General features: G+C 57.7%; 51 protein-coding genes, 2 tRNA genes and 3 other RNA genes (2 of these 56 only partly in view). 34 read left to right on the top strand and 22 right to left on the bottom strand.

Annotated elements, in window-relative coordinates:
* The 4 genes from dauA to lolB all read right to left on the bottom strand — a co-directional run.
* Window positions 1–930 carry the 5' portion of a C4-dicarboxylic acid transporter DauA gene (gene dauA / locus ACKLKD_RS02955; RefSeq protein WP_080896697.1) on the bottom strand. 750 nt of this gene lie to the left of the window's left edge, so 930 of the gene's 1,680 nt are visible here — the first part of the coding sequence; the start codon lies at window positions 928–930; its stop codon lies beyond the left edge, outside the window.
* 124 nt (window positions 931–1,054) lie between these two features.
* A complete protein-coding gene (prs, locus tag ACKLKD_RS02950; RefSeq protein WP_002910407.1) occupies window positions 1,055–2,002 on the bottom strand; it encodes a ribose-phosphate diphosphokinase in 948 nt (315 codons plus the stop codon).
* Window positions 2,003–2,185: 183 nt separating this feature from the next.
* A complete protein-coding gene (gene ispE / locus ACKLKD_RS02945) occupies window positions 2,186–3,034 on the bottom strand; it encodes a 4-(cytidine 5'-diphospho)-2-C-methyl-D-erythritol kinase (protein ID WP_165931862.1) in 849 nt (282 codons plus the stop codon).
* The gene (gene lolB / locus ACKLKD_RS02940; RefSeq protein ID WP_087805151.1) at window positions 3,034–3,645 is read right to left on the bottom strand and encodes a lipoprotein insertase outer membrane protein LolB; all 612 of its coding nucleotides are present in this window, start codon (window positions 3,643–3,645) and stop codon (window positions 3,034–3,036) included. The genes ispE and lolB overlap by 1 nt, the downstream gene beginning before the upstream one ends.
* 271 nt (window positions 3,646–3,916) lie before the next feature.
* On the opposite strand from lolB, the gene hemA reads away from it, so the two are divergent.
* Genes hemA through kdsA form a run of 6 tightly spaced genes read left to right on the top strand, consistent with a single transcriptional unit; the run spans window position 3,917 to window position 9,254 of the window.
* Window positions 3,917–5,173, top strand: coding sequence for a glutamyl-tRNA reductase (gene hemA / locus ACKLKD_RS02935; protein ID WP_012541339.1), 1,257 nt, complete (start codon window positions 3,917–3,919; stop codon window positions 5,171–5,173).
* 42 nt (window positions 5,174–5,215) lie between these two features.
* Entirely contained in the window at window positions 5,216–6,298 is a 1,083-nt protein-coding gene (prfA, locus tag ACKLKD_RS02930) for a peptide chain release factor 1 (RefSeq protein ID WP_008804387.1), read from the top strand.
* Window positions 6,298–7,155, top strand: coding sequence for a peptide chain release factor N(5)-glutamine methyltransferase (gene prmC, locus ACKLKD_RS02925; RefSeq protein ID WP_087805153.1), 858 nt, complete (start codon window positions 6,298–6,300; stop codon window positions 7,153–7,155). The genes prfA and prmC overlap by 1 nt, the downstream gene beginning before the upstream one ends.
* Window positions 7,152–7,544 (top strand): invasion regulator SirB2, encoded by a 393-nt coding sequence (gene sirB2, locus ACKLKD_RS02920; RefSeq protein WP_004203211.1) that lies wholly within the window; start codon window positions 7,152–7,154, stop codon window positions 7,542–7,544. The genes prmC and sirB2 overlap by 4 nt, the downstream gene beginning before the upstream one ends.
* A gap of 3 nt (window positions 7,545–7,547) precedes the next feature.
* On the top strand, window positions 7,548–8,360 hold the full coding sequence (sirB1, locus tag ACKLKD_RS02915) for an invasion regulator SirB1 (protein ID WP_087805155.1): 813 nt from the start codon (window positions 7,548–7,550) through the stop codon (window positions 8,358–8,360).
* Window positions 8,361–8,399: 39 nt separating this feature from the next.
* On the top strand, window positions 8,400–9,254 hold the full coding sequence (gene kdsA, locus ACKLKD_RS02910) for a 3-deoxy-8-phosphooctulonate synthase (RefSeq protein ID WP_002910393.1): 855 nt from the start codon (window positions 8,400–8,402) through the stop codon (window positions 9,252–9,254).
* An 87-nt stretch (window positions 9,255–9,341) separates the two neighbouring features.
* Here kdsA and chaA read toward each other — a convergent pair whose 3' ends face one another.
* Window positions 9,342–10,442 (bottom strand): sodium-potassium/proton antiporter ChaA, encoded by a 1,101-nt coding sequence (chaA, locus tag ACKLKD_RS02905; RefSeq protein WP_004203207.1) that lies wholly within the window; start codon window positions 10,440–10,442, stop codon window positions 9,342–9,344.
* A gap of 263 nt (window positions 10,443–10,705) precedes the next feature.
* Between chaA and chaB the strand changes: the two genes are divergently transcribed.
* Window positions 10,706–10,936, top strand: a complete 231-nt coding sequence (gene chaB, locus ACKLKD_RS02900; RefSeq protein ID WP_025712000.1) for a putative cation transport regulator ChaB — start codon at window positions 10,706–10,708, stop codon at window positions 10,934–10,936.
* Between the two features lie 136 nt (window positions 10,937–11,072).
* Entirely contained in the window at window positions 11,073–11,753 is a 681-nt protein-coding gene (locus ACKLKD_RS02895) for a gamma-glutamylcyclotransferase (RefSeq protein WP_004152258.1), read from the top strand.
* A 217-nt stretch (window positions 11,754–11,970) separates the two neighbouring features.
* Here the strand turns inward: ACKLKD_RS02895 and ACKLKD_RS02890 are convergent, their stop codons facing one another.
* Window positions 11,971–12,213, bottom strand: coding sequence for a DUF1883 domain-containing protein (locus ACKLKD_RS02890; protein ID WP_002910387.1), 243 nt, complete (start codon window positions 12,211–12,213; stop codon window positions 11,971–11,973).
* Between the two features lie 237 nt (window positions 12,214–12,450).
* Window positions 12,451–12,804 carry a DsrE/DsrF/TusD sulfur relay family protein gene (locus ACKLKD_RS02885; protein WP_002910380.1) on the bottom strand — a complete coding sequence of 118 codons (354 nt, stop codon included), beginning with the start codon at window positions 12,802–12,804 and terminating at the stop codon, window positions 12,451–12,453.
* A gap of 67 nt (window positions 12,805–12,871) precedes the next feature.
* Between ACKLKD_RS02885 and nasR the strand changes: the two genes are divergently transcribed.
* From nasR to ACKLKD_RS02850, 7 genes are all read left to right on the top strand, one after another.
* Complete coding sequence (nasR, locus tag ACKLKD_RS02880) at window positions 12,872–14,053, top strand: nitrate regulatory protein NasR (protein ID WP_004214922.1); 1,182 nt, start codon at window positions 12,872–12,874, stop codon at window positions 14,051–14,053.
* A 242-nt stretch (window positions 14,054–14,295) separates the two neighbouring features.
* Entirely contained in the window at window positions 14,296–15,552 is a 1,257-nt protein-coding gene (locus ACKLKD_RS02875; RefSeq protein WP_087805244.1) for a CmpA/NrtA family ABC transporter substrate-binding protein, read from the top strand.
* A gap of 1 nt (window position 15,553) precedes the next feature.
* On the top strand, window positions 15,554–16,438 hold the full coding sequence (ntrB, locus tag ACKLKD_RS02870) for a nitrate ABC transporter permease (RefSeq protein ID WP_008804396.1): 885 nt from the start codon (window positions 15,554–15,556) through the stop codon (window positions 16,436–16,438).
* Between the two features lie 9 nt (window positions 16,439–16,447).
* Window positions 16,448–17,236, top strand: coding sequence for an ABC transporter ATP-binding protein (locus ACKLKD_RS02865; protein ID WP_004145418.1), 789 nt, complete (start codon window positions 16,448–16,450; stop codon window positions 17,234–17,236).
* A 10-nt stretch (window positions 17,237–17,246) separates the two neighbouring features.
* Window positions 17,247–21,314 carry a nitrite reductase large subunit NirB gene (nirB, locus tag ACKLKD_RS02860; protein WP_077254009.1) on the top strand — a complete coding sequence of 1,356 codons (4,068 nt, stop codon included), beginning with the start codon at window positions 17,247–17,249 and terminating at the stop codon, window positions 21,312–21,314.
* Window positions 21,314–23,914 carry a nitrate reductase gene (locus ACKLKD_RS02855; protein WP_080896698.1) on the top strand — a complete coding sequence of 867 codons (2,601 nt, stop codon included), beginning with the start codon at window positions 21,314–21,316 and terminating at the stop codon, window positions 23,912–23,914. The genes nirB and ACKLKD_RS02855 overlap by 1 nt, the downstream gene beginning before the upstream one ends.
* Window positions 23,915–24,065: 151 nt before the next feature.
* On the top strand, window positions 24,066–25,448 hold the full coding sequence (locus ACKLKD_RS02850; RefSeq protein ID WP_080896699.1) for a YchO/YchP family invasin: 1,383 nt from the start codon (window positions 24,066–24,068) through the stop codon (window positions 25,446–25,448).
* Here the strand turns inward: ACKLKD_RS02850 and narL are convergent.
* Window positions 25,445–26,095, bottom strand: a complete 651-nt coding sequence (narL, locus tag ACKLKD_RS02845) for a two-component system response regulator NarL (RefSeq protein WP_002910198.1) — start codon at window positions 26,093–26,095, stop codon at window positions 25,445–25,447. The two genes, ACKLKD_RS02850 and narL, sit on opposite strands and share 4 nt — an antisense overlap.
* Window positions 26,096–26,105: 10 nt before the next feature.
* Complete coding sequence (gene narX, locus ACKLKD_RS02840) at window positions 26,106–27,884, bottom strand: nitrate/nitrite two-component system sensor histidine kinase NarX (protein WP_004175566.1); 1,779 nt, start codon at window positions 27,882–27,884, stop codon at window positions 26,106–26,108.
* Window positions 27,885–28,196: 312 nt separating this feature from the next.
* Between narX and ACKLKD_RS02835 the strand changes: the two genes are divergently transcribed.
* The 6 genes from ACKLKD_RS02835 to narI all read left to right on the top strand — a co-directional run bounded on the left by ACKLKD_RS02835 (window position 28,197) and on the right by narI (window position 36,650).
* A complete protein-coding gene (locus ACKLKD_RS02835; protein WP_025712008.1) occupies window positions 28,197–29,585 on the top strand; it encodes a NarK family nitrate/nitrite MFS transporter in 1,389 nt (462 codons plus the stop codon).
* Between the two features lie 125 nt (window positions 29,586–29,710).
* A complete protein-coding gene (locus tag ACKLKD_RS02830; protein ID WP_032409060.1) occupies window positions 29,711–29,812 on the top strand; it encodes a hypothetical protein in 102 nt (33 codons plus the stop codon).
* A gap of 178 nt (window positions 29,813–29,990) precedes the next feature.
* Window positions 29,991–33,734, top strand: coding sequence for a nitrate reductase subunit alpha (locus ACKLKD_RS02825; protein ID WP_025712009.1), 3,744 nt, complete (start codon window positions 29,991–29,993; stop codon window positions 33,732–33,734).
* Window positions 33,731–35,266, top strand: coding sequence for a nitrate reductase subunit beta (gene narH / locus ACKLKD_RS02820; protein WP_002910193.1), 1,536 nt, complete (start codon window positions 33,731–33,733; stop codon window positions 35,264–35,266). Before ACKLKD_RS02825 ends, narH begins: the two co-directional genes overlap by 4 nt.
* A complete protein-coding gene (narJ, locus tag ACKLKD_RS02815) occupies window positions 35,263–35,973 on the top strand; it encodes a nitrate reductase molybdenum cofactor assembly chaperone (RefSeq protein WP_012541353.1) in 711 nt (236 codons plus the stop codon). Before narH ends, narJ begins: the two co-directional genes overlap by 4 nt.
* On the top strand, window positions 35,973–36,650 hold the full coding sequence (narI, locus tag ACKLKD_RS02810) for a respiratory nitrate reductase subunit gamma (protein ID WP_002910189.1): 678 nt from the start codon (window positions 35,973–35,975) through the stop codon (window positions 36,648–36,650). The genes narJ and narI overlap by 1 nt, the downstream gene beginning before the upstream one ends.
* Here narI and ACKLKD_RS02805 read toward each other — a convergent pair.
* A complete protein-coding gene (locus ACKLKD_RS02805; RefSeq protein WP_080896701.1) occupies window positions 36,647–37,543 on the bottom strand; it encodes a DMT family transporter in 897 nt (298 codons plus the stop codon). The genes narI and ACKLKD_RS02805 overlap by 4 nt on opposite strands.
* A 107-nt stretch (window positions 37,544–37,650) precedes the next feature.
* On the opposite strand from ACKLKD_RS02805, the gene ACKLKD_RS02800 reads away from it, so the two are divergent.
* A complete protein-coding gene (locus ACKLKD_RS02800; RefSeq protein WP_025712011.1) occupies window positions 37,651–38,094 on the top strand; it encodes an Lrp/AsnC family transcriptional regulator in 444 nt (147 codons plus the stop codon).
* A 102-nt stretch (window positions 38,095–38,196) separates the two neighbouring features.
* Here the strand turns inward: ACKLKD_RS02800 and ACKLKD_RS02795 are convergent.
* From ACKLKD_RS02795 to ACKLKD_RS02765, 7 genes are all read right to left on the bottom strand, one after another.
* Window positions 38,197–38,329, bottom strand: a non-coding RNA gene (locus ACKLKD_RS02795) — RtT sRNA.
* 43 nt (window positions 38,330–38,372) lie between these two features.
* Window positions 38,373–38,504: non-coding RNA, RtT sRNA (locus tag ACKLKD_RS02790), on the bottom strand.
* Window positions 38,505–38,548: 44 nt separating this feature from the next.
* Window positions 38,549–38,633 (bottom strand) — tRNA-Tyr (locus tag ACKLKD_RS02785).
* 39 nt (window positions 38,634–38,672) lie between these two features.
* Window positions 38,673–38,757 (bottom strand) — tRNA-Tyr (locus ACKLKD_RS02780).
* Between the two features lie 28 nt (window positions 38,758–38,785).
* A non-coding RNA gene (locus tag ACKLKD_RS02775) (RtT sRNA) lies at window positions 38,786–38,926 on the bottom strand.
* Between the two features lie 170 nt (window positions 38,927–39,096).
* On the bottom strand, window positions 39,097–39,939 hold the full coding sequence (gene purU / locus ACKLKD_RS02770; RefSeq protein ID WP_025712013.1) for a formyltetrahydrofolate deformylase: 843 nt from the start codon (window positions 39,937–39,939) through the stop codon (window positions 39,097–39,099).
* Between the two features lie 42 nt (window positions 39,940–39,981).
* Window positions 39,982–40,440, bottom strand: a complete 459-nt coding sequence (locus ACKLKD_RS02765) for a YchJ family protein (RefSeq protein ID WP_042929233.1) — start codon at window positions 40,438–40,440, stop codon at window positions 39,982–39,984.
* Between the two features lie 112 nt (window positions 40,441–40,552).
* Here ACKLKD_RS02765 and rssA point away from each other — a divergent pair, with 112 nt between their 5' ends.
* The 3 genes from rssA (at window position 40,553) to galU (ending at window position 43,658) form a co-directional block, all read left to right on the top strand.
* Complete coding sequence (gene rssA / locus ACKLKD_RS02760; protein ID WP_025712015.1) at window positions 40,553–41,455, top strand: patatin-like phospholipase RssA; 903 nt, start codon at window positions 40,553–40,555, stop codon at window positions 41,453–41,455.
* A gap of 89 nt (window positions 41,456–41,544) precedes the next feature.
* Window positions 41,545–42,558 carry a two-component system response regulator RssB gene (rssB, locus tag ACKLKD_RS02755; RefSeq protein WP_025712016.1) on the top strand — a complete coding sequence of 338 codons (1,014 nt, stop codon included), beginning with the start codon at window positions 41,545–41,547 and terminating at the stop codon, window positions 42,556–42,558.
* Between the two features lie 197 nt (window positions 42,559–42,755).
* Window positions 42,756–43,658: a UTP--glucose-1-phosphate uridylyltransferase GalU gene (gene galU / locus ACKLKD_RS02750; protein ID WP_025712017.1), complete on the top strand. Its 903-nt coding sequence runs from the start codon at window positions 42,756–42,758 to the stop codon at window positions 43,656–43,658.
* 122 nt (window positions 43,659–43,780) lie between these two features.
* Here galU and hns read toward each other — a convergent pair whose 3' ends face one another.
* Together hns and ACKLKD_RS02740 are read right to left on the bottom strand one after the other, a co-directional pair.
* The gene (gene hns / locus ACKLKD_RS02745) at window positions 43,781–44,188 is read right to left on the bottom strand and encodes a histone-like nucleoid-structuring protein H-NS (protein ID WP_002910103.1); all 408 of its coding nucleotides are present in this window, start codon (window positions 44,186–44,188) and stop codon (window positions 43,781–43,783) included.
* A 421-nt stretch (window positions 44,189–44,609) separates the two neighbouring features.
* Window positions 44,610–44,741, bottom strand: coding sequence for a hypothetical protein (locus ACKLKD_RS02740; protein WP_042929236.1), 132 nt, complete (start codon window positions 44,739–44,741; stop codon window positions 44,610–44,612).
* 7 nt (window positions 44,742–44,748) lie between these two features.
* On the opposite strand from ACKLKD_RS02740, the gene tdk reads away from it, so the two are divergent.
* Window positions 44,749–45,366, top strand: a complete 618-nt coding sequence (tdk, locus tag ACKLKD_RS02735) for a thymidine kinase (RefSeq protein ID WP_025712018.1) — start codon at window positions 44,749–44,751, stop codon at window positions 45,364–45,366.
* 152 nt (window positions 45,367–45,518) lie between these two features.
* On the opposite strand, the gene adhE is transcribed toward tdk, so the two are convergent.
* Window positions 45,519–48,194, bottom strand: a complete 2,676-nt coding sequence (adhE, locus tag ACKLKD_RS02730) for a bifunctional acetaldehyde-CoA/alcohol dehydrogenase (protein WP_025712019.1) — start codon at window positions 48,192–48,194, stop codon at window positions 45,519–45,521.
* Window positions 48,195–48,271: 77 nt separating this feature from the next.
* On the opposite strand from adhE, the gene ACKLKD_RS02725 reads away from it, so the two are divergent.
* The 8 genes from ACKLKD_RS02725 (at window position 48,272) to ACKLKD_RS02690 (ending at window position 56,530) form a co-directional block, all read left to right on the top strand.
* Complete coding sequence (locus ACKLKD_RS02725) at window positions 48,272–48,439, top strand: hypothetical protein (protein ID WP_051459233.1); 168 nt, start codon at window positions 48,272–48,274, stop codon at window positions 48,437–48,439.
* A gap of 231 nt (window positions 48,440–48,670) precedes the next feature.
* Window positions 48,671–49,318, top strand: coding sequence for a YchE family NAAT transporter (locus ACKLKD_RS02720; protein WP_025712020.1), 648 nt, complete (start codon window positions 48,671–48,673; stop codon window positions 49,316–49,318).
* Between the two features lie 740 nt (window positions 49,319–50,058).
* Complete coding sequence (gene oppA / locus ACKLKD_RS02715) at window positions 50,059–51,693, top strand: oligopeptide ABC transporter substrate-binding protein OppA (protein ID WP_025712022.1); 1,635 nt, start codon at window positions 50,059–50,061, stop codon at window positions 51,691–51,693.
* An 85-nt stretch (window positions 51,694–51,778) separates the two neighbouring features.
* The gene (oppB, locus tag ACKLKD_RS02710; protein ID WP_025712023.1) at window positions 51,779–52,699 is read left to right on the top strand and encodes an oligopeptide ABC transporter permease OppB; all 921 of its coding nucleotides are present in this window, start codon (window positions 51,779–51,781) and stop codon (window positions 52,697–52,699) included.
* 14 nt (window positions 52,700–52,713) lie between these two features.
* Window positions 52,714–53,622, top strand: coding sequence for an oligopeptide ABC transporter permease OppC (gene oppC / locus ACKLKD_RS02705; protein WP_025712024.1), 909 nt, complete (start codon window positions 52,714–52,716; stop codon window positions 53,620–53,622).
* Between the two features lie 11 nt (window positions 53,623–53,633).
* Window positions 53,634–54,647 carry an ABC transporter ATP-binding protein gene (locus ACKLKD_RS02700; RefSeq protein ID WP_004151853.1) on the top strand — a complete coding sequence of 338 codons (1,014 nt, stop codon included), beginning with the start codon at window positions 53,634–53,636 and terminating at the stop codon, window positions 54,645–54,647.
* Window positions 54,644–55,648 carry a murein tripeptide/oligopeptide ABC transporter ATP-binding protein OppF gene (gene oppF / locus ACKLKD_RS02695; protein ID WP_025712025.1) on the top strand — a complete coding sequence of 335 codons (1,005 nt, stop codon included), beginning with the start codon at window positions 54,644–54,646 and terminating at the stop codon, window positions 55,646–55,648. The genes ACKLKD_RS02700 and oppF overlap by 4 nt, the downstream gene beginning before the upstream one ends.
* Window positions 55,649–55,702: 54 nt before the next feature.
* Window positions 55,703–56,530 (top strand): ion transporter, encoded by an 828-nt coding sequence (locus ACKLKD_RS02690; protein ID WP_025712026.1) that lies wholly within the window; start codon window positions 55,703–55,705, stop codon window positions 56,528–56,530.
* A gap of 71 nt (window positions 56,531–56,601) precedes the next feature.
* On the opposite strand, the gene ACKLKD_RS02685 is transcribed toward ACKLKD_RS02690, so the two are convergent.
* The gene (locus tag ACKLKD_RS02685) at window positions 56,602–56,931 is read right to left on the bottom strand and encodes an HI1450 family dsDNA-mimic protein (protein ID WP_087805159.1); all 330 of its coding nucleotides are present in this window, start codon (window positions 56,929–56,931) and stop codon (window positions 56,602–56,604) included.
* 34 nt (window positions 56,932–56,965) lie between these two features.
* On the bottom strand, window positions 56,966–57,184 hold the final stretch of the coding sequence (cls, locus tag ACKLKD_RS02680; protein ID WP_004203158.1) for a cardiolipin synthase. Its footprint extends 1,242 nt past the window's final position; only the last 219 of its 1,461 coding nucleotides appear in the window; its start codon lies beyond the right edge, outside the window — the gene reads right to left on this strand; it ends in the stop codon at window positions 56,966–56,968.

Raw genomic sequence — 57,184 nt, 5'->3', positions numbered from 1 at the left:
GGCTTTATGCTTGGTACCGGTCATGCCATCGAGCACCACCGCGCACAGCAGAGACTCAATGGCGCCGAGCATCGCCATGGAGAAGGCGGCAGGCAGCAGAGCCTGCAGCGAGGCCCAGCTCAGGGTAAAGTTTGAACCCGGCATATCCCAGGGCAGCACCAGCTGCGGCAAAAGTTGCGGAATACCGTTGCCCTGAGTGCCGTCCGCCAGCTGATAGTGGAACTGTGAGCCAATTGTGGCGACATCGCCACCGAGCAAATTGACGACCAGCATCACCGCACAACCGGCGAGTAATGCCGGAAGATGGCCCGGCAGGCGAATACCCAGCCGCGGCCAGAGGATCAGGGTGCCAAGAGTAACGATACCGATGGCAGCATCCCCGAGGTTAATGGTCGGCAGGGCCATCGCCAGCGCCGCCACTTTCTGCAGGTAATGCTCCGGCACATGGGGCATCTGCAGGCCGAGGAAGTCTTTAATCTGCATGGTACCAATGGTGATACCGATCCCGGAGGTGAAGCCGAGGGTAACCGACAGCGGGATATATTCGATCAGGCGGCCAAAGCGCGCCAGGCCGAAGAGAATCAAAAATATCCCCGACATCAGCGTCGCCACCAGCAGCCCCGCCAGGCCAAACTGTTGGGAAACCGGATAAAGGATCACCACAAAGGCGGCGGTTGGGCCGGAAACGCTAAAGCGCGACCCACCGGTTAAAGCGATCACAATCCCTGCCACCGCGGAGGTATAGAGGCCGTACTGCGGCGGCACACCGCTGCCAATCGCCAGTGCCATCGCCAGCGGAATCGCGATGATCCCGACGGTGATCCCGGCGATCAGGTCGCGGGTAAAGCGGGCGGTACTGTATTTTTCTTTCCAACAAGCGTCGATGAGGGCGCGGAAAGGCATCACATGTGAGGAAAATAATCTGTTCACAATAATGTTTCATCCATGAGCGCATCATCTGTCAACTAAATGGCAGGTGAAGGAGGCATTGATCATACAAATAAAGCGCGGAGACAAAAAAACCCGCCGCAGCGGGTTTTTGTGCTGGGCTCGATTAATGTTCGAACATAGCAGAGATAGATTCTTCATTGCTGATACGGCGAATAGCTTCAGCCAGCATACCGGAGAGCGTCAGAGTACGCACTTTATCCAGCGCTTTGATTTCTGGTGCCAGCGGAATGGTATCGCAGACGACAAATTCATCAATGACAGAGTTTTTGATGTTCTGGATAGCGTTGCCGGAGAAGATTGGGTGCGTCGCGTAAGCGAATACGCGTTTCGCGCCACGCTCTTTCAGCGCTTCTGCCGCTTTACACAGGGTGCCGCCGGTGTCGATCATATCGTCGACCATTACGCAGTCACGACCGGCAACGTCACCGATGATATGCATCACCTGGGAGACGTTGGCGCGCGGACGGCGTTTGTCGATGATAGCCATATCGGTATCGTTCAGCAGTTTAGCGATAGCGCGAGCACGAACGACGCCGCCGATGTCCGGAGAAACCACTATCGGGTTGTCCAGGTTCAGCTGCAGCATATCTTCCAGCAGGATTGGGCTGCCGAACACGTTATCGACTGGCACATCGAAGAAGCCCTGGATCTGTTCTGCGTGCAGGTCAACGGTCAGCACGCGGTCAACGCCGACGCTGGACAGGAAATCCGCCACCACTTTCGCGGTGATTGGCACACGAGCAGAACGAACACGACGGTCCTGGCGAGCATAACCGAAGTAAGGGATAACGGCGGTGATACGACCTGCCGAAGCACGACGCAGAGCATCAACCATAACAACCAGTTCCATCAGGTTGTCATTGGTGGGAGCACAAGTGGACTGGATGATGAAAATATCACCACCGCGTACGTTTTCATTGATTTGTACGCTGACTTCGCCGTCGCTAAAACGACCTACAGCGGCGTCGCCAAGAGAAGTGTACAGGCGGTTGGCAATACGTTGTGCTAGTTCCGGGGTGGCGTTACCAGCAAAAAGCTTCATATCAGGCACGAGAAGAACCTCAGGCATGCGTCCAGTGGTGGATGAGTGGGCCAATAATGTGCGGGCTGGCGCCATTCGATCCAGTCGGTGTATTTAAAGAGCACGATGCAACGTCTGGAACAGGGTGACGTTGTCACCGTAACTCAATTTCCCCGGTTGACTCGTTATCGTTGCGCCATCACGGCGCAGGATTCAGAGCAGGGCCTGCTTGAGCGGCGAGAGGTTAACTCCACGCGCTACAAAGCCATTTAGCCATGCCGGGGCAGTGTCCAGCACCTGACGGGCAGCGGATTCGGTGTTAAATTCAGCAAACACACAGGCCCCTGTGCCGGTCAGGCGTGACGGCGCATATTCTAACAGCCAGGAAAGCGCTGCATCAACCTCGCGAAAACGTTTTCTTGCGATAAGCTCGCAATCGTTGCTGAATTCACAATTTAATAACGTATTAATTGACCGGCGCGGGGTATTTCGTGGTAGCTCCGGATCGCGAAAAATGACTGGCGTCGGAATACTGACCCCCGGGTGCGCCACCAGGTACCATTTTTCCTCGGGCTCCACCGGCGTCAGAATTTCGCCGACTCCTTCGGCAAAGGCGGCATGACCGCGCACGAAGACCGGCACATCGGCCCCCAGCTGAAGGCCCAGGGTCGCCAGCTCCTCTTCCGAGAGACCGCAGCCCCAGAGATGGTTGAGCGCCACCAGCACGGTGGCGGCATTGGATGAGCCGCCGCCCAGGCCGCCGCCCATCGGCAGGCGCTTGTCGACACTGATATCGGCGCCGCTACCCGCCGGCAGGCGGTCGCTTTCGCTGGCGGCACGCATCAGCAGACGCGCAGCGCGAACGATCAGGTTCTCCTCGTCCGGCACGCCGGCCACCGGCGTCAGCAGGCGCAGTTGACCGTCAGTTCGCGGTTCGATGGTCAAGGTGTCGCCATAGTCGAGAAACTGAAACAGCGTCTGCAGGGTATGGTAGCCATCGGCCCGCTGGCCGGTGATATATAAAAACAGATTCAGTTTTGCAGGAGAGTGCCAGCGGCTCATCATTTCACGATCCAGTTATCCATCTTCAGCTTGATGCGCTGAGCGCCATTGTTCAGCTCGACATTAGACGGCAGGGCTGGCTGGGTATCGCTGGTGTAGCCGCCGTAGGTGACGTGCCAGGTTTTGCCATTTTGCGTGTAGTTAAGTTCACGCATACGGTACTGATCGTCCAGCGAATAGTCGGTGGCGTCGCCCGGCAGGCCGATGATCCACTGGCGCAGGCTGTTCAGCGGGATCGGCATCCCGGTCAGGCGGCCGATCATCTCTTCGGCATCGGTGGCGGTGTAGGTCTGGCCTTTGTTATCGATCAGCTGCACGCTGCCTGGCTGCGCGGTCAGCGACAGCTCGGTGCTGCCCAGCGGGTTGGTCAGCAGCAGGCGATAGCGGTCCTGGCCGGTCTGTTGCCAGAAGAAGCGAGCATAGACTTTTTGCTCATCGGAAAGATAGGCAAACGCCCCGCGAGTCTGGAACTGGTTGAGGCTGCGAACAGCCTGCTGGTGCTGACGCCACTGCGGCGAATCCGGGCTTTTGCCAGGCCCTTGCGGCGTATGAAGAGAACAGGCGGTGAGGACGAGGCTGGCCAGCGGCAGCAAGCGGAACAGTCGATTCATAATGATGACAAATCCTTGATGTCTACAGGGAAAAACGGCGGCAGGGGAACAGCGGGCCGATTTGTGTAGCAGGTTACATTTATAACCCTTAATGCTAGCGTCGCCGGGCGATAGCGTCTACGTTCAAGTTGTCTGAAATCAAAAAATTAACGTTAATGGCGGTCTTGCTTTGGCTATTACTCCAAAAGGGGAGCCTCTCTTTTATTGATTACGCGCATCCTGTATGATGCACTCAGACTAACCTTAGCAACGCTGGTACTACTCCCTCACAATGACCCTTTTAGCTCTTGGCATCAATCACAAAACAGCGCCGGTCGACCTGCGAGAACGTGTGACGTTTTCGCCGGAAACGCTCGATCAGGCGCTGGAGAGCTTGCTGGCTCAGCCGATGGTGCAGGGTGGGGTAGTGCTGTCGACCTGCAACCGCACGGAACTCTATCTCAGCGTCGAAGAGCAGGACAATCTGCAGGAAGCGCTGATCCGCTGGCTGTGCAACTATCACGGCCTCAACGAAGAAGACCTGCGTAAGAGCCTCTACTGGCACCAGGATAATGACGCCGTCAGCCATCTGATGCGCGTCGCCAGCGGCCTCGATTCGCTGGTGCTGGGCGAGCCGCAGATCCTCGGCCAGGTGAAAAAAGCGTTTGCTGATTCCAGCCGCGGTCATCTGAACGTCAGCGAACTGGAGCGGATGTTCCAGAAGTCGTTCTCGGTGGCAAAGCGTGTGCGTACCGAAACCGATATCGGCGCCAGCGCCGTTTCCGTCGCGTTCGCCGCCTGTACCCTGGCGCGGCAAATCTTTGAATCGCTCTCCAGCGTCACCGTGTTACTGGTCGGCGCCGGTGAAACCATCGAACTGGTGGCGCGCCATCTTCGCGAACATCACGTGCGCAAAATGGTGATTGCCAACCGCACCCGCGAACGCGCCCAGGCGCTGGCGGACGAAGTGGGCGCCGAGGTGATTGCCCTCAGTGATATCGACGAACGGCTGAAAGAGGCCGACATTATTATCAGCTCCACCGCCAGTCCGCTGCCGATTATCGGCAAAGGTATGGTGGAGCGCGCGCTTAAGGCGCGGCGTAACCAGCCGATGCTGCTGGTGGATATCGCCGTCCCGCGCGATGTCGAACCGGAGGTCGGCAAGCTGGCCAACGCCTACCTCTACAGCGTCGACGATCTGCAAAACATCATTCAGCATAACCTGGCGCAGCGTAAAGCCGCGGCGGTGCAGGCGGAATCGATCGTCGAGCAGGAGACCAGCGAATTTATGGCCTGGCTGCGCGCGCAGAGCGCCAGCGAGACGATTCGCGAATACCGTTCTCAGTCTGAGCAGGTCCGTGAGGAGCTGACCGCGAAGGCGCTGGCCGCGCTGGAGCAGGGCGGTGATGCCCAGGAAATTATGCAGGATCTGGCCCGCAAGCTGACCAACCGCCTGATCCACGCGCCAACCAAATCTCTTCAGCAGGCCGCCCGTGACGGGGACGACGAACGCCTGCATATTCTGCGCAACAGCCTCGGGCTGGAATAGCGCACCTTTCTCTTATTTTCAGGACAGGGTGAATTCACGCCTATGAAGTCTTCTATTGTTGCCAAACTGGAAGCGTTGTACGAGCGCCATGAAGAAGTGCAGGCGCTGCTCGGCGATGCCGCGACGATTGCCGATCAGGATAAATTCCGCGCGCTGTCGCGGGAATATGCTCAACTGAGCGATGTGGCGCGCTGCTATACCGACTGGCGTCAGGTGCAGGAGGATATCGAAACTGCGCAGATGATGCTCGACGATCCGGAGATGCGCGAAATGGCGCAGGAAGAGCTGCGTGACGCCAAAGAAAAAGGCGACCAGCTGGAGCAACAGCTGCAGGTACTGCTGCTGCCGAAAGATCCCGATGACGAGCGTAACGCTTTCGTGGAAGTGCGCGCCGGAACCGGCGGCGACGAAGCGGCGCTGTTTGCCGGCGATCTGTTCCGCATGTACAGCCGCTACGCCGAATCGCGCCGCTGGCAGGTGGAGATCCTCAGCGCCAACGAAGGTGAACACGGCGGATTCAAAGAGGTGATCGCCAAATTCAGCGGCGACGGCGTTTACGGTCGGCTGAAATTTGAATCCGGCGGCCATCGCGTGCAGCGTGTGCCGGCCACCGAATCGCAGGGGCGTATTCATACCTCCGCCTGCACCGTGGCGGTGATGCCGGAGCTGCCGGAAGCCGAAATGCCGGACATTAACCCGGCGGATCTGCGCATCGATACTTTCCGCTCCTCCGGCGCGGGCGGTCAGCACGTCAACACCACCGACTCAGCTATCCGTATTACTCACCTGCCGACCGGCATCGTGGTGGAGTGTCAGGACGAACGTTCCCAGCATAAAAACAAAGCCAAGGCGTTGTCAGTGCTGGGGGCGCGTATCCGCGCCGCCGAAGTGGCCAAGCGTCAGCAGGCGGAAGCCTCCACGCGCCGTAACCTGCTGGGCAGCGGCGATCGTAGCGACCGTAACCGCACTTACAATTTCCCACAGGGGCGCGTGACCGACCACCGCATCAACCTGACGCTTTATCGTCTGGATGAAACCATGGAAGGCAAACTCGATATGCTGATTGAGCCAATTGTTCAGGAATATCAGGCCGATCAGCTGGCGGCGCTGTCCGAGCAGGAATGATGACCTTTCAGGCCTGGCTGCAGCAGGCGATCGCCCGGCTGCGTGAAAGCGACAGCCCGCGACGCGATGCCGAGATCCTGCTGGGACATGTTACCGGCCGGGCGCGCACCTGGATTTTGGCCTTCGGCGAAACGACGCTGTCCGCTGACGAGGCGACGACGCTGGAGGCGCTCCTGCAGCGACGTCAGCGCGGAGAACCCATTGCCCACCTGGTTGGGCAGCGTGAGTTCTGGTCGCTGCCGCTGTTCGTCTCCCCGGCGACGCTGATCCCCCGACCGGATACCGAGTGTCTGGTGGAGCAGGCGCTGGCGCGACTGCCTGCCGTGCCGTGCCGTATTCTCGACCTCGGCACCGGGACCGGCGCCATTGCTCTGGCGCTGGCCAGCGAGCGTCCGGATTGCGAGGTCACCGCGGTGGATGTGATGCCGGACGCCGTGGCGCTGGCATTGCGCAATGCCGCTCATCTGGACATCGCTAACGTGACGATACGGCAAAGCGACTGGTTTAGCGCACTGCCCGGGCAGCGCTTCGCCATGATTGTCAGTAATCCGCCCTACATCGATGCCGCCGATCCGCATCTTGCCGAGGGCGATGTGCGCTTTGAGCCGCGGACGGCGCTGGTCGCCGCCGATCATGGGCTTGCCGATCTGGCGCAGATTATCCGCGAGGGGCGACAGTATCTGCTGCCCGGCGGCACTATGCTGCTGGAGCATGGCTGGACCCAGGGCGAAGCGGTGCGCACCCTGTTCCGCGAGGCGGGTTATCTTGATGTCGCGACCTGCCGCGACTATGGCGACAATGAACGTTTGACTCTTGGGCATTTACCGGACATGGGCATGGAGAAGATTGGCGGATGAACTTATTCACGGCTGTCCTCTACCTGCACATCGCCAGCGTGGCGGTGTCGGTAGGATTGTTCGTTTTACGTTACTGGTGGATGTATCACCAGAGCCCGCTGCTGAACCAGCGGTGGGTGCGAATTGCGCCGCACTGCAGCGATACGCTGCTGTTTCTCAGCGGTGCGGGTTTAATGGCGATAACGCACTACCTGCCGTTCACCGAAGACGGCGCATGGCTGACTGAAAAGCTGTTTGGCGTTATCATTTACATCGCATTAGGTTTTATCGCGCTGGGCCGCCGTCGTCCGCGCAGCCAGCAGAGCCGTTTTATCGCGTTCCTGCTGGCGCTGGTGGTGTTGTTTATTATCATTCAACTCGCCATCACAAGAATACCGATACTGGGGTAGGTCATGGGGTCATTAGCGGATTTCGAATTTAACAAAGCGCCATTATGTGATGGCATGGTCCTCATTTCTGTACAGGTCCGCGACGATTTTCCGACGCATTTTGTTGAGGAAGAGCTGCAGCGGCTGCTGCGCCTGGCGCAGGAGGAGATTGCGCCTTCGTGGGACCAGGAGCGCCAGATAGAACGCCTGCTGGAGTTGTTTTACGAGGAGTGGGGCTTTGGCGCCTCGCAGGGCGTGTATCGTCTTTCCGACGCATTGTGGCTGGATAAAGTGCTGGTCACCCGCCAGGGCAGTGCGGTGTCGTTAGGCGCGATCCTGCTGTGGATTGCCCAGCGTCTGGCGCTGCCGGTGGTGCCAGTGATCTTCCCGACCCAGATGCTGCTGCGCGCGGATCCGGAAACCAGCGAGGAGATGTGGCTGATTAATCCGTTCAACGGCGAGACCCTCGACGAGCATACCCTGGAGGTCTGGCTGAAAGGCAACATCGGCCCGGTGGCAGAACTGTTTAATGAAGACCTCGACGAAGCGGATAATGCCGAGGTGATCCGCAAACTACTGGATACCCTGAAGTCGGCGCTGATGGAAGAGCGACAGATGGAGCTGGCCCTGCGCGCCAGCGAGGCGCTGCTGCAGTTTAACCCGGAAGATCCGTACGAGATCCGCGACCGTGGGCTGATTTACGCCCAGCTGGATTGCGATCACGTTGCGCTGCTGGATCTGAGCTATTTCGTTGAGCAGTGCCCGGAGGATCCGATCAGTGAGATGATCCGCGCGCAGATCAACACGATTTCGCACAAACAAATTACATTGCATTAGTCTGGAACCATTCCGGTTACACCCTGATAAGGCGAACTTATGAAACAAAAAGTGGTTAGCATTGGTGATATCAACGTAGCAAACGACCTGCCGTTCGTGCTGTTCGGCGGGATGAATGTGCTGGAGTCACGCGATCTGGCGATGCGCATCTGCGAACATTACGTCACCGTTACGCAGAAGCTCGGCATCCCCTACGTCTTCAAAGCCTCCTTTGATAAAGCCAACCGTTCCTCCATCCACTCCTATCGTGGGCCGGGTCTGGAAGAAGGGATGAAGATTTTCCAGGAGCTGAAGCAGACCTTTGGCGTGAAAATCATCACCGACGTTCATGAAGCCAGCCAGGCGCAGCCGGTGGCTGACGTGGTGGACGTGATCCAGCTTCCGGCCTTCCTCGCGCGCCAGACTGACCTGGTGGAAGCGATGGCCAAAACCGGGGCGGTGATCAACGTCAAGAAGCCGCAGTTCGTCAGCCCGGGTCAGATGGGCAATATCGTCGATAAGTTTATCGAAGGGGGCAACGACAAAGTCATTCTGTGCGACCGCGGCGCTAACTTCGGTTACGACAATCTGGTCGTGGATATGCTTGGCTTCGGCGTGATGAAGAAAGCCTCCAACAACTCGCCGGTCATTTTCGACGTCACCCACGCGCTGCAGTGCCGCGATCCGTTTGGCGCGGCTTCTGGCGGTCGTCGTGCCCAGGTGAGCGAACTCGCTCGCGCCGGTATGGCGGTGGGTATCGCCGGTCTGTTTATCGAAGCGCATCCGGATCCGGACCACGCGAAATGCGACGGCCCGTCCGCGCTGCCGCTGGATAAACTGGAGCCGTTCCTCAAGCAGATGAAAGCGATTGACGATCTGGTGAAAAGCTTCGACGAGCTGGATACCAGCAAGTAAGCCTGACTGCATCAGTAAAAAAGCCTGCCGGCGTAAAAACCGGCAGGCTTTTTTTTCGCCCGGGTTCTGCCGGGCGGAGAAAGGTTATCAGGCGAAAATGGTCATCAGGTAGGCGGCGAACAGCGCCAGGTGGGCCGCGCCGTTCAGCACATTGGTGCGCCCGGTGGAAAAGGAGATATGGCAGAGCACCAGCGAGGCGACCATCACCACCATCTCCGGCGCGCCAAGGCCAAAGCGCAGCTCATTGCCGGTCAGGAAGGCGATGAGGGTGACCACCGGGACCGTCAGCGAGATGGTGGCCAGCACGGAGCCGAAGAACAGGTTCATCGCCCGCTGCACCTGATTATTGAGCACCGCTTTCAGGGCGCCAAGACCTTCCGGCGACAGGATCAGCAGAGCCACCAGGAAGCCGGTAAAGGCCACCGGGGCATTCATGCTGGTCAACAGCGTTTCCAGCGGGTTAGCGTTCATTTTGGTAACCGCGATCACCGCTACCAGGTGCACCAGCAGCCAGGCGGTATGCCACCCGCTGCTGTGGGCGGAGGGTTTACCGTGGTGCGGGTCGTCATCGTCGCCGTCGTCCTCATGCTCATAAACAAACAGACTCTGATGGGTTTTGGTCTGAATCAGCAGGAAAACGCCGTACATGGCCGCCGAGATCACCGCCACCAGCAGCGATTGCCCGGTGCTGAAGTTTGCGCCCGGCAGCGCCATCGGAAACACCAGCACGATAATTGCCAGCGGAAACAGGGCGATAAGATACTGCTTAATGCCGAACAGATTCATATATTGGGTGGCGAATTTACGCCCGCCCAGCAGCAGGGAGAAACCGACCAGACCGCCGGTGACGATCATTATGATGGAGTAGAGGGTATCACGCATCAGGGTCGGGGCGGCGTCGCCGGTGGCCATTAAGGCGGAGATCAGACTGACCTCAAGGATAACCACCGACAGGCTTAAAATCAGGGAGCCGTAGGGTTCGCCCAGGCGATGGGCGAGGACGTCGGCGTGGCGGACTACGCTGAAGGCGCTGCTTAAAATACCCACCAGCGCGAGGATATTAATCGCGATAACCACTGGCAGTGACTGGCTGCTTCCCCAGAAAAACAGCACCGCCAGCGCCAGCACCGGAAAGACGAGGGAGGACTCCTTATGGCGGGTTTTTACCGCCTCATGTGCATGGGTCATGAACCATCTCCATTTATGCAGGTGTTATAATTATAAAAACGTAGGGCGGTAAAGTAACAGATTTTGCTAAATTGACGCTGTATTTTTACTTAAGTTTACGGGTATCGAGAGATATCTTGATTAGTTTATTATAATTTGCGCTTAATTTTATTTAATACTTACTATTCAGATAATTACTAAAATCGTTTTATCACTTAGCATCGCCTTGATAGCCAGCCGTCCGCGTACCAAACTGAGATTTTATGCTCAAACAGGAGATCATTATGCCCTATCACAGTAAACGAGAGCTCCCCGACAGCGTTCAGCACGTTCTGCCTGCCCATGCGCAGGAAATTTACAAAGAAGCGTTTAACAGTGCCTGGGATCAATATAAAGATAAAGACGAGCGGCGCGATGACGCCAGCCGCGAAGAGACGGCGCACAAAGTCGCCTGGGCGGCGGTGAAGAACAGCTATGAGAAAGGCGATGATGATAAGTGGCATAAGAAAAAATAATCGCTGACGCCGCATTTTCGCTTGCCAGCGCCCCGCTGATTGCTTATTGAAAGATAAAGCTGGATAATATTTCAGCAATATTGACGGATGCATGAGACGAACGCAGGGAAGCGGGCAGTGGCGGAGGTAGTAAACAGTGTTAACTCGTGATTTCTTAATGAATGCGGATTGTAAGACAGCGTTTGGCGCTATTGAGGAATCGCTACTCTGGTCGGCAGAACAACGTGCAGCCTCGCTGGCGGCGACGCTGGCCTGCCGCCCGGATGATGGCTCAGTATGGATCTTTGGCTACGGTTCGCTTATCTGGAACCCGGCGCTCAATTATCGCGAGTCCTGCACCGGCACGCTGCCGGGCTGGCACCGCGCGTTTTGCCTGCGGTTGACCGCCGGGCGCGGTAGTGCCTGCCAGCCGGGACGCATGCTGGCTCTCAAAGAGGGCGGCCGAACCACCGGCGTCGCCTATCGTCTGCCTGACGACACGCTGGAGGAGGAGCTGACCCTGCTGTGGAAGCGGGAGATGATCACCGGCTGCTATCTGCCCACCTGGTGCAAGCTGGAGCTGGACGACGGACGGACGGTGAATGCCCTGGTGTTTATTATGGATCCGCGCCATCCACTGTTTGAACCGGATACCAGTGCCCAGGTTATCGCCCCGCTGATCGCCCGGGCCAGCGGGCCGCTCGGCACCAACGCCCAGTATCTGTTTTCGCTTGAGCAGGCGCTGCGCAAGCTGGGCATGCACGATGCCAGTCTCGATGACCTGGTGGCCAGCGTCCGTGCGCTGTTGGGCGAGAGTCCGACGCCGGGCCTGGCCTGAGCGCGCGCAAAAGAAAACGCCCGGCATGACCGGGCGTCCGATTGCTGACCAGTAAGGAAAAAGCGTGGTTTTTCCTTACTGGTGGTTATCAGCCGAAAATCAATAAATTGATTTTCCTTGTTATTTTTCTGGTGCAATCTGCAAGTACAATGATTGCATGAGGTTTGTCATGAATCTCACGCCCGGCATGACCGGGCGTGTGTTCTGGCAGTGACGGTCAGGCCGGCACGTAGCTGATGGAGTGCTCCAGCGACTGGCTGTGACTGTCGATAAGCACGTTCCAGGTGCCGCTGTAGGGCACCGTCAGATAGGCGCTGTCCCGATCCTGCACGCTCAGAATATCCGCATGACTGTCGCCCGGGACCTTCGCGCTCATCAGATGAATATGGCAGCGCTCTGAGCACCGCACCACCAGCGTGTCACCACCAAATAACGTCAAACTTGCTTTAACCATCGCCATTTTATACCCCGTTTCTGTCCCGCTACAGCATCCTGCCCACCCAGTCCTCGCGTGATATTGTTCACACTTTGCTCTGTGCATCACACCAAACGGCGCGGGTCGGGATGCTGATTTTGATCAAAAAAAGGGATAAAGATTAAACAAAAATGACGTTGTTCCTGAAAGCATTCAGCTAACGTTTTTTTTACCTCCGCAGGCGGCGAAACCTGATATTTCCTGCCGTTTGGCGCCCCAGATTCAGAAGGTCAGCACTTTATCTGCCGCCAGGGTCCACTGGGCCAGCTCAACGAGAGTGCCAACCTCCACGCCGTCAACCAGCGGCAGTGCGCTGACCCCGCGGCCGTCCGCGCAGGTTTTACATAGCTTCACGGGAACCTGCTGGGCGGTGAGGATCTCCAGCATCTGCTGCACATTATACCCTTCTGCCGGCTTCTGCCCCCGCAGCCCGGCGGTGACGGCGTCGGACATCAGAAACAGCTTGAGATCGAGGTCGGACTGCTGCTCGCGCAGGGCAATGGCCAGGCGCAGGCTGTTGAACAGGGATTCGCTGCCGTAGGCGGCGCCGTTGGCGATGATCACAATACGTTGCATACAAACTCCTTCTTAAAGGCACGGTTATTGCTTTAAGCAGTATAAAGCGTTAACGCGGAGGAGGGGTATGAATAATACGACTGGTCATGCGCACGATGCGACGGCCTGGCTGCAGCTGGCGCGTCGCCTGCAAAAACAACAGCTTCAGCAGCTTAGCCAACTGGGGGAACTGGCCAGCCAGCTCAGCGCGCTGGTGCATATGCTGCAGTGTGAGCGCGGGGCGTCGAATATCTATCTTTGCTCGGGCGGCTTGCTGTATACAGCGGAGTGTCGGGCGGGAGGGGCGCTGGTTGACGAGCGGCTAGCCCTGTTTTATGCCAGCCTCGAACGGGCGCGCGCGGTAGCCGGCAGCGCGCTGTGCTGGCGTATCGCCAGAGCGGTTGACGAGCTGGCGCAGCTCCCGGCGCTACGCGCGCAGATCGGCCGCCGGCAAATTGCCGCTGAAGCCGCGACGGAGCAGTTCAGCCGCGTCATCCGCCATCTGCTGAACATCGCCCCGCAGCTCAATGACAGCATTGACGATCCGCCGGTGGCTGGTCGGATGGTCGCCCTGTACAGCTTTATGCAGGGAAAAGAGCTGGTGGGCCAGGAGCGCGCGCTGGGAGCATTGGGCTTTACCCGCGGCGAGTTCAGCGACAGCCTGCGCCAGCAGCTGGTGGACCGTATTGACGGTCAGCAGCCCTGCTTCGACAGCTTTCAGGCGCTGGGCAGCCCGGCGACCGTCCAGTTGTTCAGAACCCAGTGCCACGCCGGTCTGGATATTGAACAGCTGCGGCGGATCGCCTGTACCCGCCAGCCGGCTGCCGACGGCGGGGAAACGGCGCTGCGCTGGTTTGGCCTGCAAACCCAACGGCTTGAGCAACTGCGCGAAGTGGAAGAGCAACTGATCGACGATCTGCTGGATGCCACCGACGCGCTGTTAGCAGACGACGCGCCTGGCTGGCAGGCCGGAGAGGAAGACGATAGCGTGACGCCACGGCTCGATAAACAGCTACTGCCGCTGGTGCGCCAGCAGGCCTATGAGCTGCAGCAGCTCTCCAGCCAGCTGGCCTCGCTGAAAGACGCGCTCGAAGAGCGCAAGCTGATCGAAAAAGCGAAAAGTCTGCTGATGACGCACCAGGGAATGCAGGAGGAGCAGGCCTGGCAGACGCTGCGCAAGATGGCCATGGACAAAAATCAGCGCATGGTTGAGATAGCCCGCGCGCTGCTGATGGTGAAGGCGATTTGGCCGCTAACACCAAAGGAGTAGATGCACAATCGATGGGCATTCTTTGCCTGCCGGCGGTGCACTTTTAGGTGAAAAACCGGCCAGCGTTGGGAAAAAGCCCGCCAGCGCGCTATTGCCAAAGCTGGCATCCCGTTTGCATTACTTATTAAGTGAATAAAAGTCCGGGCAACGAACCAATGGCGGTTCGGGTGTCCGTGGATAAAGGCGTCCTGCAGTGCGTATGCACTGTCGGGCGCTTTTTTTTTGCGCATGGTGGAGCGGATATGGGCGACAAATTTTCAATTTCCCGGCGGCGCTTGCTGCAGGCAGGGGCCGCGCTGGGCGGCGCGATGCTGCTGCCGGGCGTGATGCAGGCCGCCTGGGCCGGCGGCTCGGACAAACCGGAGCAAACCCGCGTGCGGGTCGGATTTATTCCGCTGACCGATTGCGCGCCGCTGGCCATCGCCGCGGCGAAGGGGTTTGACCAAAAATATGGCATCACCCTGGTGGCGAGTAAGGAAGCCAGCTGGGCGGCGGTGCGCGACAAGCTGGTGGCCGGCGAGCTCGACGCGGCGCATATTCTCTATGGCCTGCTGTACGGCCTCGAACTGGGGATCGCCAGCAAGCCGCAGGCGATGGCCAATTTGATGACCCTCAACCGCAATGGGCAGGCGATCACCCTCTCCAGCGAGCTGCAGGAGAAAGGGGTGACCGACCTCGGCGGGCTGAAGCGGCTGATCGACCGCAGCGCGCCGGGCAGTTACACCTTCGCCCATACCTTTCCTACCGGCACCCATGCCATGTGGCTTTACTACTGGCTGGCGAGCGCCGGCATCGATCCCTTCAACGATGTGCGCACCGTCGTGGTGCCGCCGCCGCAGATGGTGATGAACATGCGCATCGGCAATATGAGCGGCTTTTGTGTCGGCGAGCCGTGGAACGCGCGCGCCATTAACGACCGCATTGGCTTCACCGCGGCCACTTCCCAGGATATCTGGCCCGAGCATCCGGAAAAGGTGCTGGGCACCCGTCGCGACTGGGTGGAACGCAACCCGAACACCGCCCGCGCGCTGGTGGCGGCCCTGATGGAGGCGCAGCGCTGGATCGCCGCCTCGCCGGAGAATACTCAGGAGACGGCCCGCCTGCTCGCCAGACGTGGCTGGCTCAATACCAAGGAACAGTACCTCACCGGCCGGATGCTGGGGGAGTATGACAACGGCCTTGGCCGCCGCTGGCAGGATGCCCATCCGATGCGCTTCTGGGCCGGGGGCGAGGTGAGTTTCCCGTGGCTGTCGGACGGAATGTGGTTCCTCACCCAGTTCCGCCGCTGGGGACTGCTGAAGCAGGCTCCGGATTACCTCGCGGTGGCGTCGCGCATTAACCGCATCGACGTCTGGCAGGCTGCCGTCCAGGCGGTCGGCGGGATCAGCACCCCGGCAGCCACGATGCGCAGCAGCACACTGATGGACGGTACGGTCTGGAACGGGTCTGACCCGGAAGGCTACGCCCGCCATTTTGCCATTCAACGTAAGGGGGCATGAGATGAAGCAGGCACAACGTAAGCAACCGGTCGTCAGCGTGGAGAACGCGCCTGGCGAAGTGATTATCCTGCCGCCGGTGCAGGTCCGGCGCACCACGCCAACCGTCACGCGTTGGTTGCGTGAGCTCATTCAGCGCCTGCTACCCCCGCTGTTGGGGTTGGGGGTGCTGCTGCTGGCCTGGCAGCTGGCGGCGATGCACAGCAAAGGTTTTCCCACGCCGCTGAGCACGCTGGACTCGGCGCTGACGCTGTTTGCCGATCCGTTCTATCAGGACGGGCCCAATGACATGGGCATCGGCTGGAACGTGCTGGCCTCCCTGCAGCGCGTGGCGGTGGGCTTCGGCCTGGCGGCGCTGGCGGGCATTCCGCTGGGGTTTTTGATCGGCCGTTCGCTGTTCTTCGCCCGCATGTTTAATCCGCTGATTGCCCTGCTGCGCCCGGTCAGCCCGCTGGCCTGGCTGCCGATTGGCCTGCTGCTGTTCCAGAAGGCGGAGCCGGCCTCCAGCTGGACCATTTTTATCTGCTCCATCTGGCCGATGGTGATCAACACCGCGGAAGGCGTGCGGCGGATCCCGCAGGACTATCTCAACGTCGCCCGCGTCCTCCAGCTCTCGGAGTGGACGGTGATGCGCAAAATTCTCTTTCCGGCGGTGCTGCCGGCGGTGCTCACCGGCGTGCGTCTCTCCATCGGCATCGCCTGGCTGGTGATCGTGGCGGCGGAAATGCTCACCGGCGGGCTGGGGATCGGCTTCTGGATCTGGAACGAGTGGAACAACCTCAATGTGGAAAACATCATCATCGCCATCGTCATTATCGGCGTCGTCGGCCTGCTGCTGGAGCAGGGTCTGATGCTGCTCGCCCGCCGCTTTAGCTGGCAGGACAAATAAGGAGCCAACATGAAACCATTAATTCAGGTACAGGCCGTCAGCCAGCGCTTTAACACCGCCAGCGGCGAGTTCCTGGCGCTGCAGAATGTCTCCTTCGATATCGTCGAAGGGGAGACCATCAGTCTGATCGGCCACTCGGGCTGCGGAAAATCGACCCTGCTGAATCTGATCGCCGGGATCACGACGCCCACCGAGGGCGGACTGCTGTGTGATAACCGGGAAATCGCCGGGCCCGGGCCGGAGCGGGCGGTGGTTTTCCAGAACCACTCGCTGCTGCCGTGGCTGAGCTGTTTCGATAATGTGGCGCTGGCGGTGGATCAGGTGTTCCGTCGCACCATGAGCAAGAGTGAGCGCCGGGAGTGGATCGAACACAACCTGGCGCGCGTACAGATGGGTCATGCGCTGCACAAACGTCCCGGGGAGATCTCCGGCGGCATGAAGCAGCGGGTGGGTATCGCCCGGGCGCTGGCGATGAAGCCGAAAGTGTTGCTGCTTGATGAGCCCTTCGGCGCCCTGGACGCGCTGACCCGCGCCCACCTCCAGGACACGGTGATGCATATCCAGCAGGAGCTCAATACCACCATCGTCATGATCACCCACGACGTTGATGAAGCGGTGCTGCTCTCGGATCGGGTGCTGATGATGACCAACGGTCCGGCGGCGACGGTGGGCGAGATCCTCGCGGTCGATCTGCCGCGTCCGCGCCACCGCGTTCAGCTGGCGGACGACAGCCGGTATCACCATCTGCGCCAGCAGATCCTCCATTTCCTGTATGAAAAACAGCCGAAAGCGGCGTAAGGAGGCGGTCATGACGCGGCGACTGGTGGTGATCGGTAACGGCATGGCGGCCACCCGGCTGGTGCAGCGGCTGGTTGAGCGCGACCCCGCGCGGTTTGCCATTACCGTCGTCGGCGACGAGCCGCACCCGGCCTATAACCGCATTCAGCTCTCGCCGCTGCTGGCAGGTGAAAAAACGGCGGCGCAGATCCCGTTGCTGCCGGCGGAGTGGTACACCCGGCACGGGGTGTGCCTGCGGTCTGGCGAGGCGGTCGATGAAGTCGATATTCAGCAACGGCGGCTGCGCATCGCGGAAACCTGGCTGCCGTGGGATGAGCTGGTGTTCGCCACCGGTTCGCGGCCCTTTATCCCGCCGCTGCCGGGCATTGATCGTCCGCAGGTTATGCCCTTCCGCACCCTGGCGGACGTGGAACGTATTCTGGCGATACCCGGCCCGGCGGTGGTGATTGGCGGCGGAGTACTCGGTGTGGAAGCGGCGGCGGCGCTGCGTCGCCATGGCGGGGAGGTCACTCTTCTGCATCGCGGCAGCGGATTAATGGCGCCGCTGACCGACGCTTTTGCCGCCGATGAGCTCAGGCAGCAACTTGAAGCGCGCGGCATCCGCTGCGTGCTGGAATGCCGGATCGCCGCCATCGAAGAGGATGGCGTGCGGCTGGCGGACGGGCGCGCTTTCCGTGCCGCCAGAGTGGTGCTGGCCACCGGCGTGCAGCCTAACAGCCGTCTGGCGGCGCAGAGCGGCGTGCTGTGTCAGCGGGGGATCGTGGTTGACCGCCAGATGGCCGCCTCGCTGCCGGGGATCAGCGCCGTCGGGGAATGTTGCGAAATTGACGGCCAGACCTGGGGGCTGGTGGCTCCCTGCCTGCGCCAGGCCGAGGTGCTGGCGGATCGCCTGTGCGGCGCCCCCGGCGAGGGCTTTGTCTGGCAGGACGCCGGGACCCGCCTGAAGGTTACCGGCATTGAACTCTTTAGCGCTGGCGAGCAGCAGGCCGGCGAACAGGATGACATTTATACCAGCTGGGACCCCATCGACCGCCACTATCGCCGCCTGCTGCTGCGCGATGGCCGCCTGCGCGGCGTGCTGCTGATGGGCGACTGCACCGCCGCCGCCGCGCTCACCGCGCGCCTGGAAAGCGACGAGCCCGCCACCGCGGACTGGCTTTTTGACCCCTCTTCAACGCAGCCGCAGGCTGCAGGAATGATGACAATGACGAAACCTGTATTAGTGCTGGTGGGACATGGCATGGTCGGCCACCATTTTCTCGAACAATGCGTGAGCCGCAATCTGCATCAGCAATATCGAATCGTGGTGTTTGGCGAAGAGCGTTACCCCGCCTACGACCGGGTACATCTTTCCGAATATTTCGCCGGGCGCAGCGCTCAATCGCTGTCGCTGGTGGCCGATGATTTCTTTCACCAGCACGGCATCGAACTCCGCCTCGGCGAGGCGGTGGCGACGATCGACCGCGACGCGCGGCTGGTGCGAGATGCCGAGGGACATGAAACCCACTGGGATAAACTGGTGCTGGCGACCGGCTCCTATCCCTTTGTTCCGCCGATCCCTGGCAACGATCTCGACGGGTGCTTTGTCTACCGCACTCTTGACGATCTCGACCGTATCGCCGCCCATGCCGCCGCGGCGAAGACCGGAGTGGTTATCGGCGGCGGCCTGCTCGGGCTGGAGGCGGCTAACGCCCTGAAACAGCTGGGGCTGGACACGCACGTAGTGGAGTTTGCCCCGAACCTGATGGCCGTCCAGCTGGATAACGGCGGGGCGGCGATGCTGCGGGAGAAGATCGTCGCCCTCGGCGTGGGGGTGCATACCAGCAAAGCGACCACCGCCATCGTGCGCGAGGCCGACGGCCTGCGGCTGAACTTTGCCGACGGCGGCGCGCTGCGGACCGACATGGTGGTCTTCTCGGCGGGGATCCGTCCGCAGGACGCGCTGGCCCGCGGTTGCATGCTGCAGGTGGGCGAACGCGGGGGCATTCACATCGACGGCCAGTGCCGCACCTCTGACCCGGACGTGCTGGCGATAGGCGAATGCGCCCTGTGGGACAATAAAATTTACGGTCTGGTGGCGCCGGGCTATCAGATGGCGCGTATCGCCGCGGCCACCCTCGCGGGAGAAGACGCCTGCTTTAGCGGCGCCGACATGAGTACCAAACTGAAGCTGCTGGGGGTGGACGTCGCCTCATTTGGCGATGCGCAGGGGCGCACGCCGGGCTGCCAGAGCTATCAATGGACCGACGGTCCGCAGCAGGTGTACAAAAAAATCGTCGTCAGTCAGGACGGCAAAACCCTGCTTGGCGGCGTGCTGGTGGGGGAGGCCAGCGACTATGCCACGCTGCTGCAGATGATGCTGAACGGCATGGCGCTGCCGCCGCGTCCGGAGAGCCTGATCCTGCCCGCGCTGGAGGGCGCCGCGCCGAAGGCGCTCGGCGTCGCGGCGCTGCCGGACAGCGCGCCGATCTGCTCCTGCCATAACGTCAGCAAAGGCGATATCTGCCAGGCGGTGAACAATGGGGCGGGGGATATGTCGGCGATAAAAAGCTGCACCAGAGCGGCTACCGGCTGCGGCGGCTGCAGCGCGCTGGTGAAACAGGTGATGGAGTACCAGCTGGCGGAGCAGGGCGTCGAAGTGAAAAAAGACGTCTGCGAGCATTTCCCGTGGTCGCGCCAGGAGATCTACCACCTGGTACGGGTCAATCATATCCATACCTTCGAGCAATTGATTAGCCGCTACGGCCAGGGACACGGCTGTGATGTCTGCAAACCGCTGGTGGCCTCGGTGCTGGCCTCCTGCTGGAACGAGTACCTGCTGAAGCCGGCGCACCTGCCGCTGCAGGATACCAACGACCGCTATTTCGCCAATATCCAGAAGGACGGAACCTATTCGGTGGTGCCGCGGATGGCGGCAGGGGAAGTGACGCCGGACGGGCTGATCGCTATCGGGCAGATCGCCAAACGTTACCAGCTCTACAGCAAAGTGACCGGCGGCCAGCGTATCGATCTGTTTGGCGCGCGGCTGGAACAGCTGCCGGCTATCTGGCGCGAGCTGGCCGACGCCGGGTTTGAAACCGGCCACGCCTACGGCAAGTCGCTGCGCACGGTGAAATCCTGCGTCGGCTCAACCTGGTGTCGCTACGGCGTGCAGGACTCCACCGGGCTCGCCGTGCGGCTCGAGCATCGCTATAAAGGGCTGCGCGCCCCGCACAAAATCAAGATGGCGGTCTCCGGCTGCACCCGCGAATGCGCCGAAGCCCAGGGGAAAGATATCGGGGTGATTGCCACCGATAAAGGCTGGAATCTGTACGTCTGCGGCAACGGCGGGATGAAACCGCGTCACGCCGACCTGTTTGCCAGCGATCTCGACGAAGCGACGCTGATCCGCAGCATCGATCGTCTGCTGATGTTCTATATCCGTACCGCCGATCGCCTGCAGCGGACCAGCACCTGGATGGATAACCTGGAGGGCGGCGTCGCCTATCTGCGGCAGGTGGTGCTGGAGGATAGTCTCGGCATTGGCGAGGAGCTGGAGCAGGAGATGGCCCGGATCGTCGACAGCTACCAGTGCGAGTGGCAGACCACCCTCAACGATCCGCAGCGTCTGGCGCTGTTCCGCTCCTTCGTTAATAGCGACCAGCCGGACGAGGCGGTGCAGCGCCACGAGCTGCGTGGTCAGCCGCAGCTGTTACAGACTGAGACGTTGCCCGAGGGCGAACTCCCATCCCGGCCGTGGCAGGCGGTATGCGACCTTGACGCCATCCCGGCGCAGGCGGGGATCGGCGCCCGCTTAGGGGAGCGGCAGATTGCCCTGTTCCGCTTTGGCGATCGGGTCTACGCCCTCGACAACCGCGAGCCGGGCAGCGCGGCCAACGTGCTGTCACGCGGGCTGTTAGGGGACGTCGGCGGCGAGCCGGTGGTGATTTCCCCGCTGTACAAACAGCGGATTCGCCTGCGCGACGGCTGGCCGTGCGACGGCAGTGAACAGGCGGTACGCGCCTGGCCGGTGAAAGTGGAAAACGGCAAAGTGTGGGTGGGCAGCCAGCAGCTGCTGGCCCGAGCGGAGGCCTCCTGATGCAGACCATCCGAACGACCTGCCCCTACTGCGGCGTAGGCTGCGGGGTGCTGGCGAGCGTGGACGACGCGGGGCAGGTGAGCGTGCGCGGCGACGATCAGCACCCGGCCAACCTCGGCCGCCTGTGCGTCAAAGGGGCGGCCCTTGGGGAGACCACGGGCCTGGCGGGGCGGCTGCTGGCGCCGGAGGTGGACGGCCAGCAGGTAGCCTGGTCTCAGGCGCTGGCGGAGACCGCTGCGCGCCTGCAACAGGTTATCGACCAGCACGGCCCGCAGGCGGTGGCCTTTTACGCCTCCGGCCAGCTGTTAACCGAGGATTACTATGCCGCCAACAAGCTGATGAAGGGATTTATCGGCGCGGCGAACATCGACACCAATTCGCGGCTGTGTATGTCGTCGGCGGTGACCGGCTACAAGCGGGCCTTTGGCGCCGATGTGGTGCCCTGTAGCTATGAGGATGTGGAAAACAGCGATCTGGTGGTGCTGGTCGGCTCGAACGCCGCCTGGGCGCATCCGGTGCTGTTCCAGCGGCTGGCGCAGGCGAAGCGGGATAATCCCCGATTGCGGATCGTGGTGATCGACCCCCGGCGCACCGCTACCTGCGAGATCGCCGACCGCCATCTGGCGCTGGCCCCAGGAAGCGACGGCGGGTTGTTTGCGGGGCTGCTTAACGCCCTGGCTGAGGCAGGAGCCTGCGTCGATGGCTTTCGCGACGGCCCGCAGGCGCTGGCCGCCGCCCGCGGCTGGGACGTGGCGAGGGTGGCGGCCTTTTGCGGTCTGCCTGCCGATGAGGTGGCGGGATTCTATCGCGAGTTCATCGCCGCCCCGCGGGCGATCACCCTCTACACCATGGGAATCAATCAATCCGCCAGCGGCAGCGACAAATGTAACGCCATCATCAACGTCCATCTGGCCAGCGGGAAGTATGGCCGCCGCGGATGCGGCCCCTTTTCGCTGACCGGTCAACCCAACGCCATGGGCGGCCGCGAAGTCGGCGGGCTGGCGACGATGCTGGCGGCGCACATGGATTTTGTGCCAGACGATCTGCAGCGGCTGGCCCGCTTCTGGGGGACGGAACGGCTGGCGCAGACCCCCGGGCTGACCGCCGTGGAGCTGTTTGCCGCCATTGGCCGCGGCGAGGTCAAAGCGGTCTGGATCATGGGTACCAACCCGGTGGTGTCGCTCCCTGACAGCCACGCGGTGAGCCAGGCGCTGGCCGCCTGTCCGCTGGTGATCGTCTCGGATGTCGCCGCCCAGACCGATACCGGACGTTTCGCCCACATCCGCTTTCCGGCGCTGGCCTGGGGCGAGAAGAATGGCACGGTCACCAACTCGGAGCGGCGGATCTCCCGTCAGCGCAGCTTTCTGCCGCCGCCGGGGGAGGCGAAAGCGGACTGGTGGATCATCGCCAGAGTGGGCCAGGCTCTGGGGTATCGCGAGGCGTTTGCCTGGCAGCATCCGCATGACGTCTTCCGCGAGCATGCGGCGCTGTCCGGTTTCGAAAACGACGGCCAGCGGGCGTTTGATATCGGCGCGCTGGCGGATCTCAGCCGTGAGGCGTGGGACACCATGCCGCCGGTGCGCTGGCCGGTCAGCCGCAGCGAGGTCGCCTGGGATATCACGCGCGGCTGGCATGGCGATGGCAGGCTGCGGATGGTGCCGGTGACGCCTCAACCGACCCGGGCGACAACCGATGCCTTTTATCCGCTGATCCTCAACAGCGGGCGGATCCGCGATCAGTGGCACACCATGACCCGTACCGGCGCGGTGCCGCGGCTGATGCAGCATATCGCTGAGCCAATGGTGGAGGTGGCGCCGCAGGATGCCGTTCGCTATCAGCTTCCCGCTGACGGGCTGGCGCGGATCTGGTCGCGGCATGGGGTGATGGTGGCGAAAGTGGCGATCAGCGAAGGGCAGCGCCCCGGCTCGCTGTTTGTTCCGATGCACTGGAACAACCAGTTTGCCCGTCAGGGGCGGGTAAATAACCTGCTGGCCGCCGTCACGGACCCGTATTCCGGCCAGCCGGAAAGTAAACAGGCGGCGGTGGCCATCGCCGCCTGGCAACCGGCCTGGCACAGCGAGCTTTTTTGCCGCGAACCGTTACCATTTCCTGCGGCCTGGCACTGGCGGCGGCGGGCGGCGCCAGGCGTGCTGCACTACTCGCTGGCCGGGGAGGCATCTGCCCGACAGTGGCTCAGCGCGTGGTGCGCCCGGCGCGGCTGGCAGTTACAGGTGGCTGACGGCGGCGCGGTGTGGAACCTGCTGGCCTGGCATCAGGGAAGGCTGATGCTCGGCTGGTGGAGCGATGCGCGCGAGCCGGCGGTTGATTGCGCATGGATAAGCGCTGCCTTTGCCGCGCCGCCGTCCGATGCCGTCCAGCGACATGCCTTGCTTAGCGGCCGACCGGGCGCCGCCGTCGCGCCGCGGGGGCGGATCGTCTGCAGCTGCTTTGGGGTGGGGGAATGGTCAATTAACGAGGCCATCGCCAGCGGCTGCGCCAGCGTCGGGGCGCTGGGTGGGAAGCTGAAATGCGGGACCAACTGCGGCTCTTGCGTGCCGGAGCTCAACGCGCTGCTGGCGGCGCAACGAACCCGGGCGTAACGGTGGCGCGCAGCGACGCCTCCGGTTGGGCGGCACCTTACCCAACCGGTTTCAGCTTATTCCTGGAATTGCCCACAGGGCTGCGGGAGCAGGGAAAAAACGATAAACTAACACTTCTATCCATTTTTGTGAGCTTGCGCAAACTCTGTTAATGCCTGTGTCGTTCCGTTTGTTGCCAACGTTGACCTTTCTCCTGCTGTTGCCGGGCGTTCCCGTCTGGGCGCTGACCGCCAGCGACACCACCCGCCCTGCGCAAGCGCAAGATCCGCTGCCCGATATGGGGATTGCTCCCCAGGTTGATGACGACGCCCGGCACTTTGCCGAAGTGGCGAAGAAGTTTGGCGAGGCCAGCATGAGCGACAATGGTCTGACGGCGGGTGAACAGGCGCAGCTGTTTGCCATCAGTAAAATCGGCAATGAAGTGAGTCATCAGCTGGAGAGTTGGCTCTCGCCGTGGGGCAACGCCAATGTCGACCTGCTGGTCGATAAAGAGGGTAAGTTCACCGGCAGTAAAGGGAGCTGGTTCGTACCGTTGAAGGATAATGACCGCTACCTGACGTGGAACCAGTACTCGGTGACCCAACGCGAGAACGATCTGGTAGGCAACATCGGGCTTGGCCAGCGTTGGCGGGTCGGCGGCTGGCTGCTGGGCTATAACTCGTTTTACGACAAAGTACTGAGCGAAAGCCTGGCGCGTGGCAGTGTTGGCGCCGAGGCATGGGGAGAATATCTCCGCTTGTCGGCAAACTACTACCATCCGCTGGGCGACTGGCAACTGCGCGAGAATCAGACTCAGGAGCAGCGGATGGCTACGGGATATGATGTCACCGCCCAGGCGCGGCTGCCGTTCTATCAGCACATTAATACCAGCGTCAGCGTTGAACAGTATTTCGGCGACAGCGTCGATCTGTTTCATACCGGCACCGGCTACCACAACCCGGTGGCCGTCTCCGTCGGACTCAATTACACCCCGGTCCCCCTGGTCACCGTGACCGCCAAGCATAAACAGGGGGAAAATGGCGTCAGTCAGAACAATGTTGGCCTGAAGCTTAACTACCGCTTTGGCGTACCCCTTAAGCAGCAGCTGGCGGCAGACGAGGTGGCGATCAGCAACTCGCTGCGCGGGAGCCGCTTCGATAGTCCGGAGCGGGATAATCTGCCGGTGGTGGAGTATCGTCAGCGCAAAAATCTGACGGTCTATCTGGCCACGCCGCCCTGGGATCTGCAGTCCGGGGAGACGGTGCAGTTGAAGCTGCAGATCCATAGTCTGCATGGCATCAAGGCGCTGCACTGGCAGGGAGACACCCAGGCCCTCAGCCTGACGCCGCCGGTAGATGCCAGCAGCCCCGATGGCTGGAGCATCATTATGCCGATGTGGAACAGTGAACCGGGCGCCGCGAACCGCTGGCGCCTGTCGGTGGTGGTGGAGGATAAACAGGGGCAGCGCGTCTCCTCCAATGAGATCGCCCTGGCGCTGACCGAGCCGCTGGTCAAGTTTACCACGCCAGGCGTCTCCTGGACGGACTCGCCTTAGAAGATTCGCTCCTGGTGGACCCATACCGCCGCTTCCACGCGGGATTTGAGCTTCATTTTCTTCAGCATGTGCTTTACGTGTACTTTGACGGTGCTTTCGGTGATATCCAGGCGACGGGCGATCATTTTGTTCGGCAGTCCCTGGGCTATCAGCTTGAGAATGTCGCGCTCGCGCGGGGTCAGCTGGCTGATGTCCCGATCGGAGGTGGCGCGGTTGGCGCGCAGGCTGGCGGCCAGCACCGGCGTTAATGCTTCGCTTAATACCATCTCTCCGGCGGCCGCCTGCTGCAGCGCTTTCAGCAGATCTTCCGGTTCCATGTCCTTCAACAAATAGCCATCGGCGCCGCGCTTCAGGGCGGTGACAACGTCCTCTTCATGGTTGGAGACGCTGAAGACCACTACCCGGCCAGAAAGGGATTTCTCACGCAGCTTATCCAGCGTCTCCAGACCGTTCATGCCCGGCATATTAAGGTCCAGCAGGATCAGGTCAGGATCCAGCGACTCGGCCAGCTCGATACCTTGCGCGCCATTGCTGGCCTCGCCAATCACCTGGATGTCCGGCGCCATGCTGATCAACTGTTTCACGCCGGTGCGCAGCATCGGATGGTCGTCAATGAGAAGGATAGTTGCCCGTTCCTGTTGACTCATGAGGGTCTCCTTATTGGATGGAAAACGTTTTTTCCGGGATAAACGTGACGATCACTTCGGTTCCACCGGTTTCCCGGCGTCGTACCTGACAGTCACCGCGCAAGCTCTGGGCGCGATCCCGCATAATAATTAAACCGTAATGGTTACTCCGTTCGGCGTGGTCCGGTACGCCGCGGCCGTTATCCGCTACCACCAGACGAACCTGATTATCGCGTTGTGACACCGTCACGGTTACTTCGGTTGCGCTGGCATGCTTCAGAGCGTTGCTCAACGCTTCGCGAGCGATCTGCAGCAGGTGGATCGCCTGATGCGAGGGCACAAAGCGCGGCGGGAGCTGGTAATCAAGCTGCACCGTAAAGCCGAAGTGGGCGCTGTACTCCTGACAGCTGGCCTCCAGCGCCGGGCGCAGCCCCGGCTCGGTCAACTGCAGGCGGAAGGTGGTTAACAGCTCCCGCAGCTGGGCCCACGAGGTATTCAGTTCGTTACGGATCTGCCCCAGCAGCTGGCGGCTTTCCGTCGGCAAGGCGTCGCCTTGCATCTGCAGACAGCTAACCTGCATCTTCATACAGGATAGCGACTGGGCGATGGAGTCGTGCAGCTCGCGGGCGATAGTGGCCCGTTCTTCCATGACGATCAGCTGCTGCTGCTTCTCCTGATGGCGGTCCAGCGCCAGGGTGCTGGTCAGCTGTTCCACCAGGGTATCCACCAGCTGCTGCTGATCGTGGCTGAGATGGCGGCCAACCGGCAGCGTCGCCAGCAGGATGCCGTACTGACTATGCGCATCTGACAGCCGCCACTTCAGCGTTGTTCCGCCATCCGGCAGCGGCGGCAGATTGCGTGGACAGAGGTAGCAGCCTTTATCATCACAGTCATCATCCGAGTGGCAGGTAAACTCCTGGTGATTATCTTCGTCTTCCAGGTCGTAAACCCGTACCTCGATATCGCGCAGCAGCGTCAGCCCCTGCAGGCCATTCAGTACCGGCGAAATACGTTCGCAGAGCGGGGCGCTGGAGTGCAGCCGGCGGTTGGCCTGCCATAAGAAAGCGAGGATCTCGTTCTTCTGCTCCAGTCCGGCAGTCTTCTCCTGCACCCGCCGCTCGAGCACGGCATAGCTTTCCGCCAGCTCTTCCGACATGTTATTCAGCGCCATGCCCAGGGTCGCCATTTCGTTGCGGCCGCTGATGTGCGCCCGCTGGGTGAAATCACGCTGGCTCACCGCGCGCGCCATGCTCAGCAGCTGTTTCCACGGCCGCAGCAGGCGGGCGCGTAGCCAGATGATAGTGAAGATCAGCAGCAGCGCCATACCAATGGCGAGGATGCGATGGATCCAGACCACCCGTTCGATACGCTGCTCGGTGGTGTGGTCGAATGCGGTGACCAACTGGTCGATACGATCGACAAAGTCGGCGACATCCTGGGCCACTTCCGCCTGATTGACTGCGCGCTGCATGCCGGGGGCCAGCGCCAGCTGCCAGTACTGCTGCAGGGCTTTAAGCTGGATTTCCTGGCCGTCGCGGCGGGCGGAATTTTGCAGCTCCGGGCTGAAGACGGTGGCGGTCATGTCCGCCACCAGTTTTTGATCGTTTTCATTCAGCGGGATCGCCGCCAGCAGCCGGTAGCTTTGCATACGCAATGAACCGGCCTTGTTAATGGCGTGCGCGCTGCCCTGCACGCCGTTCACCAGGCGCGCGGAGATCGCCATGCCGGCGACGCCAATAATCGTGGCGAGCAGCACGATTAACGCCAGTTGATTGACCAGCGTCAGCGGGGTAAAAAGACGTTTTAACATGGAATGCGTGGCTCCTGAACCGGGGATCTCTCCGGGAGTGGCGCTTATTCTCGGCTATCCCCTGGAGTATACCCATACCCCTAAAGAGTTACTCCTTAATTGTCGGTGGTAGGTGGCGTTGGGGGAGGGGTTATACGGAACCCGGCAGTCGCGTGAAAAACCACACTTTTTTCCCCACCATTCTCTACTCACTTCGGAGCATGGTTTATTTTTGCACAAATTAGTGCGCGCTTTTCCTTTGATTTATATCAACTTACCGCCCCGGGCAACCCCTAAGGTAGCGGCAGGAAATATGAATAATCAGAGGTATCTATGAGTCAATCTTCCCTCCCGGAGAAGGCTAATCGCTCGGTCATTACCGACTGGCGGCCTGAAGATCCTGAATTCTGGCAACAGCGCGGCCACCGTGTGGCGAGCCGTAATTTATGGATCTCCGTTCCCTGTCTGTTACTGGCGTTCTGCGTGTGGATGTTGTTTAGCGCGGTTGCCGTCAACCTCAACAAAGTGGGCTTTCAGTTTACGACCGATCAGCTGTTTATGCTGACCGCGCTGCCGGCGCTGTCTGGCGCCCTGTTGCGTGTACCTTACGCCTTTATGGTGCCGCTGTTCGGCGGCCGTCGCTGGACGGCGTTCAGCACCGGGATCATGATTGTGCCTTGTGTATGGTTGGGCTTTGCGGTTCAGGATACCTCCACGCCGTTTAGCGTTTTCGTGATTATCTCTCTGCTGTGCGGTTTCGCCGGCGCCAACTTCGCCTCCAGTATGGCCAACATCAGCTTCTTCTTCCCGAAAGCGAAGCAGGGCGGAGCGCTCGGCGTCAACGGCGGTCTCGGTAATATGGGCGTCAGCGTGATGCAGCTGGTCGCGCCGCTGGTGGTGTCGGTTTCGGTGTTTGCCATTTTTGGCGGGACCGGCAGCGAACAGCCGGACGGCTCGATGCTGTATCTGGAAAACGCCGCGTGGATCTGGGTACCTTTCCTGGTTATTTTCACCCTGGCGGCGTGGTTCTTTATGAACGACCTGTCGGCTTCTAAAGCGTCGCTGAGCGAACAGCTGCCGGTCCTCAAACGCCTGCATCTGTGGATCATGGCGCTGCTCTATCTGGCTACCTTCGGTTCCTTTATCGGCTTTTCCGCCGGTTTCGCCATGCTGTCGAAAACCCAGTTCCCGGATGTGCAGATCCTGCATTATGCCTTCTTCGGCCCGTTTATTGGCGCGCTGGCGCGTTCGATGGGCGGGGCGATCTCCGACCGTCTCGGCGGGACCCGCGTAACGCTGGTCAACTTCGTGGTGATGGCTGTCTTCTGTGCGCTGCTGTTCCTGACCCTGCCGACCAACGGCCAGGGCGGCAACTTTATCGCCTTCTTTGCGGTGTTTATGGTGCTGTTCCTGACCGCCGGGCTGGGCAGCGCCTCCACTTTCCAGATGATCTCCGTGATCTTCCGTAAGCTGACCATGGACCGCGTGAAGGCCCAGGGCGGCAGCGAAGCCCAGGCGATGCGCGAGGCGGCGACCGATACCGCGGCGGCACTGGGCTTTATCTCCGCCATTGGCGCTATCGGCGGCTTCTTTATTCCGAAAGCGTTCGGTATCTCGCTGGATCTGACCGGCTCGCCGGCCGGGGCGATGAAAGTGTTCCTCGTGTTCTATATTGCCTGCGTGGTGATCACCTGGGCGGTATACGGTCGTAAGCGTCAGTAATCGGCCGCGGTAACGTTGGCGTATAAAAAGGCGCGCTCCCCACGGAGGCGCCTTTTTTAACCGCTTAATTAGTTACAACATACTATTGGAGAAAATTGTCCGCATCGACCGCTGAGCCAGAACAGGTGGGCTTGCCAGTGAAATGGCTCTACCCCTTAATACCTCCGTTGTTAACAAATCCCGGTGAGGCGCCGCTTTTTGAGGTGAAAATCATTAAAAAACAATAAGTTAAAAAATAACATCTTATACCACCTTGGTGGTAATCGAGGTTTTGCTGCGCAGTAACAAGCCAGTTCGGATTGATCGCTATCAATTCTCGCCCTCTTTCATAGCGTTACCTTCGCTGCAAATCCAGCAATGTCGATTTATCAGAGAGCCGTCAGGCTCCATATCAGGAGAAACCCGATGAGTAAATTCCTGGACCGGTTTCGCTACTTCAAACAGAAGGGTGAAACCTTTGCCGATGGGCACGGCCAGCTTCTTAACACCAACCGGGACTGGGAGGATGGATACCGTCAACGTTGGCAGCATGACAAAATTGTGCGTTCCACTCACGGTGTTAACTGCACCGGTTCATGCAGCTGGAAGATTTATGTCAAAAACGGTCTGGTGACCTGGGAAACCCAGCAGACTGACTACCCGCGCACCCGCCCGGACCTGCCGAACCACGAACCACGCGGTTGTCCGCGCGGCGCCAGCTACTCATGGTACCTGTACAGCGCGAACCGCCTGAAATATCCACTGATGCGTAAACGTCTGATGAAGATGTGGCGGGAAGCGAAAGTTCAGCATAGCGATCCGGTTGAGGCATGGGCCTCGATTATCGAAGACGCCGACAAAGCCAAAAGCTTCAAACAGGCCCGCGGCCGCGGCGGCTTTGTACGTTCTTCCTGGCAGGAAGTGAATGAGCTGATTGCCGCTTCTAACGTCTACACCGTCAAAACCTACGGTCCGGACCGCGTGGCCGGCTTCTCGCCGATCCCGGCGATGTCGATGGTCTCCTACGCCTCCGGCGCCCGTTACCTGTCGCTGATCGGCGGCACCTGCCTGAGCTTCTACGACTGGTACTGCGACCTGCCGCCGGCCTCGCCGATGACCTGGGGCGAGCAGACCGACGTACCCGAATCCGCCGACTGGTACAACTCCAGCTACATTATCGCCTGGGGCTCCAACGTGCCGCAGACCCGTACACCGGATGCCCACTTCTTTACCGAAGTCCGCTACAAAGGCACCAAGACCGTGGCGATTACCCCGGACTACGCCGAAATCGCCAAACTCTGCGATCTGTGGCTGGCGCCAAAGCAGGGGACCGATGCCGCGATGGCGCTGGCGATGGGCCACGTGATGCTGCGTGAGTTCCACCTCGATAAGCCGAGCCAGTACTTTACCGATTACGTGCGCCGCTACACCGACATGCCAATGCTGGTGATGCTCGAGGAGCGCGATGGTTATTACGCCGCCGGCCGCACGCTGCGCGCGTCCGACCTGGTGGACTCCCTCGGTCAGGAGAACAATCCGGAATGGAAAACCGTCGCCTTTGATGAGAAAGGTGACCTGAGCGTACCGAACGGTTCTCTGGGTTTCCGCTGGGGCGACAAAGGCAAGTGGAACCTCGAACAGCGCGATGGTAAAACCGGCGAAGAGATTGAGCTGCGTCTGAGCCTGCTCGGCAGCCATGATGAAGTGGCAAACGTCGGCTTCCCGTATTTCGGTGGCGAAGGCACAGAGCACTTCAACAAAGTTGACCTCGAGAATGTTCTGCTGCACAAACTGCCGGTGAAACGCCTGCAGCTGGCCGACGGCTCCACCGCCTTGGTCACCACCGTTTACGATCTGACCATGGCTAACTACGGCCTGGAGCGCGGTCTGAACGATGACAACTGCGCCGCCGGCTACGATGAAGTGAAAGCCTACACCCCGGCGTGGGCGGAGAAGATCACCGGCGTCTCCCGCGCGCATATCATTCGTACCGCCCGTGAATTTGCCGATAACGCCGATAAAACTCACGGTCGTTCGATGATTATCGTCGGGGCGGGCCTCAACCACTGGTTCCACCTCGACATGAACTACCGTGGCCTGATCAATATGCTGATCTTCTGCGGCTGCGTCGGTCAGAGCGGCGGCGGTTGGGCGCACTATGTGGGCCAGGAAAAACTGCGTCCGCAGACCGGCTGGCAGCCGCTGGCGTTCGCCCTTGACTGGCAGCGTCCGGCACGTCACATGAATAGTACCTCGTACTTCTATAACCACTCCAGCCAGTGGCGCTATGAAACGGTGACCGCGCAGGAACTGCTGTCGCCGATGGCGGATAAATCCCGTTACAGCGGCCACCTGATCGACTTTAACGTGCGCGCAGAGCGGATGGGCTGGCTGCCGTCGGCGCCGCAGCTTGGCGTCAACCCGCTGCGTATCGCTGACGAAGCGAAGAAAGCCGGCATGACCCCGGTGGATTACACCGTGAAGTCGCTGAAAGAGGGCTCGATTCGCTTTGCGGCCGAGCAACCGGAAAACGGCAAAAACCACCCGCGTAACCTGTTTATCTGGCGTTCCAACCTGCTGGGTTCCTCCGGTAAAGGTCATGAATACATGCTCAAGTACCTGCTGGGTACCGAGAACGGCATTCAGGGCAAAGACCTTGGCAAGCAGGGCGGCGTGAAGCCGGAAGAAGTCGAGTGGCGGGATAACGGCCTCGACGGCAAACTGGATCTGGTGGTAACTCTCGACTTCCGTCTGTCGAGCACCTGTCTCTACTCCGACATCGTGCTACCGACCGCCACCTGGTACGAAAAAGACGACATGAATACTTCGGATATGCATCCGTTTATTCACCCGCTGTCGGCCGCCGTTGACCCGGCGTGGGAATCGAAGAGCGACTGGGATATCTATAAAGGAATCGCGAAGAAATTCTCTGAAGTGTGCGTGGGTCACCTCGGTAAAGAAACCGACGTCGTCACGCTGCCGATCCAGCACGACTCCGCCGCGGAAATGGCGCAGCCGCTGGATGTCAAAGACTGGAAAAAAGGCGAATGCGATCTCATCCCGGGGAAAACCGCGCCGCATATTATTCCGGTCGAGCGCGATTATCCGGCGACCTACGAGCGCTTCACCTCGATCGGCCCGCTGCTGGAAACCATCGGCAACGGCGGTAAAGGCATCGCCTGGAATACCCAGAGCGAAATGGACCTGCTGCGTAAGCTCAACTACACCAAGGCGGAAGGCCCGGCGAAAGGCCAGCCGAAGCTGGAGACAGCCATCGACGCCGCGGAGATGATCCTCACTCTGGCGCCGGAAACCAACGGTCAGGTGGCGGTGAAGGCGTGGAAAGCGTTGAGCGAGATCACCGGTCGCGAGCACACGCACCTGGCGCTGAACAAAGAAGACGAGAAGATCCGCTTCCGCGATATTCAGGCGCAGCCGCGGAAGATTATCTCCAGCCCGACCTGGTCTGGCCTGGAGGATGAGCACGTCTCCTATAACGCCGGTTACACCAACGTTCACGAGCTGATCCCGTGGCGCACGCTGTCCGGCCGCCAGTCGCTGTATCAGGATCACCAGTGGATGCGCGACTTTGGCGAAAGCCTGCTGGTCTATCGTCCGCCGATTGACACCCGTTCGGTGAAAGCGGTGATGGGCGAGAAGTCCAACGGCAATCCGGAGAAGGCGCTGAACTTCCTGACCCCGCACCAGAAATGGGGTATCCACTCGACCTACAGCGATAACCTGCTAATGCTGACTCTGTCGCGCGGCGGCCCGATCGTCTGGATGAGCGAAGCGGATGCGAAAGATCTGGGTATCGAAGATAACGACTGGATTGAAGTGTTTAACGCCAACGGCGCCCTGACGGCGCGCGCGGTCGTGAGCCAGCGCGTACCGGCCGGAATGACCATGATGTATCACGCGCAGGAACGCATCGTGAACCTGCCGGGCTCTGAAATCACCGGTCAGCGCGGGGGGATCCATAACTCCGTCACCCGTATTACGCCAAAACCGACCCACATGATCGGCGGTTACGGCCACCTGGCCTATGGCTTTAACTACTACGGTACCGTCGGCTCCAACCGCGATGAGTTTGTGGTGGTACGTAAGATGAAGAACATTAACTGGTTAGACGGCGAAGGCAACGACCAGGTACAGGAGAGCGTAAAATGAAAATTCGTTCACAAGTCGGCATGGTGCTGAATCTCGATAAATGCATCGGCTGCCACACCTGCTCGGTCACCTGTAAAAACGTCTGGACCAGCCGGGAAGGGATGGAATATGCCTGGTTCAACAACGTTGAAAGTAAACCAGGCGTCGGTTTCCCGAACGACTGGGAAAACCAGGAAAAATGGAAGGGCGGCTGGATCCGCAAAATCAACGGTAAGCTGCAGCCGCGCATGGGCAACCGCGCGATGCTGCTGGGTAAAATCTTCGCCAACCCGCATCTGCCGGGGATCGACGATTACTACGAGCCGTTTGATTATGACTACCAGAATCTGCACAACGCGCCGGAAAGTAAGCATCAGCCGATCGCCCGTCCGCGCTCGCTGATCACCGGCCAGCGGATGGACAAAATTACCAGCGGCCCGAACTGGGAAGAGATCCTCGGCGGCGAGTTCGAAAAACGCGCCAAAGATCAGAACTTCGACAATATGCAGAAGGCGATGTACGGCCAGTTCGAGAACACCTTCATGATGTATCTGCCGCGCCTGTGCGAGCACTGCCTGAACCCGGCCTGCGTCGCGACCTGCCCGAGCGGCGCCATCTATAAGCGTGAAGAAGACGGCATCGTGCTGATCGACCAGGACAAGTGCCGCGGCTGGCGGATGTGTATCACCGGCTGTCCGTACAAGAAGATCTATTTCAACTGGAAGAGCGGGAAATCCGAGAAATGCATCTTCTGCTACCCGCGTATTGAATCCGGAATGCCGACGGTGTGCTCCGAAACCTGCGTGGGCCGTATCCGCTATCTCGGGGTCCTGCTGTATGACGCAGATGCGATTGAAAACGCCGCCAGCACCGAGAACGAGAAAGATCTGTATCAGCGCCAGCTGGACGTCTTCCTCGATCCAAACGATCCAAAAGTGATTGAACAGGCGTTAAAAGATGGCGTACCGCAGGGCGTAATTGAAGCCGCGCAGCAGTCGCCGGTCTATAAAATGGCGATGGACTGGAAGCTGGCGCTGCCGCTGCACCCGGAATATCGTACCCTGCCAATGGTCTGGTACGTGCCGCCTCTGTCGCCGATTCAGTCCGCCGCCGATGCGGGCGAACTGGGTAGTAACGGTATTCTGCCGGACGTGGAAAGCCTGCGTATTCCGGTGCAGTATCTGGCGAACCTGCTGACCGCCGGCGATACCCAGCCGGTCCTGCTGGCGCTGAAGCGGATGCTGGCGATGCGTCACTACAAACGTGCGGAAACCGTCGACGGCGTCGTCGATACCCGTGCGCTGGAAGAGGTGGGGCTGAGCGAAGCGCAGGCCCAGGAGATGTACCGCTATCTGGCGATCGCTAACTACGAAGATCGTTTCGTGGTGCCGAGCAGCCACCGTGAACAGGCGCGAGAAGCGTTTCCGGAGAAAAACGGCTGCGGCTTCAGCTTTGGCGATGGCTGCCACGGCTCGGACAGCCAGTTCAACCTGTTCAACAGCCGTCGCATCGACGCTATCGACGTGACCAGCAAAACGGAGCCGCACGCATGATTGAACTCGTGATTATGTCGCGTCTGCTCGAATACCCTGACGCTGCCTTATGGCAGCATCAGCAGGAGATGTTCGAGGCGCTCGCGTCATCAGAGAAACTCAGCAAAGAGGATGCCCACGCGCTGGGCGTTTTCCTGCGCGATTTAGTGGCTCAGGATCCGCTGGATGCCCAGGCGGCCTATAGCGAACTGTTTGACCGCGGCCGCGCCACCTCGCTGCTGCTGTTTGAACATGTCCACGGCGAATCACGCGATCGCGGGCAGGCGATGGTGGATTTGATGGCGCAGTATGAGCGCCACGGTCTGCTGCTTGATAGCCACGAGCTGCCGGATCACCTGCCGCTGTATCTGGAGTATCTGGCGCAACTGCCGGAAGAGGAAGCGCTTGGCGGCCTGCGGGACGTCGCGCCGATCCTCGGCCTGCTCAGCGCGCGCCTGCAGCAGCGCGAAAGTCGCTATGCGGTGCTGTTCGAGCTGTTACTGAAGCTGGCTAATACTCAGGTCGACAGCCAGAAGGTGGCAGAGAAGATTGCCGACGAGGCGCGCGACGATACGCCGCAGGCGCTGGACGCGGTCTGGGAAGAAGAACAGGTCAAATTCTTTGCCGACCAGGGCTGCGGCGAGTCGGAAATTTCCGCTCACCAGCGTCGTTTTGCCGGAGCCGTGGCCCCGCAATATCTGAATATCTCTAACGGAGGACAGCAATAATGCACTTCCTGAATATGTTCTTCTTTGACATTTATCCGTACATTGCGGGCTCAGTGTTCCTGATCGGCAGCTGGCTGCGCTACGACTATGGCCAGTACACCTGGCGCGCGGCCTCCAGCCAGATGCTGGATCGTAAAGGGATGAACCTGGCGTCGAACCTGTTCCATATCGGCATCCTCGGTATTTTCGCCGGCCACTTCCTCGGCATGCTGACCCCGCACTGGATGTATGAGTCCTTCCTGCCTATCGACGTCAAGCAGAAGATGGCGATGATCGCCGGCGGCGCCTGCGGCGTGATGACCCTGGTGGGCGGGTTACTGCTGCTCAAGCGTCGTCTGCTCAGCCCGCGCGTTCGCGCCACCACCACCGGAGCGGATATTCTGATCCTCTCCCTGCTGATGGTGCAGTGTGCGCTTGGCCTGCTGACGATCCCGTTCTCTGCCCAGCATATGGACGGCAGTGAAATGATGAAGCTGGTCGGCTGGGCGCAGTCGGTGGTGACCTTCCACGGCGGCGCTTCGCAGCATCTGGATGGCGTGGCGTTTATTTTCCGCGTTCATCTGGTGCTGGGCATGACCCTGTTCCTGCTGTTCCCGTTCTCCCGTCTGGTTCATATCTGGAGCGCGCCGGTCGAGTACCTGACGCGCAAATACCAGATTGTGCGCGCGCGTCGCTAGTTCATTCTCGACGGCTGACTTACCCCGCCATGGCGGGGTTTTTTTTCGCCCCAGCCAAGGTTGTTGCCCGCCGCAGCAAACAGAATCAGCACCCCTCCAGCCAACTGCAGCGGCGTGAGCGCGTGATGGAAAACCAGATAGTCAACCACGATAGCCACCAGCGGATAGATAAACGAGTGCGAACCAGTGACCGGGGTCGGCAGCTTTTGAATCGCACTATATAAAAGTTGATACATAATCCCGGTATGGACGATGCCGAGGATCAGCAAATAGCGCCAGGGAAAATGGCCGTTAAACTCGGGGGCATGAACCAGCGGCAAAAGCATTACCGTACCGACGATAACCTGAATAAAAGCGATATGCTGCGCCGGTAGCGGCCGCAGCTTGCGGGCGATAATGGCGGTCAGGGCATAGAAGAATGCCGCGCCCAGCGCCAGTAACACGCCGGTGATGAGTCCCTCGCCGTGCGCGGGCATCAGTTCGCTCGACAGCAGGATCACCACGCCGCCAAAGGCCAGCAGTAGCCATCCCCATTTCACGGCGCTGACCCGTTCCCCCAGCACCATCCCCATCAGTACCAGCATAAACGGCTGGGTGTTATAGACCACGGTGGCCATGCCGATGGAGATCCGCGAATAGGCGGCAAACAACAGCAGCCAGTTGACGACCAGCGCCGCGCCGCCAATCACCGCCAGAGCGAGAGTGAAACGCGTTAGCCGGCTGAAGGGCTGGCGGCTTAACACGATAAACACCAGCAAGGTTAGCGCGCCAATAAGGCAGCGCCAGAACACGACATCAATCACCGGCAAACCCGAGAGCAGCACGAACGCGCCGATCGAGCCGGAGATTATCATTGCCAGGCTCATTTGCCAGACGCCGCGGGTAAGTTGCATTTTTCACCTCCACAATTTTTCAGCTATTGTGCGAAAAACCCTGACAGGGTGATATGGCTGAATTAAGGTTGAAAGGGTTAAATGCCTTTTATAATTAGGTGAAATAGATGAATGACATTCTTGATGAAATAGACCGGGCGATCCTCACTTGCCTGACCCAGGATGCCAGAGTTTCGCTAAAGGTCTTGAGCGCACGAGTGGGACTGACCTCGCCGAGCACGGCCGAGCGGGTGAAGCGCCTGGAGGAGCGGGGCGTTATTCAGGGTTATGGGGCGCGGGTCAATCTCGCTGCGCTGGGCTACAGCCTGCAGGCGCTGGTGCGGGTCCGGCCGCTGCCGGGGCTGCTGCAGAAAGTGGATAAATATATCCAGGCGATGCCGGAATGCATTGAAAGTGACAAGGTGACCGGGGAAGATTGTTTCGTGATGCGCCTTGTGGTGCGCGACATTGCCCAGCTTGATACCCTGCTGGACGGTCTGGCGGAATATGCGCAGTGCAATACCTCGGTGGTGAAAAGCTCGCCGGTAAAAAGGCGGTTGCCACCGCTGTGATTTTTTCGCAGACGTTGCGGTTACCGGTCAGCAGTGCCTGTAGCCTCGCTAAGCGAAGCGCGAGCGAGGAGAGAGCAGCACAGGTGGTTGCAGAGAGCGCGAGAGTGGTGGGGGAAGGATAACTCGGCGCTCAAGCGCCTCGCCCTTCGGGCCGTTGCCTGCGGCAACGTTCTCTCGCTGGAGCTCGAGTCGAACCTTAGTCGAAGCTTCTCATCCTTCCCCGTTGGGCAGAATATAGAATATCGCTGGTAGATTAAGCTGGGCATGACATGGAGAGATGGTGGTGGGGGAAGGATAACTCGTCGCTAAAGCGCCTCGCCCTTCGGGCCGTTGCCTGCGGCAACGTTCTCTCGCTACGCTCGAGTCGAACCTTGGTCGAAGCTTCTCATCCTTCCCCGTAGGGCAGAATCTAAAATATCGTAGAGTAATTGGATTGAGGTGTTTTTTAAGAGGATGGTGGTGGGGGAAGGATTCGAACCTTCGAAGTCGATGACGGCAGATTTACAGTCTGCTCCCTTTGGCCGCTCGGGAACCCCACCAGGGGTAAAATCATATTGTAGGCTATTCAGCAAAATGAATGGTGGTGGGGGAAGGATTCGAACCTTCGAAGTCGATGACGGCAGATTTACAGTCTGCTCCCTTTGGCCGCTCGGGAACCCCACCACGGGGAATATTCACTTCTGCTGCATTCAACAGGAGGGAAGGATTATTCGGAGCTAAAGCTCCTCACCCTTCGGGCCGTTGCCTTCGGCAACGTTCTCTCGCTGGTGCTCGAGTCGAACCTTGAAGTCGATGACTGCAGATTTACAGTCAGCTCCCTTATGAACGCTCGGGAACCCCACCACGGGGTAATGCTTAGTACTGGCCTGCTTCCTTCTCGGGAAGCGGGGCGCATCATACCAAATGATGCGCCCCTGTAAAGCATTCCTTTGACAAAAATAAACTGGTTGCCTGATTTTTACCCGTAACGCCGTAAAGCTAACCAATTCATTTCTTAGTCGATTAAAGAATGATCGTCCGGTTACCGTAAACGAATACGCGCTGCGCCAGTACCTGATATAACGCGCGGCTTAAAACGTTTTTTTCGACATCGCGCCCAGCACGCATCATATCTTCTGCAGTATAAGTATGATCGACGTGAATCACGTCCTGCATGATAATCGGACCCTCGTCCAGATTATCATTCACATAGTGGGCAGTGGCGCCGATGATCTTCACGCCGCGCTCGTAGGCCTGATGATAGGGACGCGCGCCGATGAACGCCGGTAAAAACGAATGGTGAATATTGATGATTTTATTCGGGAAGCGGGCGACAAACTCCGGCGTGAGGACGCGCATATATTTGGCCAGTACCACGTAATCCGGCTCGTGGGCGGCGATAGCGTCACCCATTTGCTTGTCGTGTTCGTCGCGGCTCAGCCCTTCATGGCTGACCAGCTCGAACGGAATACCAAAGCGTTCCACCAGCGGGCGCAGCGTGTCATGGTTGCCGATAACCGCGGCAATGTCGACGTCCAGTCCGCCATAGTTGGCTTTCATCAGCAGATCGCCAAGGCAGTGCGCTTCTTTAGTGACCAGAATCACCACCCGGCGGCGGCCTGCAGGATTCAGTTCACGGATGGAGCCTTCGGGCAGGGCGCTGTCCAGATCGGCCAGCAGAATGGTGTCGTTGAAAATGCCTTCCAGCTCGGTGCGCATAAAGAAACGACCGGTACGGTGGTCAACAAATTCATTGTTCTGCACAATGTTGAGTTCATGCTTGTAGCAGATATTGGTGATACGCGCGATGAGGCCTTTCTGATCAGGGCAAATAGTGCGTAGTACTTTACGTTGTAATGAATGCATCGCGAGGAAAATCCTGTAGTGTTTGCAAGCGCTACGGCAGCGTTACTGGCCGCAGCATTTTTTAAATTTTTTACCTGAACCGCAAGGGCAGGGGTCGTTGCGGCCAATCAGCGGCCGTGTCCCGTCGATATAGTACCATTGTCCATTTTCTTTTAAGAATCTGGAACGTTCAATAATGGCGCCTGGACGGTTATTGTCATTAAAGCGGGCGACAAAGCTGACAAAACTTTCATCTGGGGTTCGTCCTTCATCGCTGGCGAACAGGGTTAAGCCCAGCCACTCGGTTTGGCTAAACCCCTTTTCCAGATCGGCGCGAAACTGCTGCGCCTGGCAGGACGGATGCCAGGTTTTAATCAGATAGTCGGCATCTTTCATGACGAACGCGCTGTAACGGGAGCGCATAAGCTGTGACGGGCCAGGCGCAAGCTCGGCGCCGGACAGATATCGCTGGCAACATGAGCTATACTCCAGTGCGCTGCCACAGGGGCACAATTGCGACAAAATTGCCTCCATGGAAGAAAGAGTAACGGCGCGTTTACGCCAAAGGGCTTTATGTTAACTGAGGCGTGACAATGTTGCCACGCTCAGAGTGGAAGGATAGTTATCAGTACTCATGAGAAAGCTTAAAATTGGTCTGGCGTTAGGGGCGGGGGCGGCCCGCGGGTGGTCGCATATTGGCGTCATCAACGCTCTTCAGCGGGCCGGTATTGAAATTGATATCGTGGCCGGCTGCTCTATCGGTTCTCTGGTAGGAGCGGCGTTCGCCTGTAACCGACTCCCGGCGCTCGAATCATGGGTCTGTTCTTTCAGCAACTGGGATGTCCTGAAGCTGATGGACCTTTCCTGGCGTCGCGGTGGACTGCTGCGGGGGGAAAAGGTATTTAATCATTACCGCCGCATCATGCCTGTGACCGATATCGCGGCCTGCGAACGGCCTTTTGCCGCTGTCGCCACCAATTTAAGCACCGGCCGGGAGCTGTGGTTTACCGAAGGCGATCTGCATTTAGCGATTCGTGCTTCCTGCAGTATGCCAGGACTGATGGCGCCGGTCAGGCATAATGGCTACTGGCTGGTGGATGGCGCAGTGGTCAATCCGGTACCGGTGTCGCTGACGCGTGCGATGGGGGCGGACATTGTGATTGCTGTAGACCTGCAGCATGATGCCCATCTCATGCAGCAAGATTTATTCTCCCTCGACACGCCCCGGCGGGACGCTGAAGAGAAGGAAGGTCCATGGCATGCTCGCCTGCGCGCGCGGTTGACGCAAATGAGTGCCCGACGTGCAACGGTGACGCCGACGGCCATGGAGATCATGACCACGTCTATCCAGGTTCTGGAGAACCGTCTTAAACGCAATCGTATGGCGGGCGACCCACCGGATATCCTGCTGCAGCCTTTTTGTCCGCAAGTGTCGACGCTGGATTTCCATCGCGCGGGTGAGGCGATTGCTGCGGGGCATTTGGCCGTAGAAAAGAAAATGGATGAACTATTACCCTTAGTGCGTACAGCGGTTTGACGCACGAGTACCTGACTTAAGTAAAATCTGACAGGCGATAGTGTGAATAGCGTGCCACTATTGAATTATCGTCAGCCAGGGGAGATATCATGACGCAGCCATTGGCGGGAAAACAGATTCTGATAGTTGAAGACGAACCCGTTTTCCGCTCACTCTTGCATGGATGGCTGGCCTCGCTGGGAGCCACAACCTGGCTGGCAGAAGATGGCATGGATGCCCTGCATAAAATGACAGAGGTGCATCCGGACCTGATGATTTGCGACATTTCTATGCCGAGAATGAACGGTCTGGAGCTGGTGGAGACGCTGCGAAACCGCGGCGAGCAGTTGCCGATTTTGATGATTTCGGCGACTGAAAACATGGCGGACATAGCCAAAGCGTTGCGGCTTGGCGTCCAGGACGTGCTGCTAAAGCCCGTAAAAGATTTCGATCGCCTGCGCGAGACTGTCTATGCCTGCCTTTATCCCGCGATGTTCAGCTCACGTGTGGAAGAGGAAGAGCGTCTGTTTGAGGACTGGGACGCACTGGTTAGTAATCCCACCGCCGCATCAAGATTACTGCAGGAATTGCAGCCGCCAGTGCAGCAGGAAATGTCGCACTGTCGGATCCATTATCGCCAACTGGTGTCGGCGGACAAACCCGGGTTGGTACTTGATATTGCACCGCTCTCAGAAAATGATTTAGCGTTCTATTGTCTGGATGTCACCCGAGCCGGAGATAATGGTGTACTGGCGGCGTTATTATTGCGCGCGTTGTTCAATGGTCTGTTGCAGGAGCAACTTGCGCACCAGGGACAACGCTTACCTGAAATGGGGAGCCTGTTAAAACAGGTCAATCAGTTACTGCGTCAGGCTAATCTTCCTGGACAGTTCCCTTTACTGGTGGGTTATTACCACAGCGGATTGAAAAATTTAATTCTGGTTTCTGCTGGTCTCAATGGCACACTGAATACAGGTGAACATCAAATTCAGATAAGTAATGGCGTTCCTTTAGGGACGTTGGGGGATGCCTACCTCAACCAAATTAGCCAGCGTTGTACGTCCTGGCAGTGCCAAATTTGGGGGGCCGGAGGACGTTTACGCTTAATGTTGTCTGCGGAATGAGCAATTAACGTTATATCTAAGCAGACAGGATTACCCGTAGCCCTTTACCGGTGGTACCATCGAGCAGTTTTATGCGTAAAAGTCCTAATTCGAGGCTATCGGAACCTTTTCAGATCAGTGAATACGCGGTTGACTGATATACTCGACACGTTATTTGTAACGAGAAGTTTAAAAAACAAACAGTCCAGGAGATTTCAATGGCTGCCCTTAATTCTAAAGTCAGAAAAGCGGTTATCCCGGTCGCGGGATTAGGCACCAGGATGCTGCCTGCCACAAAAGCAATCCCAAAAGAAATGCTGCCGCTGGTAGATAAACCGTTAATTCAGTACGTTGTTAATGAATGTATCGCTGCAGGAATTACTGAAATTGTTCTGGTAACGCACTCGTCCAAAAACTCTATCGAAAACCATTTCGATACCAGTTTTGAGCTGGAAGCGATGCTGGAAAAACGTGTAAAACGTCAGCTGCTGGAAGAAGTGCAGTCTATTTGCCCGCCGCACGTCACCATTATGCAAGTTCGTCAAGGTCTGGCGAAAGGCCTTGGCCACGCGGTGCTTTGCGCCCATCCGGTGGTAGGTGATGAGCCGGTCGCGGTTATTCTGCCAGACGTTATTCTGGATGAATATGAATCAGATCTGAGCCGCGATAACCTTGCAGAGATGATTTCTCGTTTCGATGAAACCGGCGTCAGCCAGATTATGGTTGAGCCTGTTGAGGATGTGACCGCGTATGGCGTGGTTGACTGTAAAGGCGAATCCCTTAAGCCGGGCGAAAGTGTACCGATGGTAGGGGTGGTCGAGAAGCCGAAAGCTGACGTTGCTCCGTCCAACCTGGCGGTAGTAGGGCGCTATGTCCTCAGCGCAGATATCTGGCCACTGCTGGCGAAAACCCCTCCTGGCGCCGGGGATGAAATTCAGCTGACTGACGCGATTGATATGCTGATCGAGAAAGAGACAGTTGAAGCTTATCATATGAAGGGCAAGAGCCATGACTGCGGCAATAAGCTTGGCTATATGCAGGCGTTTGTCGAATATGGTATTCGCCACAAAACGCTGGGTGACGATTTTAAAGCCTGGCTTGAAGCTGCGGTTACGAAGTAATCTACCGCGCGGTTGAAAGCCCAAAGCCGGGAGCGCGTCAGCGACTCCCGGTTTTTTTATATTGGTACTCAAGGCAAAAAAAATCCCGCCGCAGCGGGATTTTTATATAGCAGCAATGAAGATTAGATCAGGAAATCGTCCAGTGATTTGCCTTGTTCGTCCATTGCTTTTTTGATCACTGCCGGAGTACGACCCTGGCCGGTCCAGGTTTTGGTTTCGCCGTTTTCGTCTACATAGCTATATTTAGCCGGACGCGCAGCACGCTTGGTTTTGGTACCGGCTTTAACGGCAGCCATGGTGCTCAGCAGTTCATTCGGATCAATACCGTCAGCAATCAGCATTTCGCGGTATTGCTGCAGCTTACGCGTACGTTCTTCAATTTCCGCCGCAGCAGCGTTTTCTTCTTCACGGCGCTCGTTAACGACGACTTCTAATTTTTCCAGCATTTCTTCGAGCGTTTCCAGGGTGCATTCTCTTGCCTGCGCACGAAGAGTACGGATGTTGTTCAAAATTTTAAGTGCTTCGCTCATTGTAGTAATCTCAAACTTATATTGTGGGGTGGTTTGTTGAACTAATAATAGAGCGATAAATTGCGTTGTGCAATAGGGGAGAATGTAAGGAATTCAAAATTACTGGTTATTTGTCGCGGGAATTAATTAATTTAAGTTAAAATTCCCGTGTCGCTTCACATCTTTCCTGCTTATAGCGATGCGAGGAACCCCAGCTAAAACACTGAGGCAGTATGCTTTTTTTGAGGTTTAGGGAGAAAATTTATACTTTACCTGGGTAAATATGCCGCCTCAGTATTAGCGCATTTTTGGTTACGCCCCTTAATATAAAACAGTGTGCATCCAGGCTTATAGCCCTTGACCTGCGGGGCTATAAGCACGAAAAGACAATGGTTACCTTGCTGGTAGCGTAGCGATACGAACAAATAATGGCCCTGCAAATTCAATTAATCTCCATAATCCTTTCACTTTCCAGGCCCTTCAGCGCCGCGACAATACCCCTGCTGAAAGGGCGGCTGAGCGCATAAAATATGGTACAATCGCCGCCGCGATAAAACACATTGATTGGGGTCACGCAGCCGATGGCACAACTTTATTTCTACTACTCTGCAATGAATGCAGGTAAGTCGACCGCTCTGTTGCAATCTTCGTACAATTACCAGGAGCGGGGGATGCGTACCGTCGTTTATACCGCTGAGATTGACGACCGATTTGGCGCTGGCAAAGTCAGCTCGCGTATTGGTCTCTCCTCCCCAGCCCGCTTGTATAACCCGCAGACGTCCTTATTTAACGATATCGCGGCAGAGCACAAGCTGAAGCCGATTCACTGTGTGCTGGTGGACGAAAGCCAGTTTCTGACGCGCGAACAAGTTCATGAGCTGTCCGAAGTTGTCGATATGCTCGATATTCCGGTGCTTTGTTACGGCCTGCGCACAGACTTTCGCGGCGAGCTTTTTACCGGCAGCCAATATTTACTGGCCTGGTCCGATAAACTGGTGGAACTGAAAACCATTTGTTTCTGTGGCCGGAAGGCCAGCATGGTGCTGCGTCTTGATCAGGAAGGACGTCCTTATAATGAGGGCGAGCAGGTGGTCATCGGCGGTAATGAACGATACGTCTCAGTTTGTCGTAAGCACTATAAAGAGGCGCTAAGCGTTGGGTCGTTAACTCAGGTACAAAACCAGCACCGTCCCTGCTAATACGCTCAGAAGCTCATACAGGCGCCCGTGGGCGCCTTTTTTTGCCTGCGATAAGCCAGCCAGCGGCTACTTTGTGGTAAAACCGTGGCTGATGACTGGCATAAAAAAAGCCCCATCCGAGGATGAGGCTTTTAGCGTATTTACGCTGTCGATTAAGCGGATTTTTTCGCTTTTTTCTCAGCTTTAACCGGAGCGACTTCTGCTTTCACCCCAGCTTCGCCTTCGACGAATTCGCGGCCATAGTAGGTATCCAGCAGAATCTGTTTCAGTTCGGAGATCAGCGGGTAGCGCGGGTTAGCGCCGGTGCACTGGTCGTCGAATGCATCTTCAGACAGCTTATCAACGTGGGCCAGGAAGTCAGCTTCCTGAACGCCAGCTTCGCGGATAGATTTCGGAATACCCAGCTCAGCTTTAATGCTTTCCAGCCATGCCAGCAGTTTCTCGATTTTCGCTGCGGTACGGTCGCCCGGTGCGGACAGACCCAGGTGGTCAGCGATTTCGGCGTAACGACGACGAGCCTGCGGACGGTCGTACTGGCTGAATGCGGTCTGCTTGGTCGGATTGTCATTCGCGTTGTAGCGGATAACGTTGCAGATCAGCAGGGCGTTGGCCAGACCGTGCGGAATATGGAACTGGGAACCCAGTTTGTGCGCCATGGAGTGACACACGCCGAGGAAGGCGTTCGCAAACGCGATACCGGCGATAGTTGCGGCACTGTGTACACGTTCACGGGCAACCGGGTTTTTGGAACCTTCGTGGTAAGAGGCCGGCAGGTACTCTTTCAGCAGTTTCAGAGCCTGCAGAGCCTGGCCGTCAGAGAACTCAGAAGCCAGTACGGAAACGTAAGCTTCCAGGGCGTGAGTGACGGCATCCAGACCACCGAACGCACACAGGGACTTCGGCATATCCATGACCAGGTTGGCGTCAACAATGGCCATATCCGGCGTCAGGGCATAGTCTGCCAGCGGATATTTCTGACCTGTTGCGTCATCGGTTACCACAGCAAACGGTGTCACTTCAGAACCGGTACCGGAGGTAGTGGTGATCGCCACCATCTTCGCTTTAACACCCATTTTCGGGAACTTGTAGATACGTTTACGGATATCCATAAAGCGCAGCGCCAGTTCTTCGAAGTGCGTTTCCGGATGTTCGTACATGACCCACATGATTTTCGCGGCATCCATCGGGGAACCACCACCCAGCGCGATGATCACGTCTGGTTTAAAGGAGTTCGCCAGGTCGGCACCTTTACGTACGATAGTCAGCGTCGGGTCAGCTTCAACTTCGAAGAAGACTTCAGTTTCAACACCCGCTGCTTTCAGTACGGAAGTGATCTGATCGGCATAGCCGTTGTTGAACAGGAAGCGGTCAGTCACGATCAGCGCGCGTTTGTGACCATCAGTAATCACTTCATCCAGTGCGATTGGCAGAGAGCCACGACGGAAGTAGATCGATTTCGGAAGTTTGTGCCACAACATGTTTTCAGCTCGCTTAGCAACGGTTTTCTTGTTGATCAGGTGTTTCGGACCAACGTTTTCAGAGATGGAGTTACCACCCCAGGAACCACAACCCAGAGTCAGGGAAGGCGCGAGTTTGAAGTTGTACAGGTCACCGATACCACCCTGAGATGCTGGGGTGTTGATCAGGATACGTGCGGTTTTCATCATCTGGCCAAAGTAAGCCACGCGAGCCGGCTGGTTATCCTGGTCGGTGTACAGGCAAGAGGTGTGACCGATACCGCCCATGGCAACCAGTTTTTCCGCTTTGGCTACTGCATCTTCGAAATCTTTCGCACGGTACATAGCCAGCGTCGGCGACAGTTTTTCGTGAGCAAACGGTTCGCTTTCGTCAACGTTGGTCACTTCACCGATCAGAATTTTGGTGGAGGCCGGAACAGTAAAGCCTGCCAGTTCAGCGATTTTCGCCGCTGGCTGACCAACGATAGCGGCGTTCAGCGCGCCATTTTTCAGAATGATATCCTGAACAGCTTTCAGTTCTTTACCTTGCAGCAGGTAACCGCCGTGGCTGGCGAAACGTTCGCGAACCGCGTCATAAACAGAATCAACCACAACAACAGACTGCTCAGAAGCACAGATAACGCCGTTATCGAAGGTTTTAGACATCAGTACGGATGCTACGGCGCGTTTGATGTCTGCAGTTTCATCGATTACTACCGGCGTGTTACCGGCACCAACACCGATAGCAGGTTTACCGGAGCTGTATGCTGCTTTCACCATGCCTGGACCACCGGTCGCGAGGATCAGGTTGATGTCCGGGTGGTGCATCAGGGCGTTAGACAGCTCAACAGACGGCTGATCGATCCAGCCAATCAGGTCTTTTGGCGCACCGGCAGCGATGGCAGCCTGCAGCACGATGTCAGCGGCTTTGTTGGTGGCTTCTTTAGCACGCGGATGCGGAGAGAAGATGATGGCGTTACGGGTCTTCAGGCTAATGAGCGATTTGAAGATGGCTGTGGAAGTCGGGTTAGTGGTCGGTACGATACCGCAAATGATACCGATAGGTTCAGCGATAGTGATGGTACCAAAAGTGTCGTCTTCTGACAGGACGCCACAGGTCTTTTCATCTTTATAGGCGTTGTAGATATATTCAGAAGCGAAGTGGTTTTTGATCACTTTGTCTTCTACGATACCCATTCCGGATTCGGCAACGGCCATTTTAGCGAGAGGGATTCGAGCATCTGCGGCGGCCAGAGCGGCTGCACGGAAGATTTTGTCGACTTGTTCTTGAGTGAAACTGGCATATTCACGCTGGGCTTTCTTGACACGCTCAACAAGCGCGTTCAGTTCAGCGATATTAGTAACAGCCATAATGCTCTCCTGATAATGTTAAACTTTTTTAGTAAATCAGTTGCTCGATTCGACATTATAGACAGGCTGTTAACAGCTTGCATGTAAATGTTTATGTAGAAAAATCAGGGTGCTGTTTTACCGATTTACTAAAAAAGCTTTGTCTCTTTCTCTGTCAGGTACTGCTGCCTTCCACTCTGTTGGTGTCATCAAGATTACTCACTTCTGAGTACAAAATACGTGATTTAGATCAAATATTGGCGTAGCTGATACCTTTCAGCTGGCTGCTTTTTAACCGATTCAATCAAGTGTAATGGGAGGGTTTTGAAATTAAAGAAATAGTTAGCATTAAATACACATATATCCAACATTCGATACATATCACCGGGTTATGCATATTTATAATGAATATTGCAGGCAAAAAGCGTATGTTTCGCGCAGTTATCTTATGCTGATAACAGTCAACCGCCAATTTTGATGATGCTGCGGAGCCCAATGTGACTCAATCTTTGTTCGATTTTTCTGCATATTTTAAATTTTTCATCGGCTTATTTGCGTTGGTCAACCCGGTCGGCATTATTCCGGTGTTCATTAGTATGACGAGCTACCAACCGGCAGCAGTGCGGAATAAGACCAATCTGACGGCTAACCTGTCGGTGGCGATCATCCTTCTGACATCATTGTTTCTGGGGGATGGCATTCTGCAAATTTTTGGTATTTCCATCGATTCCTTCCGCATCGCTGGTGGGATCCTGGTGGTCACTATTGCGATGTCGATGATAAGCGGCAAGCTCGGTGAAGATAAACAGAACAAGCAGGAGAAGTCAGAGACGGCGGTTCGGGAGAGTATCGGTGTCGTGCCGCTTGCGCTACCGCTAATGGCCGGGCCGGGGGCAATCAGTTCCACCATCGTTTGGGGAACCCGCTATCACTCATGGGTGCACCTGCTCGGCTTTTCTCTGGCGATTGCCGTTTTTGCCCTCTGCTGCTGGGGCATATTCCGTATGGCGCCCTGGCTGGTGCGTCTGTTAGGGCAAACGGGGATTAACGTCATCACTCGTATCATGGGCTTGCTGCTGATGGCGCTCGGTATCGAGTTCATTGTGACCGGTATTAAAGCTCTTTTCCCGGGGCTGCTTAACTAGTTATTCGCCATGCAGGCGTGACGGTTCGCGTTCACGCCTGCGCGATTATTAGCAAAACCTATTGATGAAAGCGAATTCCGCTGCCGGGATAATGTTTTGCAATGATGTCTGTAATTTCATATTTTTCATTTACATATGAAACATTTCTCTTTGTCTTCTGCTCGCGCTTTTCCCCACGGAGATGTTATTTTCCTCACATCATTCTCTGGCACTTGCTGTCGGATCATTGAAATGATATTAGTAATTTTAACAAGGCTGTAGATGAATGTGCTAAAAAGTAACCTATTGTTAAATTTTTGTACAAAAAACCATCTTTTTGCCTGATCCCGTTCTGCTGGTCGCTGGAAATATCATATTTATATGATTAATAATGATATTTTTATATTTATGGCATGTGGCAACACCCTGTGTCGATAGCAAAACGGGCAATAAAAGAGAATCCGGTAACATATTTGCAAATTGCATTGGCGGAGGTGTTTACCTTTTGATACTTTCCGCCGTTATCGTCTGCTGAATGATATGCGTAAATGAGAATTATTTTTAATTAACTCATTTCGCCAGAACGACCCTCCAGCGAGGGCAACGAATCGACGTCAAGACTGCCAATCGAGCGGTCGTAATAAATAAGTCGGTGATAGCAATCTGCCAACCGCAAACTCCTGCGTTGGACAGATCCCGAAAACGGGGAAAAACAGGCTGGTTAAAAAACCAGTAATTATAATGACTGGAGTTACAACACAATGACCATCATCACTAAAAAACGTTTGATCGCCGCGGGAGTGCTATCCGCACTGATCGCCGGCAATATGGCTATGGCAGCGGATGTCCCGGCCGGTGTGCAGTTGGCAGATAAGCAAACGCTGGTGCGAAATAGCGGCGCTGAGCCGCAATCGCTGGACCCGAATAAAATTGAAGGGGTCCCCGAGGCGAATATTAGCCGCGATCTGTTCGAAGGTTTGCTGAATACCTCGCCGAAAGATGGCCACCCGATCCCTGGGGTGGCGGAGAGCTGGGATAATAAAGATTTTAAAGTCTGGACCTTCCATCTGCGTAAAGATGCAAAATGGTCTAACGGCGAGCCGGTGACTGCCCAGGACTTCGTTTATAGCTGGCAGCGTCTGGTGGACCCGAAAACAGCGTCTCCCTATGCCAGCTACCCGCAGTATGGTCATATCCTCAATGTTGACGAAATCATCGACGGCAAGAAAGCGCCAGGCGAGCTGGGCGTAAAAGCCATTGATGACCACACCCTGGAAGTCACTCTCAGCGAGCCGGTTCCCTATTTTTACAAACTGCTGGTTAACCCGGCGATGTCTCCTGTCTACAAACCGGCCATTGAAAAATTTGGCGAGAAGTGGACACAGCCTGGCAATATCGTCACCAATGGCGCGTATACTCTGAAAGACTGGGTGGTCAACGAACGTATTGTCATGGAGCGCAACCCGCACTACTGGGATAATGCCAAAACCGTTATCAACACCGTGACCTGGCTGCCGACCTCTTCCGAAGTGACCTATGTTAACCGCTATCGCAGTGGTGAACTGGACATGACCTATAACCAGCTGCCGATCGAACTCTTCCAGAAGCTGAAAAAAGAGATCCCCAACGAGCTGCACGTTGACCCGTATCTGTGTACCTATTATTACGAAATCAACAACCAGAAAGCGCCGTTCACCGACGTACGCGTGCGTACCGCGCTGAAGCTGGGTCTGGACCGCGACATCATTGCTAACAAGGTGAAAGGTCAGGGCGATCTGCCGGCCTATGGTTACACGCCGCCGTATACCGATGGCGCGAAACTGAGCGAGCCGGAATGGTTTACCTGGTCGCAGGAAAAACGTAATGAAGAAGCGAAGAAACTGCTGGCCGAAGCCGGCTATACCGCAGATAAACCGTTAACCTTCAACCTGCTGTATAACACCTCTGATCTGCACAAGAAGCTGGCGATTGCCGCCGCCTCGCTGTGGCGTAAAAACCTGGGCATTGACGTGAAGCTGGTCAATCAGGAGTGGAAAACGTTCCTCGATACTCGTCATCAGGGCACCTATGACGTGGCGCGCGCGGGCTGGTGCGCCGACTATAACGAGCCAACCTCCTTCCTGAACACCATGCTCTCTGACAGCTCAATGAATACCGCGCACTATAAGAGCCCGGCGTTCGATAAAATTATGGCTGAATCCGTAAAAGCGTCAGATGAAGCGCAGCGCACGGCAGCCTATGCGAAAGCGGAACAGCAGCTGGACAAAGACAGCGCGATCGTACCGGTCTATTACTACGTCAACGCCCGCCTGGTGAAACCGTGGGTAGGGGGCTACACCGGTAAAGACCCGATGGATAACGTCTATACCAAAGATCTTTACGTTATCAAACATTAATGGCAATACGTGGAGCGGGTCTTTGCTCGCTCCATCGTGTCTTATTTGAGAGCAGTGCAAAGGCACACGCCAGAAGGTACGGGCAATGTTAAAATTTATCTTACGTCGCTGTCTGGAAGCGATTCCGACGCTATTTATTCTTATTACCATCTCATTCTTCATGATGCGTCTGGCTCCGGGAAGTCCTTTTACCGGGGAACGTACGCTACCGCCTGAAGTAATGGCGAATATTGAAGCAAAATACCATTTAAACGATCCCATCATGACGCAGTACTTCAATTATCTGAAGCAGCTGGCGCATGGCGATTTTGGTCCCTCCTTTAAATACAAAGATTATTCGGTCAACGATCTGGTGGCGACCAGCTTCCCGGTGTCGGCGAAACTGGGCTTCGCTGCCTTTTTCCTGGCGGTGGTGATCGGTGTTGCCGCCGGGGTGATAGCCGCTCTGAAGCAAAATACCCGCTGGGACTATGCCGTGATGGGGGTAGCCATGACCGGCGTGGTTATCCCGAGCTTTGTGGTGGCGCCGCTGCTGGTGATGATCTTTGCTATTACGCTGCACTGGCTACCGGGCGGCGGCTGGAACGGTGGGGCGCTGAAATTTATGATCCTGCCGATGGTGGCGCTCTCTCTGGCTTATATCGCCAGTATTGCGCGTATCACTCGCGGCTCGATGATTGAAGTCCTGCACTCTAACTTTATCCGCACCGCGCGGGCGAAAGGGCTGCCGATGCGCCGCATTATTTTCCGCCATGCGCTGAAGCCGGCATTGCTGCCGGTGCTCTCCTATATGGGGCCGGCTTTCGTGGGCATCATTACCGGCTCAATGGTCATCGAAACCATTTACGGCCTGCCGGGGATCGGTCAGCTGTTCGTTAACGGGGCACTTAACCGCGACTACTCGCTGGTGCTGAGTCTGACTATCCTGGTGGGCGCCCTGACTATCCTGTTCAACGCCATCGTTGACGTGCTGTACGCCGTTATCGATCCGAAGATTCGCTACTGAAGCCGGAGTTCGCCATGATGTTAAGTAAGAAAAATAGCGAGGCGCTGGAAAACTTCAGTGAGAAGCTGGAAGTGGAAGGGCGCAGCCTCTGGCAGGACGCTCGTCGCCGCTTTATGCATAACCGCGCTGCGGTGACCAGCCTGATTATGCTGGTGCTTATTGCGCTGTTCGTTACCCTGGCGCCGATGGTGTCGTCGTTCTCCTACTTCGATACCGACTGGGGCATGATGTCTAACCCCCCGGATATGGCCTCAGGCCACTACTTCGGAACTGACTCCTCCGGACGCGATCTGCTGGTGCGCGTGGCGATCGGCGGACGTATTTCGCTGATGGTCGGGGTGGCCGCGGCGCTGGTAGCGGTGATCCTCGGCACGCTCTACGGTTCGCTTTCCGGTTATCTCGGCGGCAAAGTAGATTCGGTGATGATGCGTCTGCTGGAGATCCTCAACTCCTTCCCGTTTATGTTCTTCGTCATCCTGCTGGTGACCTTTTTTGGTCAGAACATTCTGTTGATCTTCGTGGCCATCGGCATGGTTTCCTGGCTGGATATGGCGCGTATTGTGCGCGGACAGACCTTGAGCCTGAAGCGCAAAGAGTTTATCGAAGCCGCGCAGGTCGGCGGGGTCTCCACGGCCAGCATCGTGCTGCGCCATATCGTCCCCAACGTGCTGGGGGTGGTGGTGGTATATGCCTCGCTGCTGGTTCCCAGCATGATCCTTTTCGAATCCTTCCTCAGCTTTCTCGGACTGGGAACGCAAGAGCCGCTCAGCAGCTGGGGAGCCTTGCTCAGCGATGGCGCTAACTCCATGGAAGTCTCGCCCTGGCTGCTGCTGTTCCCGGCAGGTTTCCTGGTGGTGACCCTGTTTTGTTTTAACTTTATCGGCGATGGTCTGCGTGATGCCCTCGACCCGAAAGACCGCTAAGGAGCGCTGCCATGACTATGATTGAAACGGCAAAGGCGCCGCAAGCGCAGAGTCACAGCGGCCTGCTGCTGGACGTGAAAGATCTTCGCGTCACCTTTAAAACGCCGGATGGCGATGTCACCGCCGTCAATGACCTGAACTTCACCCTGCAGGCGGGCGAGACGCTCGGCATTGTGGGCGAATCTGGCTCCGGTAAATCGCAAACCGCGTTCGCTCTGATGGGGCTGCTGGCGGCCAATGGCCGTATCGGAGGATCCGCCACCTTTAACGGTCGGCAAATCCTGAATCTGCCGGAGCGCGAGCTGAATAAACTGCGCGCCGAGCAAATCTCAATGATTTTCCAGGATCCGATGACCTCTCTTAACCCGTATATGCGGGTGGGCGAGCAGCTCATGGAAGTCCTGATGTTGCACAAAGGACTGAGCAAAGCCGAGGCGTTTGAAGAGTCGGTGAAGATGCTCGATGCGGTAAAAATGCCGGAAGCGCGTAAGCGCATGAAGATGTTCCCGCATGAATTCTCCGGCGGGATGCGCCAGCGCGTGATGATTGCCATGGCGCTGCTGTGCCGGCCGCGGCTGCTGATCGCGGATGAACCCACCACCGCGCTGGACGTCACCGTGCAAGCGCAGATCATGACGCTGTTGAATGAGCTTAAACGCGAATTCAATACGGCCATCATCATGATCACCCACGACCTCGGGGTGGTAGCGGGGATCTGCGATAAAGTGCTGGTGATGTACGCCGGGCGCACCATGGAGTACGGTCAGGCGCGCGATGTTTTCTATCAACCGTCGCATCCATACTCCATTGGCCTGTTGAATGCAGTTCCTCGTCTGGATGCCGAGGGCGATGCGTTGTTAACTATCCCTGGCAACCCGCCAAACCTGCTGCGATTGCCGAAAGGCTGTCCATTCCAGCCGCGCTGCCCGCACGCCATGGAGCAGTGCAGCAGCGCACCGCCGCTGGAGTCGTTCGCGCCAGGCCGCCTGCGCGCCTGCTTTAAACCGGTGGGGGATCTGCTATGAACGCCGTAACTGAACAACGAAAAGTCCTGCTCGAGATTGCCGACCTGAAGGTGCACTTCGATATCAAAGATGGCAAACAGTGGTTCTGGCAGCCGTCGAAAACGCTGAAAGCGGTGGATGGCGTGACGCTGCGTCTTTATGAGGGGGAAACCCTCGGCGTGGTGGGGGAGTCCGGCTGCGGTAAATCAACCTTCGCCCGCGCCATTATTGGCCTGGTGAAAGCGACCGATGGCAAAGTGGCCTGGTTGGGTAAAGATCTGCTGGGCATGAAGCCGGAAGAGTGGCGCGAGGTGCGTAGCGATATTCAGATGATCTTCCAGGATCCGCTGGCTTCGCTGAACCCGCGCATGACTATCGGCGAAATTATCGCCGAACCGCTGCGTACCTATCATCCGAAGATGCCCCGTCAGGAAGTGCGCGATCGCGTCAAAGCAATGATGATGAAGGTCGGGCTGCTGCCGAACCTGATCAACCGTTATCCGCATGAGTTCTCCGGCGGTCAGTGCCAGCGCATCGGTATCGCGCGGGCGTTAATTCTTGAGCCAAAGCTGATTATCTGCGATGAACCAGTCTCCGCGCTTGATGTGTCGATTCAGGCGCAGGTGGTCAATCTGCTGCAGCAGTTGCAGCGTGAAATGGGGCTGTCGCTGATATTTATTGCCCACGATCTGGCGGTGGTTAAACATATCTCCGATCGCGTCCTGGTGATGTATCTGGGTCATGCGGTGGAGCTGGGCACTTACGACGAGGTGTACCACAATCCGCTGCATCCCTACACCAAAGCGCTGATGTCGGCGGTGCCGATCCCCGACCCGGACCTCGAGAAAACCAAAACCATCCAGTTGCTGGAGGGGGAGTTACCTTCACCCATTAACCCGCCGTCGGGCTGTGTCTTCCGCACCCGCTGCCCGCTTGCCGGGCCAGAGTGCGCCAAAACCCGCCCGGTGCTGGAGGGCAGTTTCCGCCATGCGGTTTCCTGCCTGAAGGTAGACCCGTTATAATCTCAGGGGCTGACGCAGGTCAGCCCTTTTCTTTGCGAGGTTAACGAAGTGGGTATGCTTTCTGCCGCTCGTCTGCGGCTTTATCATTTACTTTTCGATCAGAACCGACGTTCCGGCCGCCGCTTTGAAGGACTGTGCGGACTTTTCGCTTTGCTCAGCGTGCTGGTGATATTTATCGAATCGGGGCTGGGCACGCAATATCATCTGACATTAGACGAATGGCATATTTTTGTCTGGCTGGAGCTGCTGGTGACCGCGGTCTTTACCGTAGAGTACCTGCTGCGTATCGCCACCTGGCCCAATCCGCTCCACTATATTTTCAGCTTTTGGGGGTTGATTGATCTGGCGACGATTCTACCGCTGTACGTAATGTGGCTATGGCCGGAGATTAGCCTGAATTATGTCTTTGCCTGGCGAGCAATGCGGGCGATCCGCGCGCTGCGTATCCTCAAACTGTTGCGCTTTATGCCTTCGCTGAACGTATTCTGGCGGGCTATCGTCAGCGCCCGCCATCAGCTGATTCTGTTCTATTCGTTTATTGCCATTGTGATGGTCATTTTTGGCTCGCTCATGTATCTGATTGAAGGACCACAATACGGCTTTACCACGCTCAATGCCTCGGTCTACTGGGCCATTGTGACCATCACCACCGTCGGCTACGGCGATATTACCCCGCACACTCCACTGGGCCGCATTCTGGCCTCAATACTCATCCTGATTGGCTATTCCATCATCGCTATTCCGACCGGGCTCATCACTACCCATATGACCAGCGCCCTGAACCGTCGGCGTCAGCATCGCTTATGCCCGCAGTGCCGGCAGGGTGAACATGATGATAACGCCCGTTTTTGCCACGCCTGCGGTCATGCGTTACCGAAGTAAGCTGGTGGCATAAAACATAAAAAAAGCCTGCCGGGAAGACCGCGGCAGGCTTTTACTCAGGCTGATGAGCGTTATTCACGCCACAGAATATGACACAGCTTATGATCTTTTTCGCGGCACAGAAGCACGCGGGCGAAGATATCATTGATTTCCCCACCGTCGGTATCCGCCAGGCCAATCACCACTTCAGCGAAGAAATCCGGGTTCAGATCGTGATCCACATGCTCTTCCCAGTCTGCGGAAGGGTCAAACAGCTCGGCACCGCCGCGCTCCTCAAACTGCAGGTTAAACAGAATGATGTCCGCCGGGTCGAGGTTATCGGCCGCTAGTTCGAGAAAGATATCGTAAGCCTGCTCAAGCGTTTCGTCTTCGGTCAGGCGGTTGTTTAAATCCATATCCATGATTGCTACTCATTCGGTATCTGATGGGCACGTTTTACAGCAACGGACTGAAGAAGTAAAACAGTCGCTCGGCGATCCGCTGCCACAGTGGACGTTTTAACCAGCGACGGGCATCCAGCAGGCGCGAGCGCGAGATATAGTCATCCTGAACCGCCGCCAGATCGCTGCCGAAACCGGCGTCATCGATGACCAGCGTGATCTCGAAGTTGAGCCACAGGCTGCGCATATCCAGGTTGACGGTTCCCACCAGGCT

The organism is Klebsiella sp. 10982 (assembly GCF_048589245.1).
In the GTDB taxonomy this organism is placed as follows: Bacteria; Pseudomonadota; Gammaproteobacteria; order Enterobacterales; family Enterobacteriaceae; genus Klebsiella; species Klebsiella quasivariicola.
This window is presented reverse-complemented; position numbering and strand designations above follow the sequence as displayed.

What these genes read in the sequence shown, in the direction of transcription:
- ispE (WP_165931862.1), bottom strand. Translation starts at nt 3,034, where the DNA reads ATGAGCCGCTGGCACTCTCCTGCAAAACTGAATCTGTTTTTATATATC.
- lolB (WP_087805151.1), bottom strand. Translation starts at nt 3,645, where the DNA reads ATGAATCGACTGTTCCGCTTGCTGCCGCTGGCCAGCCTCGTCCTCACC.
- hemA (WP_012541339.1), top strand. Translation starts at nt 3,917, where the DNA reads ATGACCCTTTTAGCTCTTGGCATCAATCACAAAACAGCGCCGGTCGAC.
- prfA (WP_008804387.1), top strand. Translation starts at nt 5,216, where the DNA reads ATGAAGTCTTCTATTGTTGCCAAACTGGAAGCGTTGTACGAGCGCCAT.
- prmC (WP_087805153.1), top strand. Translation starts at nt 6,298, where the DNA reads ATGACCTTTCAGGCCTGGCTGCAGCAGGCGATCGCCCGGCTGCGTGAA.
- sirB2 (WP_004203211.1), top strand. Translation starts at nt 7,152, where the DNA reads ATGAACTTATTCACGGCTGTCCTCTACCTGCACATCGCCAGCGTGGCG.
- sirB1 (WP_087805155.1), top strand. Translation starts at nt 7,548, where the DNA reads ATGGGGTCATTAGCGGATTTCGAATTTAACAAAGCGCCATTATGTGAT.
- kdsA (WP_002910393.1), top strand. Translation starts at nt 8,400, where the DNA reads ATGAAACAAAAAGTGGTTAGCATTGGTGATATCAACGTAGCAAACGAC.
- chaA (WP_004203207.1), bottom strand. Translation starts at nt 10,442, where the DNA reads ATGACCCATGCACATGAGGCGGTAAAAACCCGCCATAAGGAGTCCTCC.
- chaB (WP_025712000.1), top strand. Translation starts at nt 10,706, where the DNA reads ATGCCCTATCACAGTAAACGAGAGCTCCCCGACAGCGTTCAGCACGTT.
- ACKLKD_RS02890 (WP_002910387.1), bottom strand. Translation starts at nt 12,213, where the DNA reads ATGGCGATGGTTAAAGCAAGTTTGACGTTATTTGGTGGTGACACGCTG.
- ACKLKD_RS02885 (WP_002910380.1), bottom strand. Translation starts at nt 12,804, where the DNA reads ATGCAACGTATTGTGATCATCGCCAACGGCGCCGCCTACGGCAGCGAA.
- nasR (WP_004214922.1), top strand. Translation starts at nt 12,872, where the DNA reads ATGAATAATACGACTGGTCATGCGCACGATGCGACGGCCTGGCTGCAG.
- ACKLKD_RS02875 (WP_087805244.1), top strand. Translation starts at nt 14,296, where the DNA reads ATGGGCGACAAATTTTCAATTTCCCGGCGGCGCTTGCTGCAGGCAGGG.
- ntrB (WP_008804396.1), top strand. Translation starts at nt 15,554, where the DNA reads ATGAAGCAGGCACAACGTAAGCAACCGGTCGTCAGCGTGGAGAACGCG.
- ACKLKD_RS02865 (WP_004145418.1), top strand. Translation starts at nt 16,448, where the DNA reads ATGAAACCATTAATTCAGGTACAGGCCGTCAGCCAGCGCTTTAACACC.
- nirB (WP_077254009.1), top strand. Translation starts at nt 17,247, where the DNA reads ATGACGCGGCGACTGGTGGTGATCGGTAACGGCATGGCGGCCACCCGG.
- ACKLKD_RS02855 (WP_080896698.1), top strand. Translation starts at nt 21,314, where the DNA reads ATGCAGACCATCCGAACGACCTGCCCCTACTGCGGCGTAGGCTGCGGG.
- ACKLKD_RS02850 (WP_080896699.1), top strand. Translation starts at nt 24,066, where the DNA reads ATGCCTGTGTCGTTCCGTTTGTTGCCAACGTTGACCTTTCTCCTGCTG.
- narL (WP_002910198.1), bottom strand. Translation starts at nt 26,095, where the DNA reads ATGAGTCAACAGGAACGGGCAACTATCCTTCTCATTGACGACCATCCG.
- narX (WP_004175566.1), bottom strand. Translation starts at nt 27,884, where the DNA reads ATGTTAAAACGTCTTTTTACCCCGCTGACGCTGGTCAATCAACTGGCG.
- ACKLKD_RS02835 (WP_025712008.1), top strand. Translation starts at nt 28,197, where the DNA reads ATGAGTCAATCTTCCCTCCCGGAGAAGGCTAATCGCTCGGTCATTACC.
- ACKLKD_RS02825 (WP_025712009.1), top strand. Translation starts at nt 29,991, where the DNA reads ATGAGTAAATTCCTGGACCGGTTTCGCTACTTCAAACAGAAGGGTGAA.
- narH (WP_002910193.1), top strand. Translation starts at nt 33,731, where the DNA reads ATGAAAATTCGTTCACAAGTCGGCATGGTGCTGAATCTCGATAAATGC.
- narJ (WP_012541353.1), top strand. Translation starts at nt 35,263, where the DNA reads ATGATTGAACTCGTGATTATGTCGCGTCTGCTCGAATACCCTGACGCT.
- narI (WP_002910189.1), top strand. Translation starts at nt 35,973, where the DNA reads ATGCACTTCCTGAATATGTTCTTCTTTGACATTTATCCGTACATTGCG.
- ACKLKD_RS02805 (WP_080896701.1), bottom strand. Translation starts at nt 37,543, where the DNA reads ATGCAACTTACCCGCGGCGTCTGGCAAATGAGCCTGGCAATGATAATC.
- ACKLKD_RS02800 (WP_025712011.1), top strand. Translation starts at nt 37,651, where the DNA reads ATGAATGACATTCTTGATGAAATAGACCGGGCGATCCTCACTTGCCTG.
- purU (WP_025712013.1), bottom strand. Translation starts at nt 39,939, where the DNA reads ATGCATTCATTACAACGTAAAGTACTACGCACTATTTGCCCTGATCAG.
- rssA (WP_025712015.1), top strand. Translation starts at nt 40,553, where the DNA reads ATGAGAAAGCTTAAAATTGGTCTGGCGTTAGGGGCGGGGGCGGCCCGC.
- rssB (WP_025712016.1), top strand. Translation starts at nt 41,545, where the DNA reads ATGACGCAGCCATTGGCGGGAAAACAGATTCTGATAGTTGAAGACGAA.
- galU (WP_025712017.1), top strand. Translation starts at nt 42,756, where the DNA reads ATGGCTGCCCTTAATTCTAAAGTCAGAAAAGCGGTTATCCCGGTCGCG.
- hns (WP_002910103.1), bottom strand. Translation starts at nt 44,188, where the DNA reads ATGAGCGAAGCACTTAAAATTTTGAACAACATCCGTACTCTTCGTGCG.
- tdk (WP_025712018.1), top strand. Translation starts at nt 44,749, where the DNA reads ATGGCACAACTTTATTTCTACTACTCTGCAATGAATGCAGGTAAGTCG.
- adhE (WP_025712019.1), bottom strand. Translation starts at nt 48,194, where the DNA reads ATGGCTGTTACTAATATCGCTGAACTGAACGCGCTTGTTGAGCGTGTC.
- oppA (WP_025712022.1), top strand. Translation starts at nt 50,059, where the DNA reads ATGACCATCATCACTAAAAAACGTTTGATCGCCGCGGGAGTGCTATCC.
- oppB (WP_025712023.1), top strand. Translation starts at nt 51,779, where the DNA reads ATGTTAAAATTTATCTTACGTCGCTGTCTGGAAGCGATTCCGACGCTA.
- oppC (WP_025712024.1), top strand. Translation starts at nt 52,714, where the DNA reads ATGATGTTAAGTAAGAAAAATAGCGAGGCGCTGGAAAACTTCAGTGAG.
- ACKLKD_RS02700 (WP_004151853.1), top strand. Translation starts at nt 53,634, where the DNA reads ATGACTATGATTGAAACGGCAAAGGCGCCGCAAGCGCAGAGTCACAGC.
- oppF (WP_025712025.1), top strand. Translation starts at nt 54,644, where the DNA reads ATGAACGCCGTAACTGAACAACGAAAAGTCCTGCTCGAGATTGCCGAC.
- ACKLKD_RS02690 (WP_025712026.1), top strand. Translation starts at nt 55,703, where the DNA reads ATGCTTTCTGCCGCTCGTCTGCGGCTTTATCATTTACTTTTCGATCAG.
- ACKLKD_RS02685 (WP_087805159.1), bottom strand. Translation starts at nt 56,931, where the DNA reads ATGGATATGGATTTAAACAACCGCCTGACCGAAGACGAAACGCTTGAG.